The 44,305-nt window shown below is 69.2% G+C and carries 46 protein-coding genes and 2 pseudogenes; 15 read left to right on the top strand and 33 right to left on the bottom strand.

What is annotated here, in order from left to right; all coding sequences use genetic code 11:
- The 3 genes from VE759_RS21050 to VE759_RS21040 all read right to left on the bottom strand — a co-directional run.
- A partial coding sequence (locus VE759_RS21050; RefSeq protein ID WP_422656577.1) for a DUF7159 family protein occupies positions 1-1,033 on the bottom strand: 1,033 nt, incomplete at its 3' end.
- A gap of 212 nt (positions 1,034-1,245) precedes the next feature.
- Complete coding sequence (locus tag VE759_RS21045; protein ID WP_324936049.1) at positions 1,246-3,192, bottom strand: primosomal protein N'; 1,947 nt, start codon at positions 3,190-3,192, stop codon at positions 1,246-1,248.
- Positions 3,193-3,242: 50 nt separating this feature from the next.
- Entirely contained in the window at positions 3,243-3,965 is a 723-nt protein-coding gene (locus VE759_RS21040) for a lysoplasmalogenase (RefSeq protein ID WP_324936041.1), read from the bottom strand.
- Between VE759_RS21040 and VE759_RS21035 the strand changes: the two genes are divergently transcribed.
- Complete coding sequence (locus VE759_RS21035) at positions 3,964-4,908, top strand: alpha/beta hydrolase (RefSeq protein WP_324936040.1); 945 nt, start codon at positions 3,964-3,966, stop codon at positions 4,906-4,908. The two genes, VE759_RS21040 and VE759_RS21035, sit on opposite strands and share 2 nt — an antisense overlap.
- Positions 4,905-5,324 (top strand): ester cyclase, encoded by a 420-nt coding sequence (locus VE759_RS21030; RefSeq protein WP_324936038.1) that lies wholly within the window; start codon positions 4,905-4,907, stop codon positions 5,322-5,324. Before VE759_RS21035 ends, VE759_RS21030 begins: the two co-directional genes overlap by 4 nt.
- Positions 5,325-5,464: 140 nt before the next feature.
- On the opposite strand, the gene metK is transcribed toward VE759_RS21030, so the two are convergent.
- The 12 genes from metK to pyrR all read right to left on the bottom strand — a co-directional run bounded on the left by metK (position 5,465) and on the right by pyrR (position 18,550).
- Entirely contained in the window at positions 5,465-6,667 is a 1,203-nt protein-coding gene (metK, locus tag VE759_RS21025) for a methionine adenosyltransferase (protein WP_324936036.1), read from the bottom strand.
- A gap of 128 nt (positions 6,668-6,795) precedes the next feature.
- Positions 6,796-8,034 carry a bifunctional phosphopantothenoylcysteine decarboxylase/phosphopantothenate--cysteine ligase CoaBC gene (gene coaBC / locus VE759_RS21020; RefSeq protein ID WP_324936034.1) on the bottom strand — a complete coding sequence of 413 codons (1,239 nt, stop codon included), beginning with the start codon at positions 8,032-8,034 and terminating at the stop codon, positions 6,796-6,798.
- Positions 8,035-8,047: 13 nt separating this feature from the next.
- Positions 8,048-8,380: a DNA-directed RNA polymerase subunit omega gene (rpoZ, locus tag VE759_RS21015; RefSeq protein ID WP_324936032.1), complete on the bottom strand. Its 333-nt coding sequence runs from the start codon at positions 8,378-8,380 to the stop codon at positions 8,048-8,050.
- A 44-nt stretch (positions 8,381-8,424) separates the two neighbouring features.
- Positions 8,425-9,033, bottom strand: a complete 609-nt coding sequence (gmk, locus tag VE759_RS21010) for a guanylate kinase (RefSeq protein WP_324936030.1) — start codon at positions 9,031-9,033, stop codon at positions 8,425-8,427.
- Entirely contained in the window at positions 9,030-9,347 is a 318-nt protein-coding gene (gene mihF / locus VE759_RS21005; RefSeq protein WP_324936028.1) for an integration host factor, actinobacterial type, read from the bottom strand. The genes gmk and mihF overlap by 4 nt, the downstream gene beginning before the upstream one ends.
- A gap of 489 nt (positions 9,348-9,836) precedes the next feature.
- The gene (gene pyrF, locus VE759_RS21000; RefSeq protein WP_324936026.1) at positions 9,837-10,655 is read right to left on the bottom strand and encodes an orotidine-5'-phosphate decarboxylase; all 819 of its coding nucleotides are present in this window, start codon (positions 10,653-10,655) and stop codon (positions 9,837-9,839) included.
- Between the two features lie 2 nt (positions 10,656-10,657).
- A complete protein-coding gene (gene carB / locus VE759_RS20995; RefSeq protein ID WP_324936024.1) occupies positions 10,658-13,999 on the bottom strand; it encodes a carbamoyl-phosphate synthase large subunit in 3,342 nt (1,113 codons plus the stop codon).
- Positions 14,000-15,208: a glutamine-hydrolyzing carbamoyl-phosphate synthase small subunit gene (gene carA, locus VE759_RS20990; RefSeq protein ID WP_324936022.1), complete on the bottom strand. Its 1,209-nt coding sequence runs from the start codon at positions 15,206-15,208 to the stop codon at positions 14,000-14,002. It abuts the gene before it with no gap.
- Positions 15,205-15,702 (bottom strand): transporter, encoded by a 498-nt coding sequence (locus VE759_RS20985; RefSeq protein ID WP_324936020.1) that lies wholly within the window; start codon positions 15,700-15,702, stop codon positions 15,205-15,207. The genes carA and VE759_RS20985 overlap by 4 nt, the downstream gene beginning before the upstream one ends.
- Positions 15,699-16,997, bottom strand: coding sequence for a dihydroorotase (locus VE759_RS20980; RefSeq protein WP_324936018.1), 1,299 nt, complete (start codon positions 16,995-16,997; stop codon positions 15,699-15,701). Before VE759_RS20980 ends, VE759_RS20985 begins: the two co-directional genes overlap by 4 nt.
- On the bottom strand, positions 16,994-17,938 hold the full coding sequence (locus tag VE759_RS20975; RefSeq protein ID WP_324936016.1) for an aspartate carbamoyltransferase catalytic subunit: 945 nt from the start codon (positions 17,936-17,938) through the stop codon (positions 16,994-16,996). Before VE759_RS20975 ends, VE759_RS20980 begins: the two co-directional genes overlap by 4 nt.
- A gap of 60 nt (positions 17,939-17,998) precedes the next feature.
- Entirely contained in the window at positions 17,999-18,550 is a 552-nt protein-coding gene (gene pyrR, locus VE759_RS20970; protein ID WP_324936014.1) for a bifunctional pyr operon transcriptional regulator/uracil phosphoribosyltransferase PyrR, read from the bottom strand.
- Positions 18,551-18,671: 121 nt separating this feature from the next.
- Here pyrR and VE759_RS20965 point away from each other — a divergent pair, with 121 nt between their 5' ends.
- The 3 genes from VE759_RS20965 to VE759_RS20955 are packed head-to-tail and all read left to right on the top strand — an operon-like array spanning position 18,672 to position 21,091.
- The gene (locus tag VE759_RS20965; protein ID WP_324936012.1) at positions 18,672-19,184 is read left to right on the top strand and encodes a nitroreductase family deazaflavin-dependent oxidoreductase; all 513 of its coding nucleotides are present in this window, start codon (positions 18,672-18,674) and stop codon (positions 19,182-19,184) included.
- A 33-nt stretch (positions 19,185-19,217) separates the two neighbouring features.
- Complete coding sequence (locus VE759_RS20960; RefSeq protein ID WP_324936010.1) at positions 19,218-19,859, top strand: class I SAM-dependent methyltransferase; 642 nt, start codon at positions 19,218-19,220, stop codon at positions 19,857-19,859.
- Between the two features lie 23 nt (positions 19,860-19,882).
- Complete coding sequence (locus tag VE759_RS20955) at positions 19,883-21,091, top strand: serine hydrolase domain-containing protein (RefSeq protein WP_324936009.1); 1,209 nt, start codon at positions 19,883-19,885, stop codon at positions 21,089-21,091.
- Between the two features lie 234 nt (positions 21,092-21,325).
- Here VE759_RS20955 and VE759_RS20950 read toward each other — a convergent pair whose 3' ends face one another.
- The 5 genes from VE759_RS20950 to VE759_RS20930 are packed head-to-tail and all read right to left on the bottom strand — an operon-like array spanning position 21,326 to position 24,440.
- The gene (locus VE759_RS20950; RefSeq protein WP_324936007.1) at positions 21,326-21,718 is read right to left on the bottom strand and encodes an antitermination protein NusB; all 393 of its coding nucleotides are present in this window, start codon (positions 21,716-21,718) and stop codon (positions 21,326-21,328) included.
- Entirely contained in the window at positions 21,715-22,305 is a 591-nt protein-coding gene (locus VE759_RS20945) for a hypothetical protein (protein ID WP_324936005.1), read from the bottom strand. The genes VE759_RS20950 and VE759_RS20945 overlap by 4 nt, the downstream gene beginning before the upstream one ends.
- A complete protein-coding gene (nusB, locus tag VE759_RS20940; protein ID WP_324936003.1) occupies positions 22,305-22,784 on the bottom strand; it encodes a transcription antitermination factor NusB in 480 nt (159 codons plus the stop codon). Before nusB ends, VE759_RS20945 begins: the two co-directional genes overlap by 1 nt.
- Positions 22,777-23,340: an elongation factor P gene (efp, locus tag VE759_RS20935; RefSeq protein ID WP_324936001.1), complete on the bottom strand. Its 564-nt coding sequence runs from the start codon at positions 23,338-23,340 to the stop codon at positions 22,777-22,779. Before efp ends, nusB begins: the two co-directional genes overlap by 8 nt.
- A gap of 14 nt (positions 23,341-23,354) precedes the next feature.
- Positions 23,355-24,440, bottom strand: coding sequence for a Xaa-Pro peptidase family protein (locus VE759_RS20930; protein ID WP_324935999.1), 1,086 nt, complete (start codon positions 24,438-24,440; stop codon positions 23,355-23,357).
- Positions 24,441-24,473: 33 nt separating this feature from the next.
- On the opposite strand from VE759_RS20930, the gene VE759_RS20925 reads away from it, so the two are divergent.
- Positions 24,474-25,190 carry a B-4DMT family transporter gene (locus tag VE759_RS20925; protein WP_324935997.1) on the top strand — a complete coding sequence of 239 codons (717 nt, stop codon included), beginning with the start codon at positions 24,474-24,476 and terminating at the stop codon, positions 25,188-25,190.
- On the opposite strand, the pseudogene aroQ reads toward VE759_RS20925, so the two are convergent.
- From aroQ to aroC, 4 genes and pseudogenes are all read right to left on the bottom strand, one after another.
- Positions 25,178-25,600 (bottom strand): annotated as a pseudogene (aroQ, locus tag VE759_RS20920) (type II 3-dehydroquinate dehydratase); the annotation flags it as partial. The gene VE759_RS20925 and the pseudogene aroQ overlap by 13 nt on opposite strands.
- The gene (aroB, locus tag VE759_RS20915) at positions 25,597-26,703 is read right to left on the bottom strand and encodes a 3-dehydroquinate synthase (protein ID WP_324935995.1); all 1,107 of its coding nucleotides are present in this window, start codon (positions 26,701-26,703) and stop codon (positions 25,597-25,599) included. The pseudogene aroQ and the gene aroB, both read right to left, overlap by 4 nt.
- 118 nt (positions 26,704-26,821) lie before the next feature.
- A pseudogene (locus tag VE759_RS20910) lies at positions 26,822-27,343 on the bottom strand (shikimate kinase); the annotation flags it as partial.
- Complete coding sequence (gene aroC, locus VE759_RS20905; protein WP_324935992.1) at positions 27,344-28,552, bottom strand: chorismate synthase; 1,209 nt, start codon at positions 28,550-28,552, stop codon at positions 27,344-27,346.
- A 225-nt stretch (positions 28,553-28,777) separates the two neighbouring features.
- On the opposite strand from aroC, the gene VE759_RS20900 reads away from it, so the two are divergent.
- Genes VE759_RS20900 through VE759_RS20885 form a run of 4 tightly spaced genes read left to right on the top strand, consistent with a single transcriptional unit; the run spans position 28,778 to position 30,943 of the window.
- Entirely contained in the window at positions 28,778-29,305 is a 528-nt protein-coding gene (locus VE759_RS20900) for a DUF1097 domain-containing protein (RefSeq protein WP_324935990.1), read from the top strand.
- Positions 29,305-30,039, top strand: coding sequence for a nitrile hydratase subunit beta (gene nthB, locus VE759_RS20895; protein ID WP_324935988.1), 735 nt, complete (start codon positions 29,305-29,307; stop codon positions 30,037-30,039). The genes VE759_RS20900 and nthB overlap by 1 nt, the downstream gene beginning before the upstream one ends.
- Positions 30,036-30,656: a nitrile hydratase subunit alpha gene (nthA, locus tag VE759_RS20890; RefSeq protein WP_324935986.1), complete on the top strand. Its 621-nt coding sequence runs from the start codon at positions 30,036-30,038 to the stop codon at positions 30,654-30,656. The genes nthB and nthA overlap by 4 nt, the downstream gene beginning before the upstream one ends.
- Complete coding sequence (locus tag VE759_RS20885) at positions 30,653-30,943, top strand: nitrile hydratase accessory protein (protein WP_324935984.1); 291 nt, start codon at positions 30,653-30,655, stop codon at positions 30,941-30,943. The genes nthA and VE759_RS20885 overlap by 4 nt, the downstream gene beginning before the upstream one ends.
- Before the next feature lie 121 nt (positions 30,944-31,064).
- Here VE759_RS20885 and VE759_RS20880 read toward each other — a convergent pair whose 3' ends face one another.
- The 5 genes from VE759_RS20880 to VE759_RS20860 form a co-directional block, all read right to left on the bottom strand.
- Complete coding sequence (locus VE759_RS20880) at positions 31,065-31,871, bottom strand: shikimate dehydrogenase (protein ID WP_324936048.1); 807 nt, start codon at positions 31,869-31,871, stop codon at positions 31,065-31,067.
- A 31-nt stretch (positions 31,872-31,902) separates the two neighbouring features.
- On the bottom strand, positions 31,903-33,081 hold the full coding sequence (gene mltG, locus VE759_RS20875) for an endolytic transglycosylase MltG (RefSeq protein WP_324936047.1): 1,179 nt from the start codon (positions 33,079-33,081) through the stop codon (positions 31,903-31,905).
- Positions 33,082-33,136: 55 nt separating this feature from the next.
- Positions 33,137-33,622, bottom strand: coding sequence for a Holliday junction resolvase RuvX (ruvX, locus tag VE759_RS20870; protein ID WP_324935982.1), 486 nt, complete (start codon positions 33,620-33,622; stop codon positions 33,137-33,139).
- A gap of 4 nt (positions 33,623-33,626) precedes the next feature.
- Positions 33,627-36,329 (bottom strand): alanine--tRNA ligase, encoded by a 2,703-nt coding sequence (alaS, locus tag VE759_RS20865; RefSeq protein ID WP_324935981.1) that lies wholly within the window; start codon positions 36,327-36,329, stop codon positions 33,627-33,629.
- Positions 36,330-36,428: 99 nt separating this feature from the next.
- On the bottom strand, positions 36,429-36,818 hold the full coding sequence (locus VE759_RS20860; RefSeq protein ID WP_324936045.1) for a secondary thiamine-phosphate synthase enzyme YjbQ: 390 nt from the start codon (positions 36,816-36,818) through the stop codon (positions 36,429-36,431).
- Positions 36,819-36,961: 143 nt separating this feature from the next.
- Here VE759_RS20860 and VE759_RS20855 point away from each other — a divergent pair, with 143 nt between their 5' ends.
- Positions 36,962-37,585, top strand: a complete 624-nt coding sequence (locus VE759_RS20855) for a hypothetical protein (protein WP_324935979.1) — start codon at positions 36,962-36,964, stop codon at positions 37,583-37,585.
- A 44-nt stretch (positions 37,586-37,629) separates the two neighbouring features.
- On the opposite strand, the gene VE759_RS20850 is transcribed toward VE759_RS20855, so the two are convergent.
- Positions 37,630-38,064 carry an SRPBCC family protein gene (locus VE759_RS20850; RefSeq protein WP_324935977.1) on the bottom strand — a complete coding sequence of 145 codons (435 nt, stop codon included), beginning with the start codon at positions 38,062-38,064 and terminating at the stop codon, positions 37,630-37,632.
- Positions 38,065-38,176: 112 nt separating this feature from the next.
- Here VE759_RS20850 and VE759_RS20845 point away from each other — a divergent pair, with 112 nt between their 5' ends.
- On the top strand, positions 38,177-38,464 hold the full coding sequence (locus VE759_RS20845; RefSeq protein ID WP_324935975.1) for a GlsB/YeaQ/YmgE family stress response membrane protein: 288 nt from the start codon (positions 38,177-38,179) through the stop codon (positions 38,462-38,464).
- Positions 38,465-38,591: 127 nt separating this feature from the next.
- Here the strand turns inward: VE759_RS20845 and VE759_RS20840 are convergent, their stop codons facing one another.
- From VE759_RS20840 to VE759_RS20830, 3 genes are all read right to left on the bottom strand, one after another.
- Entirely contained in the window at positions 38,592-39,062 is a 471-nt protein-coding gene (locus VE759_RS20840) for an SRPBCC family protein (protein ID WP_324935973.1), read from the bottom strand.
- Positions 39,059-39,469: a metalloregulator ArsR/SmtB family transcription factor gene (locus VE759_RS20835; protein ID WP_324935971.1), complete on the bottom strand. Its 411-nt coding sequence runs from the start codon at positions 39,467-39,469 to the stop codon at positions 39,059-39,061. Before VE759_RS20835 ends, VE759_RS20840 begins: the two co-directional genes overlap by 4 nt.
- Positions 39,470-39,545: 76 nt before the next feature.
- Complete coding sequence (locus VE759_RS20830; protein WP_324936043.1) at positions 39,546-40,895, bottom strand: replication-associated recombination protein A; 1,350 nt, start codon at positions 40,893-40,895, stop codon at positions 39,546-39,548.
- Between the two features lie 69 nt (positions 40,896-40,964).
- On the opposite strand from VE759_RS20830, the gene VE759_RS20825 reads away from it, so the two are divergent.
- The 3 genes from VE759_RS20825 to VE759_RS20815 all read left to right on the top strand — a co-directional run.
- Complete coding sequence (locus VE759_RS20825; RefSeq protein ID WP_324935969.1) at positions 40,965-41,543, top strand: hypothetical protein; 579 nt, start codon at positions 40,965-40,967, stop codon at positions 41,541-41,543.
- A gap of 135 nt (positions 41,544-41,678) precedes the next feature.
- Positions 41,679-43,079 (top strand): selenium-binding protein SBP56-related protein, encoded by a 1,401-nt coding sequence (locus VE759_RS20820; protein ID WP_324935967.1) that lies wholly within the window; start codon positions 41,679-41,681, stop codon positions 43,077-43,079.
- Between the two features lie 104 nt (positions 43,080-43,183).
- A partial coding sequence (locus VE759_RS20815) for a thiolase family protein (RefSeq protein WP_324935965.1) occupies positions 43,184-44,305 on the top strand: 1,122 nt, incomplete at its 3' end.

The raw sequence follows: 44,305 nt of genomic DNA, 5'->3' as shown, positions 1-44,305 counted from the left end.
CCGCGGGCGGCGGCGGCGCGGCCGGTGGAGGCTGAGCGGGTGGCGCTTGCGCTACCGCCGGAGGCGCGGCCGCCATGTTCGGCGCGGCCGGGCTCTGGCCCGGGCTGGGTCGAGTGTCCACGGTCGGGCGGATGCTGACCGCGAGCGAAATGACGAGGGCCACCACGCCGACCACGAAGATCGCCGTCAGCGAGCTGCCGACCAGCATGAACGGCTTGCGGTCGGGTTGGCCTTCGGCTGGGGCGACGGTCACCAGCTCGGTGCCTTCGGTCGACGGGTCCTCGGCCGGATACGCCTTGCCCGCGGTCGTGCCGTCGGGATCCTGCGAGTAGGCCAGCCCGACGGTCGACGCGTCGAGCTCCGGTGCGCTCGCCGAAGCCAGCGCCGCACCTCGGGCCAGCGCCATTTCCGGGTCGTCCGGCGCGCTGACGGGGATCGACACGTGGTGTTGCAGGTGGTCCTTCACCGCATCGACGTCCACCCCGGAGCCGAGCACAAAGATGCCCTCGGCCGGCGACGAATCCTCTTCCAGCGCGGCCACCATGTCGGTCAGCACGTCCATCGCGTCGGCGCTGTGCAGGCTCCGGGTGTCGGCCTTGACAATCGAGCCGTCGCCGGTCTCGACGGCCGAGAGCGTCGCGGTGTCGCGCTCAATGAACAACAGCGCGGTCTTGTGGTGGCCGACGGCCCGACCCGCGGCCTGGGCGAGCGCTCCCGCCGCGTGTAACTCCGAGACCAGCATGACGTCCTCGATGCCGCGCGCGGCCAACGCGTCGCGCAGCGTCGCGGCCTCGACGTGGTCACTCCACACCACACCCGTCGAGATCAATCGGTGGCCGCCCGCGTCGGCCGACTCCCGGGTGCCGAGAATCGCGGCGATGACTTGATCGGGCGCGCTTGAAGTGGCCGCGCCGTCACCGCCGACGATGTCAAAAACGTCGTGATCAACGGTCGCGCCGTCGGCCTCGGCCCCTTCGACCAGCACCATGCGGACCGTTGTTGGCGTCATCGAGACACCAAGAACGATGTCCATCGCGCCTCCAACCGTTTGCCACGGCGATTTTGATCACCGCGGGCGCCGTATCCCGTCCAGGTCGCGTGACATCATGAAGTTTGGCGCTGACCGCGACGGCACAGGCTTAGTTGACCTTGCAAACCAAACCCTACTCGCTTGGTGGACTTCTGGCCCAATCGGAGCCGAAAATCGCTCGGCCACCACGCTATCCGGTCGTGTGCAAGCCGCGGTCAACCGACGTGCAGCGGATCGATTTGGACGCGCACGGGTTCGTGGTCGTGACGGGCGGACAGCACCACGGTCGCGCGGCGCAGCGCGGCCGCCAACGTCAATCCCTTGTCGCGGTCGACGCGGATCAGCATGCGGGTCACCACTGCTTCGGCCGCGGTGCCCGCCGGTCGGCGGGCACCGCTCGGGAGCTCGACGGGGCCGAGCGGCTCGGCGCCGTCGGGTAGCTGCGCGGTGTCAAGAAGTGCGGCCACCGATTCGGGCCGCCCGTCCACCGCGGCGATGTGCACGCTCGGCGGCAACCCCACCTCGGTGCGGGCATCCAGCTCGGCGTCGGCGTGCCCGACGGGATCCCACCGGACCAGCGCCTGCACGGTCGGAATCGCCGAATCGGCCACCACCGCAACCACACCGCCGTCGGTGCGCGAGCGCACCAGCGCCGCGGCAGCCATCCATCGCCGCAGCGTGTCCTCGGCGGCCCTGAGGTCCTGGCGGCCCAGCAGCGCCCACGCGTCGAGCAGCATCGCGGCGCCGTACCCGCCCGCGACCCGCGGCTCGGCGCCCGGTGTCGCAACGATGACGGCCGGACCCGCCGCGACGCTGCTCACCACCGTGTCGCCGCCGGATGTGATCACCGTGGTGCCGGGGAACGCCCGCCCCAGCTCCTCGGCGGTACGCCGGGCGCCGACCACGACCGCCCGGACGGTATCGGCGCCGCAGCGGGCGCAGCGGACGGCGGGGTCGATGCGGCCGCACCACCGACACACCACGCCCTGCGCGTCGCGATCGGGCAGCGACAGCGGGCCGGTGCAGTGCCGGCACCGCGCTATCGCCCGGCACCGTGAGCACGCCAACGCCGGCACGTACCCGCGACGCGGCACCTGCACCAGCACCGGCAGCGCGGCCTCCAGCGCGGCCCGGGCCGCCCGCAGCGCCATCGACGGCAACCGGGCGGTGCGCGCCGCGGGGTCACGGGACTCGGCGTATCCGCTGTCGTCGAGTGCGACGACGCGGGGGGCGTGCGACCGCACCACCGGTCGGGCCGCGACCAGGTCGTGTGCCCACCGGCTGCGTACCAGCGACTGGGCCTCGGCGGTGCGGGCGTAGCCGCCGATCAGCGCCGCGCACCGCAGCTGGTGGGCGCGCAGCATCGCCACCTCCCTGGCGTGCGGATAGGGGGCCCGCGGCTCGGCCAACGTGTCGTCGCCGTCGTCCCACACCAGCACCAATCCGAGGTCGGCGACCGGGGCGAACACCGCGCTGCGGGTGCCGACCACCAGCCGCGCGCGGCCGCGCAGCACCGCCAGCCAGCGCCGGTAGCGTTCGGCGGGGCCCAGGCCAGCCGACAGCGCCACCACGCAGTGCGGGTCGACGTGCCGCACGGCCTGCGAGAGCAGCGCGTCGACGTCGCGCTGATCGGGCACCACGGCCAACACGCCGCGGCCCGAACCCACGGCCACCGCCGCGGCCTCGGCGAGCCGGGCCGGCCACAGTTCACCCGGCAGGGCCTGCCAGACCGCGCGGGCCGCGCGGGCCTGTGCCAGCGCGGTCAGAAACTGGTCGCCGCGGCCGTAGGCGGCCCACGCCGCCTGGTCGACCGGTGCCGCCAGCGGCGCGGCCACCGGTTCGACGGCTTCTCGTTCGACCGCCGCATGCCGCGGCGGCACGGCCAGCCGCAGCACGTCCGCCCGGGTGCCTGCGTAGCGCGCGGCGACCGCGTCGACCAGCCGGCGCACCTCGGGCGTCAGCACCCGCTCGGCCGACACCACGCGGTCCAGCCAGCCGAGCCGGCCGGCGTGGTCGGTGTCGGAGCGCCGTTCGAGCACGAACGCGTCGACGAGCCGGCCGTGGAATCGCACCCGCACCCGCACACCCGGTTGTGCGTCGTCGGACTGCTCGGCGGCGACCTGGTAGTCGAACGCGCGGTCCAGGTGCGGCACGGACAGCATCGGCAGCACCCGCGCGATCGGCTCCAGCTCGGCGGCGTGCCGGGTGGCGGTCACGTGGTTGGTTCGGCGGAGGCGCCGGACACGCGACCGAAGAAGAATCCGGCCGTGATCAACACCTGCGCGGCCGCGTAGGCCCACCAGATCGGCACCGCAAGCGCCTCGTTGTCCAACACGAAGCGCCCGATCCCGATCATGGCGTCGGACACCGCGAAGCACACCGCACCCGCCGCGGTCCACGGTGTCGGCAACCGGGCCAGCAGCGCGGCGCACACCATTGCACACAGCACCGCGATGTAGCCGGTGACCGGCAGCGTCAGCCCGTCGCGGCCCAGCCGCGGCCACAACCAGGCCAGCAGCGCCGCGCACGCCGCGACGGTGACCGCGACCGCGACCAGCCGGGGCGTGGATCGCCGGGCAAGGGGTATCAGTGCCGACAGGTAGCACAGGTGGGCAATCAGAAACGCCCCAAGACCGCCGACGAAAGACATTGCCCACCAAGGGATTGCGAGCAGCCAGTCGCCGGCGGCCGAGAACAGCAGCGCCGGCATCAGCCAGCGGCGCTCCCGCACGATCGGGTGTGCGGTCGCCGCGATCGTGAGCAGCAGCGCCATCGAGGCCTTGAACGCCGGCTGGCCGACCCACAGTCCGGTGAGCTCCGCGCCGGGCGGCCGGCGCATCGCGTTCACGGTCAGAAACAGCCCGTATGCGATAGCGGCCCAGCCCGCGGCGGCCCAAGCGCCGACAACCAGACGGGATACGTACGGTGTCCCCATGTCCGTTGCAGACGAGAAGCCGGGCGTCGACGCCATCCTGCAGAAGGTACTGCAGGCCGTCCCGTTCAAGTTGACGACCGACGGCGGTGCCGCGCTCGCCCGGCAGCGGTTTCGCGACCTGCCGCGCCGTGAGGTGCACCCGGAGCTCCGCGTCGAGGACCGCACCATCGACGGGCCGGCCGCAAAGATTCCGATTCGGGTGTACTGGCCGGGCGCCGAGACCACCCCGCCGGTGGTGGTGTTTTTCCACGGTGGCGGATGGTCGGTCGGTGACCTCGACACCTACGACCGCGAGGCGCGCCTGCACACCGCGGGCGCCGGTGCGCTGGTGGTCTCGGTGGACTACCGGCTGGCGCCGGAGCACCCATACCCGGCGGCCGTCGAGGACGCGTGGGCGGCCACCCAGTGGGTGGCCGCCCACGGCGGCGAACTCGGCGCCGACCCGAACAGGCTGGCGGTCGCCGGCGACTCGGCCGGCGGCAACCTTGCCGCCGTCGTGGCACAACTGGCCCGCGACAAAGGTGGGCCGCCCATCGCGTTTCAGCTGCTGTGGTATCCGTCGACAACCTGGGACACGTCGCTGCCGTCGTTCACCGAGAACGCGGACGCGCCGATCCTCGACATCGACGGGGTCAAGGGATTCTCCCGCTGGTACGTCGGTGACATGGACCTGACCGATGCCCCGGCGACGTTGATGCCCGCGCGCGCCAAGGATCTGACCGGGCTGCCACCGGCTTACATCGCCGTCGCCGGCCACGATCCGCTGCGCGATGACGGCATCCGCTACGCCGAACTCCTCGCCGCGGCCGGTGTCCCGGTCGAGCTGCACAACGCCGAGACGCTGGTGCACGGCTACCTCGGCTACGCCGGCGTCGTGCCGGCCGCCACCGACGCGACGGCCCGCGGATTAGACGCCCTCAACGCGGCGCTGCACCCGGCATGAATCCCGTTGCGACAGTGGAGGCGTTCTGGGAGGCGGTCTGGAACGCGCACGACCCGGAGGCCGTCGACCGGTTCGTGGTCGACGACTTCGTCATCGTCAATGCCGGCCAGGAAATCAAGGGCAGACAGAACTTCAAGGAATGGGTGCGGCGTTTCCTTGAACAAGTCAATGACCTGCATCTGGAAGTCGCGGAATCATTTCAGAACCCCGACGGCAGCCGCGTCGCGTCGCGCTGGCGAATCACCGGCAAGAACAACGGAATCCTCGGCACCCCGCCCGACCAGCAGGACATCGAATTCACCGGCACCGCGATCTGGGCGGTACGCGAGGACGGAAAGCTGTTGTGCAACTGGGTCGAACGCAGCGCGTGGGAACTCTTCGGGCGGTTGACCGGTTCCGCCGAGGGCGCCGGGTAAGGACCTCTGATGGCCGAGAAGCCCGAGCCGGGCCGTGGTCGAGGTCCCAATGTCGAACGCGCGCAACGGCCTCGTCGATAAGGGGCGGATGCGCGGCCGGCACGCGCGAGATCGACGCCGCCAAGAGCGACGGCCGGTGGTCAGACGGCTGACTTGAGCGCGTCGACCTTGTTCAGCTGCTCCCACGGCAGCTCGATGTCGGTGCGGCCGAAGTGACCGTAGGCCGCGGTCTGCGCGTAGAGCGGGCGCAGCAGGTCCAGGTCGCGGATGATCGCGCCGGGCCGCAGGTCGAACACCTCGGTGATGGCCTTCTCGATCTTGGCGGGGTCGACGGTCTCGGTGCCGAACGTCTCGACGAACAGGCCAACCGGCGCGGCCTTGCCGATCGCGTAGGCCACCTGCACCTCGACGCGTTCCGCGAGCCCCGCTGCGACCACGTTCTTTGCCACCCAGCGCATCGCGTACGCCGCCGAACGGTCCACCTTGGACGGATCCTTGCCGGAAAACGCCCCGCCGCCGTGGCGGGCCCATCCGCCGTAGGTGTCGACGATGATCTTGCGGCCGGTCAGCCCGGCGTCGCCCATCGGGCCGCCCAGCACGAATTTGCCGGTCGGATTCACCAGCAGCCGCACCGACGACGCGTCGAGGGTCGAGTGGCCCAGATCATCGAGCACGGTATTGAGCACCTTTTCGCGGATGTCGGGCGCCAGCATGTTGTCCAGGTCGATGTCGGCGGCGTGCTGGGTCGAGACCACGACGGTGTCCAGCCGCACCGGGGTGGTGCCGTCGTACTCGATCGTGACCTGGGTCTTGCCGTCGGGCCGCAGATACGGCAGCACACCGCCCTTGCGGACCTCGGCCAGCCGGCGCGCCAGCCGGTGGGCTAGCGCGATCGGCAGCGGCATCAGCTCGGGAGTGTCGGAGATCGCGTAGCCGAACATCAGGCCCTGGTCGCCGGCACCCTGCAAGTCCAGCGGGTCGTGCTCGCCTTCCACCCGCGCCTCGTAGGCGGTGTCGACGCCCTGGGCGATGTCGGGGGACTGCTGGCCGATCGCGATGTTCACGCCGCACGACGCGCCGTCGAAGCCCTTCGCCGACGAGTCGTAGCCGATCTCGAGGATGCGGTCGCGCACGATCCTGGGGATCTCGACGTAGGCCGACGTGGTCACCTCACCCGCGACGTGCACCTGCCCCGTGGTGACGAGGGTCTCCACCGCAACCCGCGAGCGCGGATCCTGCTCAAGCATCGCGTCGAGCACCGAGTCGCTGATCGCATCGCAGATCTTGTCGGGATGGCCCTCGGTCACCGACTCGCTGGTGAACAGCCGACCTGTTGTGCTCACGTCCTCGTCCCTCCGACTCGTCCAAAACTTAGTTAATCGAATAATATCGTGCCCGACGGTGTGCAAGGCTTTCGCGCGGTGCGGTTCGATTCCCCGGGTCGCTCCGCCTGCCCGCCCGCCGGCTGCGGCTAGCCGCTGCCGCGCAGGAAAGTCACGATCGCGTCCACGATACGGCTGGCCATCAGCGTCTTGGAACCGTGTTCCAGCGCGACCTCGGTGCCGTCGGCGGCCAGCAACCAGCCGTCGTTGCTGTCCACCTCGAACGCGCGGTTCTCCCCGACGGCGTTGACCACGAGCAGGTCGCAGCCCTTGCGGCGGAGCTTGGCCCTGGCGTGAAAGAGCACGTCGCCGTTCGCGTCACCGGTCTCGGCGGCGAAGCCGACGATCGCGCGCATGTTGGGCAGCTGCCCGTCGGCCCGGGCCCGCACCGCGCCCGCCAGCACGTCGTCGGTGCGGGTCAACTCGATGACCGGCGGCGCCTCCGGGCCCTTCTTGATCTTGCTGGCCGCCGCGTGCACGGGCCGGAAGTCGGCCACCGCGGCGGCCATCACGAGCACGTGCGCTTCCGGGGCGTGCTTGGACACCGCGTCGCCCAATTGCTCGGCCGAGCTGACGCGCACCACGTGCACGCCGGCCGGGTCGATCAGCCCGGCGGTGTGACCGGTGATCAACGTCACCTCGGCGCCGCGCTGCGCGGCGACGCGGGCCACGGCGTAGCCCTGCTTTCCCGAGCTGCGGTTGCCGATGAACCGCACCGGGTCGATCGGCTCCCTGGTGCCGCCCGCGGTGACCAGCACCTTGCAGCCGGCCAGGTCGTAGGGCAGCGCGTCGCCGCGGGCCAGCAGCAGTTCGGCGAACGTGGTGATCTCTTCGGGTTCGGGCAGCCGGCCTGCGCCGGTGTCGCTGCCGGTGAGCCGGCCAGCGGCGGGCTCCAACACCACCGCGCCGCGTCGGCGCAGGGCCGCGACATTGTCGGCGGTGGCCGGGTGCAGCCACATCTCGGTGTGCATCGCCGGCGCGAACAGCACCGGACATCGCGCGGTCAACAGTGTCGCGGTCAGCAGGTCGTCGGCGCGTCCGTGCGCGGCGCGGGCCAGCACATCGGCGGTGGCCGGGGCGACGACGACCAGCTCGGCCTGCTTGCCGAGGTGCACGTGCGGGACCTCGGGGACTTCCGCCCAGACGTCGGTGTGCACCGGCTCACCCGAGAGCGCCTCGAAGGTGGCGGCGCCGACGAAGCGCAATGCGGACTCGGTCGGGATGACCCGGACGCGGTGGCCGGCCTCGACGAGCTGGCGGACCACCGAGCACGCCTTGTAAGCGGCGATTCCGCCGGAGACTCCGACGATGATCCGCTTGCCGTCCATTTGGGCCGGCCCGCTACTCGCCCTCGGTGTGCTCGAGCAGGTCGGCGTGGATCTCGCGCAGTGCGATCGACAGCGGCTTCTCCTGCAGGCCGGGCTCGACCAGCGGCCCGACGTACTCGAGGATTCCCTCGCCGAGCTGGTTGTAGTAGTCGTTGATCTGGCGGGCGCGCTTGGCCGCGTAGATCACCAGCGCGTACTTGCTCGACGCGCGATCGAGCAACTCGTCGATGGGCGGGTTGGTGATGCCCAGCGGCGTGTCGTAGGCGGTCGCCGGGTCGGACTTGTGGTCTTCCAAGTCGACGGCGGGCACGGCCGCCAAGGGCCCGTCGGCGTGGGGCGTGCTCACGAAGGCATTCTCCTAGGAAGAAGATTCGAAGTTCTGCGGGTCGATCACGCCGGGTCCGGCGCGGTTCCCATAAGCAAGGCTATCAATTCCGCGCACGCGGTCTCCAATTGCGTGTTCACCACCACAGTGTCGAAGTCGTGTCGGGCGGCCAATTCCTCGCGAGCGGTGGCCAGCCGGCGGGCCATCACCTCGGGTGATTCGGTGCCGCGGCCGACCAGCCTGCTCTCCAGCGCCGCCCAGCTGGGCGGCGCGACGAACACCGCGGTGGCCTCGGGCAGCGCCTTCTTGATCGCCCGGGCGCCGGCCAGGTCGACCTCGATGAGCACGGGGCGCCCGGCGGCCGCCGCCTCGTGAATCGGTTCGGCCGGGGTGCCGGACCGGTGCAGCCCGCCGTGTATCTCGGCCCACTCCAACAGCGCGCCGTCGTCGATCAGTCGCTGAAATTGCTCGGGGGTGACGAAGTGATAGTCGACCCCGTCCACTTCGCCCGGGCGAGGTCGTCGCGTGGTGGCCGAGACGCTGAAGTACAGGTCGGCGACGCGGTCGCGCAGGCAGCGGACCAGGGAGGTTTTTCCGACGGCCGAGGGACCGGACAGCACCACGATGCGACCCTTGGGGTCTGGCTGGCTGCCCGGTCCGCCGCCGGCGGTCACGCCGAGTTGAACTTTTCCAGCAGTGCCTTGCGCTGACGATCACCGAGGCCGCGCAGCCGGCGAGTCGGGGCGATCTCCAGTTCAGTCATGATCTCCTGCGCCTTGACCTTGCCGACCTTGGGCAACGCTTCCAGCAGTGCGGAAACCTTCATCTTGCCCAGGACCTCATCGGTCTCGGCGTCCTTGAGCACTTGCTTGAGGTTGGTGCCGCCTCGCTTGAGCCGATCCTTCAGCTCGGCCCGCGCACGACGGGCGGCAGCAGCCTTCTCCAAGGCAGCGGCGCGCTGCTCGTCTGTCAACTGGGGAAGGGCCACGATTCCTCCGTCTCGTCACGATCATTGTTTTTGCCTCGGCCGGTTGTATCCGACCAGCGACGACGACCGTACCCACGCCGGCTGACGATTGCGAACCCCACCCCCTGGTTGCGACCCTAAATCGCCAGCGTGTCGCGCTTGTCGGCGACGTGGCGGCCGAGCTGCGTCACGCTTGCCCGGGGTTGGCTGGGTCATCGTCTTGTGACCGGATCGTTATGACTCCCAACAGTTTTCGGGTTCGGGGCAGGGGCGCGGCGGTTCGCCACAGCGAAGCAAACATTTCGCTGAACGCCGAAGCGGGAGATTTTTGACAGTTTTTCCGAGGTTGCGCGTGTCGGACCGGCGTCAACCCCGCGCTGAACAGCACGACTGGCAAATCATTGCGCTGACGATTACGTTAACTACTCCGCGTAGTAGACGGCCTGGCGGGCAACGCGGGTGACTGATGCGAGCGGTGGTGCTGGGGTGTCTGGTGTTCTTCGGCGTGGTTCAGGCCAGGTAGGCCACCGCGTCGCGGATGCGCTCCGCCGCCCCCCGCAGTGCGGCGACACCCGGCCCGCTGCGCAGCACCTCGCGCGACACCGCCGGCAGCAGCTGCCCGGGGCGCACGCCGCCCATGCCGCCAAGCTCCTGCGGGCGTCCGCCCTGCGCGCCGACGCCGGGCACCAGCACCGGCCCCCCCATCCGACTCAGATCGGGGACGTGGGCCACGGTGGCGCCGACCACCACGCCGACCGAGCCCGGCTCCGGCTGCGTGTTCTGGTTGACCGCAGCGACGGCGTCGACGATCAACTGTGCGACCGAGCGTCCGCCCGCGTCGGCGGTCTGGACGCTGGCACCTTCGGGGTTCGACGTCGCGGCGAGCACGAAAACACCGCGGTGGTGCGTGGCGGCGGTCTCCAGCAGCGGGCACAGCGAGCCGAAGCCCAGGTAGGGGTTCGCGGTGACGGCGTCGGCAGCAAGCGGCGAGTCGCCGGCCCAGGCCGCGGCGTAGCCGGCCATCGTGGTGCCGATGTCGCCGCGTTTGGCGTCGGCCAGCACCAGCACGCCGGCACGGCGCAACGCGGCGATCGTGCGCTCCAGCACCGCATAACCCGCCGACCCGTAGGCCTCAAAGAACGCCACCTGCGGTTTGACCACCGCGAACCCGCCGAACGCCTGCACGCACACATCGCTGAACGCGGCGAGCCCGTCGGCGTCCTCGGGCAGTCCCCAGGCCCGCAGCAGCTCGGGGTGCGGGTCGATGCCAAGGCACAGCGGGCCGCGGTCGGCGATCGCGGCGGCCAGCCTGGCGCCGAACCCGGGCACCGCTACCGCCCGCCCAGCGCCGCATGCAGTTCCTGCAGCGACATCACCCCGATGTCGCCGCGGATGCCCGACTCGATGCCCTGGACCGCCGCCGAGGCACCCTGCACCGTGGTCACGCACGGGATGCTCATCGCCACGGCGGCCGAACGGATCTCATAGCCGTCGATGCGCGGCCCGGAGTTGCCGTACGGGGTGTTGATCACCATGTCCACCTCGCCGGCCTTGATCGCGTCGACCGCGGAAACACGGGGATCGGCTCCGCTGGGCTTCTCAAAGTGCTTGCGCACCTCGTCGCACGGAATCCCGTTGCGCCGCAGCATTTCCGCGGTTCCCTCGGTGGCCAGCACCCGGAATCCGAGGTCGGCGAGCCGCTTGACCGGGAACACCAGCGAGCGCTTGTCGCGGTTGGCGACGGAGACGAACACGGTGCCCTGGGCGGGCAGCGAGCCGTAGGCGGCGGTCTGACTCTTGGCGAACGCGCTGCCGAAATCCTGGTCGATGCCCATCACCTCGCCGGTCGATTTCATCTCCGGGCCGAGCAGCGAGTCGACGCCGGAGCCGTCGGCCCGGCGGAACCGGTGGAACGGCAGCACGGCCTCCTTGACCGCGATCGGAGCGTGCGGCGCCGTGGTGGCGCCGTCGCCGGTGTGCACCAGCATTCCCTCGTCGCGCAGCTGGGAAATGGTTTCGCCGAGCATGATTCGCGAGCACGCCTTGGCGAGCGGCACCGCGGTGGCCTTCGAGACGAACGGCACGGTGCGGCTGGCACGCGGGTTGGCCTCCAGGACGTAGAGCACGTCGTCCTTCAGCGCGTACTGCACGTTGAGCAGCCCGACGACGCCGATCCCGTGCGCGATCGCCTCGGTCGCGTGCCGCACCTTGTCGATGTCGCTGCGGCCCAACGTGACCGGCGGCAGCGCGCACGCCGAGTCGCCGGAGTGAATGCCGGCCTCCTCGATGTGTTCCATGATGCCGCCGATGTACACCTCGGTGCCGTCGCACAGCGCGTCGACATCGATCTCGATCGCGTCCTCCAGGAACCGATCCACCAGCACCGGGTGCTCGGGTGACAGCTCGGTGGCGCGAGTGATGTAGCCGTGCAGGGTTTGTTCGTCGTAGACGATCTCCATGCCGCGCCCGCCCAGCACGTACGACGGCCGGACCAGCACCGGATAGCCGATCTCGGCGGCGATCTTGCGGGCCGCGTCGAAACTCGTCGCGGTGCCGTAGCGCGGCGCCGGCAGCCCAGCCGCGCCGAGCACTTCGCCGAACGCGCCACGGTCCTCGGCCCGGTCGATGGCGTCCGGGCGGGTGCCCACGATCGGCACTCCGGCGTCGGCGAGCCGCTGCGCCAGCCCCAGCGGCGTCTGGCCGCCGAGTTGCACGATGACGCCGGCCACGCCGGGACCGCCTGCGCCGGATTGTGATTCGGCATGGCACACCTCGAGGACGTCCTCGAAGGTCAGCGGCTCGAAGTACAGTCGGTCGGCGGTGTCGTAGTCGGTGGAGACGGTCTCGGGGTTGCAGTTGACCATCACCGTCTCGAAGCCGGCTTCGGACAGCGTGGTCGCCGCATGCACGCAGCTGTAGTCGAATTCGATGCCCTGACCGATCCGGTTCGGCCCCGAGCCGAGGATCAGCACCTTGGGCTTTTGGGCTTGCGGCGCGACCTCGGTCTCGGCGGCCGGGTCGAGCTCGTAGCTGCTGTAGTGGTAGGGCGTCCTGGCCTCGAACTCCGCCGCGCAAGTGTCGACGGTCTTGAACACCGGATGAATGCCGAGCCGCTGGCGCAGCGTGCGCACGCCGGCCTCGCCGGCCAATTCCGGCCTGAGCGCGGCGATCTGGCGATCCGAGAGCCCGCAGTGCTTGGCGCGTCGCAGCAGCGCCTCGGTGAGCACCGGCACGGTTTCCAGCTCGCGACGCAGCGTCACCAGCCCGGCGACCTGCTCGATGAACCACGGGTCGACACCGGACGCCTCGGATACCTGCTCGACCGACGCGCCGAGCCGCAGCGCCAGTTCGGCGTCGTAGAGCCGGCCCTCGGACGGGGTGTGCAGCCGCTGGAGCAGTTCGTCGACCGTGACGTCCGGGTCGGGCGTCGTCCAGAACCCGGCGCGGCTGGTCTCCAGGGACCGCATCACCTTGCCGAGGGCTTCAATGAAGTTGCGGCCGAGCGACATTGCTTCACCGACGGACTTCATCGTGGTGGTCAGCGTCGGGTCGGCGCCGGGAAACTTCTCGAACGCGAACCGCGGCGCCTTGACCACGACGTAGTCCAGCGTCGGCTCGAAGCAGGCCGGGGTCTGCTTGGTGATGTCGTTGAGGATCTCGTCGAGCGTGTAGCCGATCGCGAGCTTGGCGGCGATCTTGGCGATCGGGAACCCGGTGGCCTTGGACGCCAGCGCCGACGACCGCGACACTCGCGGGTTCATCTCGATCACGATCAGCCGCCCGTCGGCCGGATTGACACCGAATTGGATGTTGCAGCCGCCGGTGTCGACGCCGACCTCGCGCAGGATCGCGATGCCCAGGTCGCGCATGCGCTGGTATTCGCGGTCGGTCAGCGTCATCGCCGGCGCGACGGTCACCGAGTCGCCGGTGTGCACTCCCATCGGGTCGACGTTCTCGATCGAGCACACCACGACGACGTTGTCGTGGCCGTCGCGCATGAGTTCGAGCTCGAATTCCTTCCAGCCGTAAACGGATTCCTCGATCAGCACGTTGGCGGACGGCGAGGCGGCCAGGCCGTCGCCGGCCATGCGCCGCACGTCCTGCACGGTGCGCGCCATCCCGGAGCCCAGTCCGCCCATCGTGAACGACGGCCGCACCACCACCGGCAGACCGAGTTCCTCGACGGTCTCGGTGACCTCGTCCATCGTGAAGCAGACACGGGAGCGTGCGGATTCGCCACCGACCTTCGCGACGATGTCCTTGAACCGCTGCCGGTCCTCGCCGCGCTGGATCGCGTCGAAGTCGGCGCCGATCAGCTCGACACCGTAGGCGTCCAGCACCCCGTTCTCGTACAGCGCGACGGCGGTGTTCAGTGCGGTCTGGCCGCCGAGCGTCGCCAGCATGGCGTCGATCTTGTTGCCGCGCTGGGCCTGTTGGGCGATCACCCGCTCGACGAACGCCGGAGTGATCGGCTCCACGTAGGTGTGGTCGGCGAACTCGGGGTCGGTCATGATCGTCGCCGGGTTCGAGTTGACCAGGCTGACCTGCAGACCCTCGGCCTTGAGCACCCGGCACGCCTGGGTGCCGGAGTAGTCGAACTCGCAGGCCTGCCCGATGACGATCGGCCCGGAGCCGATCACCAGCACATGGTTCAGGTCGGTGCGGCGCGGCATCTAGCGGGCCCCCTCGTCGCGACCGTGCGGGCCGGCTGGTCGCGAGTGTGCGGATTTGTACGCCACGTCGGCGTGTCGCGTACGAAACCGCACACTCGACGCGTCCATCAGGTCGACGAACTGGTCGAACAGGTATTCCGCATCGTGCGGGCCGGCGGCGGCCTCCGGGTGGTACTGCACCGAAAATGCGCGCCCATCAGCGAGTTTGATGCCCTCGACGACGCCGTCGTTGGCACAGGTGTGGCTGACGATCGCGGGTCCGAACTCGGTGTCGAAGCGCTCCCCCGCCTCGCCCTCCAGCGCGAACCCGTGATTCTGCGCGGTCACCGCGACCCGTCCGGTGGCGTGGTCGATCACCGGCACATTGATGCCGCGGTGTCCGAACGTCATCTTGTAGGTGGGCCTGCCCAGCGCGCGGCCGAGGATCTGGTTGCCGAAACAGATGCCGAACAACGGTATTCCGGCACCGATCACCTCGCGGGTGACCGCGACGACGTGGTCGGCGGTGGCGGGGTCGCCGGGTCCGTTGGACAAGAACACGCCGTCGGGCCGCAGGTCGGCGATCTGGTCGAAGGTGGTCGTCGACGGCAGCACGTGGCTGCTAATTCCGCGGCGGGCGAAGTTACGCGGCGTGTTGGTCTTGATGCCCAAGTCAAGCACCGCGACGGTAAACCGTTGCTGCCCTTGGGCTTGCACGACATAGCCGGCCTCGGTGCTGACCTCACCGGCGAGATCGGCGCCCAGCATGGACGGTTGACTGCGGACTCGCCGCAGCATCGTGCCGGCATCGGTCACCGCGCCGCCGGAGAAGATGCCGGCCTTCATCGACCCGCGGCTGCGCAGATGACGCACGACGGCCCGGGTGTCGATGCCGGCGATGCCGACGATGCGCTGCCGGACAAGTTCGTCTTCGAGGGTGCCGGTGGCCCGCCAGTTCGACGCCCGCGGCGACGGGTCGCGAACGGCGTAGCCGGCCACCCATATCCGGTCGCGCCGGCTTTCACCGTCCTCGTGATTCCAGCCGGTGTTGCCGATCTGCGGCGCGGTCGCGACGACGATCTGACGGTGATAGCTCGGGTCGGTCAGCGTCTCCTGGTAACCCGACATTCCGGTGCAGAACACCGCCTCACCGAGTGTCTCGCCGCGGGCCCCGAACGGCGTGCCGGTGAACACCCGGCCGTCTTCGAGGTACAGATGTGCTGTGCTCATGGCTGTTCCACCCACTGAGCGTATTTCCGCCGGTCATTGCCGCGAAACCCGGTATCGATCTCGGTGCCCGACGGCAATCGCCAGCGGATCGCCAGGATGCCGGCGTGGGTCAGCACCTTGCCCGCGATCGCGCGTTCGGTGCGGATCGCGGTGATCGACGGCTCGGGTATCCACAACGGGGTCGCACCGCTGCGTTGCATCAGGATGCCGTCGGTGTGGCGGGTCAGCACCGCCCTGGCCCGGTATCCGAGGTCGCCGACCGCGATGCGGTCCTGCCAGCTCGGCGCCAGCGTGCTGCCCACGTAAAGGCCGGGCGTCGGCTCGATCGTGACGGGGCCGAGTTCGGTTGGCACCGGCGGCAAACGGCCGATCAGCTCGGCCTGCCGCCGGGCCCGACGCAGCCAACCCCGCATCATCGCCCGGATCACCAGCAGCGCCACCACCGCGAGCACGGCGGCCATGACCAGCGAGGCGACCAGGGTGGGTGTGTTCACGCCGGGCTCTTTCCGTCCCGGGCGGTGACCTTGCCCCGCAGCAGCGTCGCGGTGACCGTCGCGGGCAGCGTCATCGACTCGTACGGCGTGTTCGCCGACGAGCTGGCCAGGTCGGCGCCGCGCACCGTCCAGGTGGCATCGGGGTCGACAACGGTGATGTTGGCCGGCTCGCCGACGTCCAGCGGGCGGCCGTGATCGGGCAGCCCCACGATGCGGGCCGGGTTCTCGCTCATCACCCGCGCCACGTCGCGCCAGCTCAGCAGGCCCGGCTTGACCATGGTCCGGACAACCACCGACAGCGCGGTCTGCAACCCGAGCATGCCGGGCAACGCGTTCGCGAACTCGCACACCTTCTCATGCTCGGCGTGCGGGGCGTGGTCGGTGGCCACGCAGTCGATCACCCCGTCGGCCAGCCCTTGGCGCAGCGCCTCCACGTCGGCGGCTTCGCGCAGCGGCGGGTTGACCCGATTCACCCCGTCATAGCCGGCCAACCGGCCGTCGTCGAGGGCCAGATGATGCGGTGTCACCTCGGCGGTAATCGAAATACCTTGAGCCTTAGCCCATTTCACGATTTCGACAGTGCCGGCCGTGGAGGCGTGGCAAATGTGCACCCGGGCGCCGGCGTCGCGGGCCAGCAGCGCGTCGCGGGCGACGATCGACTCCTCGGCGGCGCGGGGCCAGCCCGACAACCCGAGCCGGGCGGCGTTGGGTCCCTCGTGCGCGACCGCGCCGATCGTCAGCCGCGGCTCCTCGGCGTGCTGGGCGACCAACACGCCGAGACCGGTGGCGTACTCCAGCGCGCGGCGCATCACCAGCGGATCCCACACACACTTGCCGTCGTCGGAGAACATCCGCACCTGTGCCGTGCCCGCGGCCATCAATCCCATCTCGGTGAGCTGAGCGCCGGCCAGGCCGACGGTGACCGCTCCGACCGGGTGCACGTCGACCAGCCCGACCTGCTGGCCGCGCTGCCAGACGTGGTCGGTGACGACGGGGCTGTCGGCCACCGGGTTCGTGTTGGCCATCGCGAACACCGCGGTGTATCCGCCCAAAGCCGCTGCGGCCGAGCCGGTTTCGATCGTTTCGGCGTATTCGCGGCCGGGCTCGCGCAGGTGGGTGTGCAGGTCGACCAGTCCCGGCAGCAGCACATGGCCGGTGGCGTCGATGACGTCGGCCGTGTCGTGGCCGGCCGGGTCGATGAGCGGCGCGATGCGGGCGATCTGTCCGTCGTCGACGAGCACGTCGACACGGTCGCCCTCGCCGTACGGCCGCACCCCGCGGATCAGCACGCTCATGCCACGGCCTCCTGCGCGCCCACCAGCAGATGGAACAGCACCGCCATGCGGACGTGTACACCGTTGGAAACCTGTTGCAGCACCGCCGACTGCGTCGAGTCGGCGACCGGCGAGGAGATCTCCATGCCGCGCAGCATCGGCCCCGGGTGCATCACGACGGCGTGGCCGGGCAGCACCGCCTGCCGCCGTTCCGACAGCCCGTAGCGCACCGAGTATTCGCGGGCGGACGGGAAGAAGCCGCCGGTCATGCGCTCGGCCTGGACCCGCAGCATCAGCACCGCGTCGGCCACCGGCAGTTCGGCGTCCAGGTCGTAGGACACCGTCACCGGCCAGTCGCCCACGCCGACCGGCAGCAGCGTGGGCGGTGCGACCAATACCACCTCGGCGCCAAGGGTGTTGAGCAACACGACATTCGAGCGTGCCACCCGGCTGTGCAGGATGTCGCCGACGATTACCACCCGCTGGCCTTCGATGGCACCGAGGCGCTGACGGATCGTCAGCGCGTCCAGCAGCGCCTGCGTCGGGTGCTCATGAGTGCCGTCGCCGGCATTGATCACCGCGGGCCCGCCGTCTGCGGTCGCGGTCCACTCCGCCAGCTGCTGGGCCGCTCCCGACGCCGAGTGGCGGATGATCAGCGCGTCGGCGCCCGCCGCGCGAAGTGTCAGCGCGGTGTCGCGCAGCGACTCCCCCTTGCCGACCGAGGAGCCCGTCGCGCTGACGTTGATCACGTCGGCGCTCATCCACTTGCCCGCCACCTCGAACGACACCCGGGTGCGGGTGGAGTTTTCGTAGAACATCGTGATCACGGTGCGCCCGCGCAGCGTCGGCAGCTTGCGCACCTCGCGGCCCAACAGCGCCTGGCTGAACCGGTCGGCGTTGTCGAGGATCGCGGTCGCGTCGTCGCGGCTCAGGTCGGAGGCGGCCAGCAGGTGTCGGCTCATCGGGTCCCTCGGCTCTTCGCGCAAGCGCTCATCGGTGCCCTCGGCTCTTTGCGCAAGCGCTCATCGGGAAATCACCACGCCATCGCGGCCGTCGTGTTCGGACAGCAGCACGTGCACGCTCTCGCTGCGCGAGGTCGGGACGTTCTTGCCCACATAGTCGGCGCGCAGCGGCAGCTCGCGGTGGCCGCGGTCGACGAGCACCGCCAATTGCACGATCCGCGGCCTGCCGATGTCGCGCAGTGCATCCAGCGCCGAGCGCACCGAGCGCCCGGAATACAGGACGTCGTCGACGAGGATCACCAGCGCGTCGTCGACGCCACCCTCGGGGATCGACGTGTTCTCCAATGGCCGGGGCGGCTTGATGTTCAGGTCGTCGCGGTAGAGCGTGATGTCGAGCGCGCCGTGCGGGACGGCCCCGCCGGCGAACTCTTTGATCTTGTCGGCCAGCCTCGCGGCCAGGATGACGCCACGCGTCGGGATGCCCAGCAACACCACGCGAGGCGCATCGGCGCCGTCGAGAGCGGTCTTTTCGATGATCTGGTGGGCGATGCGGGAAATGGTGCGGCCGACGTCCGCCGCGGACATCAATTCCCGATCGGTGGTGGCGCCCACGGTCGACCCAGACCTCCTTCTCCGCCTCGCTGGACGGACCTTTAAAGGATGTCGAACTGCGGCGAGCTTATCATCGAGCGATTGCCACCGACGGCGCGCACACGCTGATAACGTCCCAGCCGTGAGCCTTCGGCGGCACAGCGCGATCAGAGGACGGCGGCTGCGACTCGACGAAGCACTTGTCGAGCGCTTCGCGATGAGTCCGGCCGGCTACTGGTTCCTGCTGCACCTGGCCCCGCGGATCGACAAGGTGGTCATCCCTCGAAGCAACGGCCGGCTGAGCTCCGCCGGCCTCAACACGGTGGGACTCGTCACCACCGCCGGTGCCAAGTCGGGGCGGCCGCGCACCCACCCGCTGACGCTGATCAAGGACGGCGACGGGCTGCTGGCCATCGGCTCCAACTACGGTCGGGCAAACCACCCGGCGTGGAGCGCGAACCTGTTGGCCAACCCGGACTGCACGGTCGAGTTCCGGGGTCCGCCCGCGCGGTACAAGGCCGAGCTGCTCACCGGCGACGCCCGCGCCACGGCGTGGGCGAAGGCCGTCGACTTCTATGCCGGCTATGAGCGCTACCAGGCCAGGTGTGCGCCCCGCGAGATCCGCGTCTTCCGCCTCCGCCCGGCCGCCGACTGAGGCCGCGCCGAGCACCGCGCTACGCTGGCGGAAATGACAACCCCTTCCCCCCTTCCGCAATTCGATTTCGACGCCCTCTACCGCGGCGAAAGTCCGGCCGAAGGCGTGCCGCCGATGCCGTCGCCGCCGTGGGACACCAAGGCGCCCAAGGAAAATGTCGTGGCCTGGCAGGAAGCCGGTCTGGTGCGCGGCGATGTGCTCGACATCGGCTGCGGCCTCGGCGACAACGCGATCTACCTCGCCAAGCAGGGCCACGCCGTCACCGGGCTGGACATCTCCCCGACCGCGTTGATCACCGCGGAACGGCGGGCCAACGACGCGGGTGTGGACGTCAAGTTCGCCGTCGCCGACGCCACCAGGCTCGAGGGTTACCGCGACGCGTTCGACACCGTCATCGACAGCGGCATGTACCACTGCCTCGACGACGACGGCAAGCGCGCCTACCTGGCCGCGCTGCAGCGGGCAACCCGGCCGGGTGCGCGGCTGCTGCTCGGCTGTTTCTCCGACGCCAACCCCGTCGACGACGAATTCCCGCGCCCGGTGGTCTCCGAGCAGACGCTGCGCGAGACGCTCGCCGGCGCCGGCTGGGACATCACGTCGCTGGAGCCGGCGACCGTGCGCCCCGTGGACCTGCCCGAAATGGCGTTCTGGCTGGTGCAAGCCGAGCGCCGCTGACTGCGCTGGCTAACCTTGGGCGGGTGAACCTCGACGGTAACCGGGCACCGATCCGCGAAGCGGTCGACGCGGGGCTGTTGTCGGGCGCGGTCACGCTGGTGTGGCGGGGCGACCGGATCCTGCAGGTCAACGAGATCGGCATGCGCGACGTGGACGCCGGGACGCCGATGCGGCGCGACACGGTGTTCCGGATCGCGTCGATGACCAAACCGGTGACGACGGCCGCGGCGATGACGCTGGTCGACGAGGGCAAGCTCGCGCTGGGCGATCCGATCGTGCGCTGGTTGCCGGAGTTCGAGCACATGCGCGTGCTGGCCGACCCGAACGGCCCGCTGGACAAGACCCGCCCGGCGCAGCGGCTGATCACCGTCGACGATCTGATGACACACCGCAGCGGCCTGGCGTACGCGTTCTCGATCACCGGCCCGCTGTCCGCGGCGTACATGCGGCTGCCGATGCGGCAGGGGTTCGACGTCTGGCTGAAGGAGCTGACCGCGCTGCCGCTGGTACACCAACCCGGTGAGCGGCTGACCTACAGTCACGCCACCGACGTGCTTGGCATCATCCTGTCGCGAATCGAGTGCAAGGAGCTGCACGAGGTGCTGGCCGAGCGGATCCTGGAGCCGCTCGGCACGACCGACACCGGCTTCTTCATCACGCCGGAGGCGCGGCAGCGCGCGGCGACGATGTACACGCTCGACGAGGACAACCGGCTTTCCCACGATGTGATGGGGCCGCCGCCGATCGCGCCGCCCGCGTTCTGCCAGGGCGGCGGCGGACTGTGGTCGACGGCCGACGACTACCTGCGGTTCGCGCGAATGCTGCTGGCCGACGGCGAAATCGACGGCACCCGGGTGCTCTCGCGCGAGTCGGTGCGGCTGATGCGAACCGATCGCCTGACCGCCGATCAGAAGCGCATGCCGTTCCTCGGGGCGCCGTACTGGGTGGGCCGCGGGTTCGGGCTGGGGCTATCGGTGGTGACCGACCCGGCCAAGTCCAGGCCGTTGTTCGGCCGCGGCGGGTTGGGCACGTTCGGTTGGCCCGGCGCATACGGCACCTGGTGGCAGGCCGACCCGAGCAGCGAGCTGATCCTGATCTATCTGATCCAGAACCACCCCACGGTCGCGCCGGACGCGGCCGCGATTGCCGGCAACACGTCGCAGGCCGCGCTGATGACCGCCTTGCCGAAGTTCGTGAGCCGCACCTACCGGGCGTTGGATTCCGCAGGCTGACCGATGCGTATGCCCTACCGGGCGGCCCGGGACCGGGTGGGCGATGGGCCCCCTCCAGCCGAGGGGGCCCATCTAGCGGGTCTTGCGGTTGTCCTATGATCCCCCGCTCGGACAATCGCTTGACCCACGTTCGCCGGCCGGCCGTCTTGGGTTGGCCGCAGGCGATTCGATGATGCCCTGCCGTTGCGGCGGTGGCATGAGTAGCCGACTACTCGAATTCGGTGGCGGTCGCGGTCAGAGCTCCTCGTCGCGCTTGACGCGACGGGTGATCGCGGGATGGCGGGGCCGCCGCAGCGAAATGTCGCTGCGCTGGTGCAGATCGGTGGAATCGCTGAGCGCGCGAACGACTGCCTGGGTGAGGCCCATGACCGCGGCCATCACCGGCAGCAGCGGCTTGGCCGCCGAGCGAAATGGGTTGAGCCGGTTGGCCTCGATGACGGTGTCGACGCGCTTGGCCACCAGGTAACGCTCGATCGCGTGGTACAGCCAGGCGCCCGCGCCAAGCGCGTAGATCGCCAGCGCCGCCGCGACGGCCGCCCATCCGAACGCGGCACACGCGACCGCGCCCAGCACGACCGACGCCGCCAGCACACTGGCGGCAACCACCCGAAGCTTCAGCGGGCTCATGACCCCTCTCCCGTCGCGACAGTGTGCCGGGGACTCGGCGAGACCGGCGGGTTCATCGAGCGAGAAAGCGCCCGGCCGAACTGCATGAGGCGCTCCATCTGGGCGAGCCCGCCGTCGTCCACCGACTTGTAGAAGCGAAACGACTCGCAGTACAGGTCGGTGTCGGTCGCCGACTTTTGATGACTGCGGGTAATCAGCTGCGTGTACAGGCGCAGCGTGACCTCCGACAGCCGCCGGGTGCCGTCGGCGAGCACATCGTATTCGGTGGTCAGGACCTGATCGGTGATCGTCGACAGCAGGATCGTCCGCACCGACGACTCGAGCACCCGGCGCGGATCCGGATCGTCGGTGCGTTGGTCGGTCGCCCGCCACACGATGAGCCGCAGGCCGTCGGTCAGCACCACTTCCTGCCAGAGCGCCTCACCCCATGTCTCGTTGGTGCTTCGCCGCGACATGATGAACGACCGGATCGCCGACAACTCCACCAAGCCGCGCAGGTGCACCAGCGCCACGTCGGGGTCGCGCAGATAAACCTTGGCGGCCTCCTCCGGGTTGGAGTACGGCGCCCAATCCTGCGGCGCGTCCACTATGACTCCGGCCCACGTCCACGCACCGCCGCGGCCGCCGCCCGGATCTGCGGTGTCACCAGCATGACCTGACCGAGCACGCCGTTGACGAATCCCGGCGACTCGTCGGTGGACAGCTTCTTGGCCAGCTCCACGGCTTCGTCGACCGCCACCGGCTCGGGCACGTCGTCGGCGTGCAACAGCTCCCAGACCGCCACCCGCAGGATGGCCCGGTCGACGGCGGGCAACCGCTCCAGTGTCCAGCCTTGCAGGTGCGCGGAGATCAGGTCGTCGATGTGCGCGGCGTGCTCGGTCACGCCACACGCGACGGTCACCGTGTACGGGTTCAGCGGTATCACGTCGGACTGCTTCTGCGCCAACGCATTTCGCGCGTGGGCCACCTCGGCAGCGGTCAACCCGCGGGCTTCGGCCTCGAACAGCAGATCGACGGCGCGCCTGCGGGCCTGGTGTCGGCCGCGCTCCGGTTTACGCTCAGGCATTGACCCGGCCGAGGTAGCTGCCGTCGCGGGTGTCGACCTTCAGCTTGTCGCCGGTGTTGATGAACAGGGGCACATTGATCTGGGCGCCCGTCTCCACGGTGGCCGGCTTGGTGCCGGCGCTGGACCGGTCGCCCTGCAGGCCGGGCTCGGTGTGGGTGACCGCCAGCTCGACGGTCACCGGCAGCTCAATGTAGAGCGGCGCGCCGTCGTGAAACGCCACCTGCACCGGCATGCCCTCGAGCAGGAAACGAGCGGCGTCGCCGACCAGCGACTCCGGCAGCGGGTGCTGCTCGTAGTCCTCGCTGTCCATGAACACGAAGTCCGAGCCGTCCCGATACAGAAAGGTGGTGTCGCGGCGGTCGACGGTCGCGGTGTCGACCTTCACCCCCGCGTTGAACGTCCTGTCCACGACCTTGCCCGACAGCACGTTCTTGAGCTTGGTGCGCACGAACGCCGGCCCCTTGCCGGGCTTGACATGCTGGAACTCGACGATCTGCCACAGCTGGCCGTCAATCTGCAGGACGAGACCGTTCTTGAAGTCGGCGGTGGTTGCCACGGTCGGTACAACTCCTAGAGGATCGCCAGTTCCTTCGGGAACCGGGTTAGCAATTCCGGGCTCTTGGGGCCCACGACCAGGGTGTCCTCGATGCGGACACCGCCGCGATCGGGCAAGTAGACACCGGGCTCGACGGTGACCGCGGAGCCAGAAAGAAGTGTACCGACGGCCTTGGCATTGATCCCGGGCGCTTCGTGGATCTGCAGGCCGACGCCGTGGCCCAGCCCGTGCCCGAAGTGATCGCCGTGCCCGGCGTCGGCGATGATCCGCCGTGACGCGGCGTCGATGTCGCTGAGCGACACCCCGGGTGCCAGCGCCTCGCGGCCGGCGCGCTGCGCGGTCGCGACGAGCTGGTAGAGGTCGAGCTGCCACTGCGCGGCGGCTCCGAGCACGAAGGTGCGCGTCATGTCGGAGTGGTAGCCGCCGACCTCGGCGCCGAAGTCCAGCTTGACGAAGTCACCGGCCTTCAGTTCGCTGTCGGTCGGCCGATGGTGCGGGATCGCGGAGTTCGGCCCGGCCGCCACGATCGTCTCGAACGACACGCCGTCGGCGCCGTGGTCATACATCAGCGCCTCCAGCTCGCGGCCCACCTGCCGTTCGGTTCGGCCGGGCCGCAGGCCGCCGCGCCGGATCAGATCCGTCAGCGCCGCGTCGGCGATCTCGCACGCCAGCCGCAGCAGCGCTGTCTCGCCGTCGTCCTTGACCTCGCGCAGCGCCTCGACGCTGCCGGACGCGCGCACCAGCTCGGTGTCGCCGGCCGCCTTCGCGAGCGCGTCGTAACCGTCGACGGTGACCACGTGGCTCTCGAAGCCCAGTCGCGCGACGCCGTCGGCGGCGGCCAGCCCAACCAAGTGCGGGCCGACCGCCCGCTCGATGCTGACCTGCAGATCGGGGGCCTGCCGCGCGGCCTGGGTACGGTACCGACCGTCGGTGGCCAGCCGGCTGCGGGCGTCGTCGTCCGCGTAGACCAGCAGCGCGCCGTTGGAGCCGGAAAAGCCCGCCAGATAACGCACGTTGAACAGGTCGGTGACCAGCATCGCGTCGAGCTGGTCGGCCCGCAGCCGGGCCCGCAGCCGGTCGCGACGCTGGGAATGTGTCACGACGGTTGACGCTACTCGCTACAGTCATGGCCCATGAGGTCATGGTTGCTGCGGGGATTGGCGTTTACGGTCGCGATGGTGGCCGTGCGGCTGCTGCAGGGCGCGATGATCAACACCTGGGAAACGCAGGCGCTTCTGATCAGCGTGTTCTTGCTGGTGCTCTATGCGCTCGCCGCACTGATTTGGGGTTTCTTCGACGGCCGCGCGGACGCCGCCAGCGAGCCCGATCCCGACCGCCGCGCCGACCTGGCGATGACGTGGCTGGTGGCCGGCGTGGTCGCCGGCGTGCTCAGCGGCGCCATCACCTGGTTCATCGCGCTGTTCTTCAAGGGCCTCTATGTCCAGGGGCTGCTCAACGAGGTGACCACCGTCGCGGCGTTCACCGCGCTGCTGACCTTCGTCATGGCGGTCATCGGGGTTTCCGTCGGCCGGTGGATCACCGACCGCCAGGCCGAACGCCGCGGCGAGACGGTCGGCCGGCACCGCAGCGACGACGAAAACCCCGACACCGACGTGTTCGCCGCGGTCGGCGGCGGGCGGGCGGGCCACGAAGCGGCCGAGGAGGAGGCGACTCGACCGGCCGGTAGCCAGCCCGCACCCGAGTCGGAACCGAGGACCGCGCCGCAGCGGATTCAGTCCGAACGCCGGGAGGGCTCCGGCGGCGAGTCGGGCTCCGGCGGCGAGTCGCGCTCCGGCGGCGAGTCGGGTTCCGGCGGCGAGTCGCGCTCCGGCGGCGAGTCGGCCAGGTAGCGAAGCGCCAGCAGATAGCCCTGCACCCCCAGGCCGACGATCACGCCGGTGGCCACCGCGCTGACATACGAGCGGTGCCGAAACTCCTCGCGGCGGTAGACATTCGAGATGTGCACCTCGATGAGAGGTGCCTTCAACTCCGCACACGCGTCGCGAAGCGCCACCGATGTGTGGGTGAGCCCGCCCGCGTTGAGCACCACCGGTTCACCCGCGTCGGCGGCCTGGTGAATCCAGTCCAGCAGCTCGGACTCGCTATCACTTTGCCGCACAACGGCTTTCAAACCCAGCTCGGTGGCGGTTTGCTCGATCAGCCCGGCCAGGTCGTCATGAGTGGTGCTGCCGTACACGGCCGGTTCGCGCAGGCCGAGCCGACCCAGATTGGGCCCGTTGATCACCTGCACGGTGATCATCCGCGGTCCGCCGGCGCTTCTCGCGCGCCCGCGGCGACCTCGCTGTAGGCCGCCGCCAGCAACGACGGATCCGGGCCTTCCAGCCGCGCCGGCTTGGCCAGCCCGTCGAGCACCACGAACCGCAGCACCCCGGCACGCGTCTTCTTGTCGCCCGACATGTATTCGATCAGTTGCGGCAACGCGTCTGGGTCGTAGGTGACGGGGAGCCCCAGCGACGTCAGAATCGCCCGATGCCGGTCGGCGGTGACATCGTCGAGCCGGCCGGTCAGCCGGCCCAGCTCGGCGGCGAACACCAGTCCCACCGACACCGCCGCGCCGTGCCGCCACCGGTAACGCTCGCGACGTTCGATCGCGTGGGCCAACGTGTGGCCATAGTTGAGGATTTCGCGCAGTTGCGACTCCCTTTCGTCGGCGGCGACCACCTCGGCCTTGACCGCGACCGCGCGCCGGATCAGCTCGGGCAGCACGGTGCCGGCGGGGTCGGTCGCGGTCTGCGGATCTTTTTCGATCAGGTCGAGGATCACCGGGTCGGCAATGAAGCCGGCCTTCACGATTTCGGCCATGCCGGCGACGATCTCGTTGCGCGGCAAGGTTTCCAGCGTGGCGAGGTCGACGAGCACGGCCTTGGGTTGATGGAATGCGCCGACGAGGTTCTTGCCTGCCTCGGTGTTGATGCCGGTCTTGCCGCCGATCGCCGCGTCGACCATGCCGAGCAGCGTGGTCGGCACGTGGATGATCGCAACGCCGCGCAGCCATGTCGCCGCGGCGAAGCCTGCGACGTCGGCGGCCGCGCCGCCGCCGAGGCTGACCAGTACATCGCGGCGGCCAACGCCGATGCGGCCAAGCACTTCCCAGATGAAGCCCACCACCGGCAGCTCCTTGCCGGCCTCGGCGTCGGGAATTTCGATGCGATGCGCGTCAATTCCCTTTTCGGACAGGCGGTTTCGGATTTCCTCCGCGGTGGCCGACAGCACGGGCTGATGCAGTATCGCAACCTTGTGTGTGCCGTCGAGCATGCGGCAGAGCTCGCCGAGCAGCCCGCGGCCGATGATTACCGGATACGGCGGATTGACCAGGACGTCGATGGTCACCGGGTCACTCATCGGTGTGCTCCGTCGTGCGGCAGGCCAATGCCGCCGGGCTTGGCGGCGGCCCGTCATCGGATGCGCTGGGCGCCAACGAGATCGGCGGCCTGCGCCACGCCGACCGCCGCCGGCGCCTGGATTTGGGCGGGGGCTGGTTTTCCAGCTTGGCCACGATGTAGCGGACCACCGCGCCGGGATTGCGGCGGTTGGTGTTGACCCTGATCGTCGCGACCCGGCGGTACAGCGGAGCCCGCGCCGACATCAGCGCTTTGAACTTCTCGGCACGGTCGCCGTCGGCCAGCAGCGGGCGCACGGTGCTGCCGCTGGTGCGGCGCACCCCCTCGGCGGCGGTGATCTCCAGGTAGATGACGGTGTGGCCGTCCAGCGCGTCGCACACCCCCTTGGACGTCACCGCGCCGCCCCCGAGCGACAGCACGCCGTTGTGTTCGGCGAGCGCGGCCCGCACGACGTCCTCTTCGATGCGGCGAAACTCCTGCTCGCCGTCGGTGGCGAAGATGTCGGCGATGGTGCGGCCGGTCTGCTGCTCGATCGCGACGTCGGTGTCCAGCAGCGTGGTGTCCAACGCCTTGGCCAGCCGACGGCCGATCGTCGACTTGCCGGATCCCGGCAGGCCGACCAGCACAGCCTTCGGCGCCATCTATCCGGACGCCCTGGCGATATCGTGCGACTCGCGCGCCGCCACCGCACGCAGGTAGGAGGCGATGTTGGCGTGGGTCTCGGCCAGCGAGTCGCCGCCGAACTTCTCCCGCACCGCACGCGCGAGCACCAGCGCCACCATGGTCTCGGCCACCACACCGGCGGCGGGAACCGCGCACACGTCGGACCGCTGATTGATCGCGACGGCCTCGTCGCCAGTGGCCATGTCGACGGTGGCCAGCGCCCGCGGCACCGTCGAGATCGGCTTCATCGCCGCGCGCACGCGCAGCGGCTGGCCGTTGGTCATGCCGCCCTCGAGGCCGCCGGCGCGGTTCGTCGACCGCAGCACGCCGCCGGGCCCCGGATACATCTCGTCGTGGGCGACGCTGCCGCGGCGGCGGGCGGTCTCGAACCCGTCGCCGATCTCGACACCCTTGATCGCCTGAATACCCATCACCGCGCCCGCCAGCTGACTGTCGAGCCGGTTGTCGCCGCTGGTGAACGAGCCGAGCCCGATCGGAAGGCCGAGCGCGACCACCTCGATGACGCCGCCGAGGGTGTCGCCGTCCTTCTTGGCGGCCTCAATCTCGGCGATCATCGCTTCTTCGGCGGCCTTGTCGTAGGCGCGAACCGGGCTGGCGTCGATCGCGGCCAGGTCCGACGCGTGCGGCGGCGGGCCGTCGTACGGCTGGGCCGCGCCGATCGAGATGACATGCGACACCACCTCGACGCCGAGCGCCTGACGCAGGAACTCCCGAGCGACCGTGCCGACGGCCACCCGCGCCGCGGTTTCGCGGGCGCTGGCTCGCTCCAGCACCGGGCGGGCGTCGTCGAAGCCGTACTTCAGCATGCCGGCATAGTCGGCGTGGCCGGGCCGCGGCCGGGTCAGCGGCGCGTTGCGGGCGACACTCTCCAGCTCAGCGGGGTCGACCGGGTCGGCGGCCATCACGGTTTCCCACTTCGGCCATTCGGAGTTGCCGATCTCGATCGCGATCGGTCCGCCGAGCGTGCTGCCGTGCCGCACGCCGGCCAGCATCGTCACCTGGTCGGCTTCGAACTTCATCCGGGCGCCGCGGCCGTAGCCGAGGCGGCGGCGGGCCAGCTGCGCGCCGATGTCGGCGGACGTGACGCGGACACCGGCGACCATGCCTTCCAGCACGGCCACCAGCGCGCGACCGTGTGACTCGCCCGCCGTGGTCCATCGCAACACGCGTCCCATCTTCCCACGTCGGGCTGGTGGCCTCGGCACACCGCAGCTTTGCGCCGTTTCGGGGCGGTTCTGGGGCGGTCCAGGCGCGGTTCGGTCACTCGGTTCGGCCCGCGGTTCGGGCGCGGTTCCGGGAGTTCAGCGCCCAATCTCGCGCCGACCCGGCATTAAACGGATTGAAAGCACGGCGTCACGCGTCGGAAACACGGCCGGATCAGCGTGGTGGCCATGGATTCAAGATCCGCTCTGACGCTGAGCATCGGCGTACTCGGCGGCGTGGCGGTGGTGTTGACCGCCGAGGTGATCACCGTCCCGATCTGGGTGGTCTTCCTGTCGTGGGCCTCGCTGTTCTTCGTCGGCGGCGGCATCGTCGGCTGGGTGCGCTCACTGTCCAGCAACCTCGTCGGCGTGATCATCGCCACGGCGAGCCTGTACGCCGCGCATCTGATGGGAGCCAGCCTGTGGGTGACGGCCTTGGCGGTGGGCGTCGGCAGCGCGGTGATGGTGCTGGTTTCGGTGGTGCCGTTGTTGTCGACGACGCCCGCGGTGGTCGTCGGGTTCGCCAGCACCGTGTCGACCGTCGCCGGCACCGGCAACGCCATCACGGTGACCACGATCTCGCACCCCGGGCTCGTCGCGGCCGTGGCGTGCCTGCTGGGCGCGTCGTTCGGCCTATTGTCGGAATACCTGGCGAAGGTGCTGACCCGTCAGCCAGCGGGTGAACCGGAAACATCGGCGGAAGGCAGTCCGGCGTAATGAAATTGCAGCACTATCTCGGTGGCCTCGACGGACTGCCGGAACCGCTGAACCTCGAAAAGCGAGTGTTTGTCCAGGAGTGGGAGAAGCGGATCTTCGGCATCCACGTCGCGATGATGGGGCTTTCGAACCACTTGGATTCGGCCTTGCCGCGGTACCCGATTTCCGAGGTGCCGACCGCGTTCAAGGATGAGTGGACGTGGGCGGATTTGCGCACGGGCGCCGAAGCGATGAACCCGTTCGACTACTTCAAGTTCCGCTACTACGAGAAATGGCTAGGCGGCATCACGCAGTTCTTCATCGACAAGGGCTACATCAGCCAAGACGAGTTGACCAAACGCACAAAACAACTCGACGGCGAGCAGACACCGGCCGCTGACCCGATTCCCGCCATCGACGAGCAGGTCCTCGAATATCTGCACAAGGGTGACAGCCCGCGCCGCGACGTCGCGCACGCCAAGTTCGCGGTCGGCGACAAGGTCCGGATCACCAACGTCCCGGCCGGCGCGCATACTCGACTGCCCGGATACCTGCGCGCCCGGATCGGCACGGTGCAACGGGTTTTCGAGGGTGATTACGCCTACTTCCGCCACACCGGCGACGGCATCGGCGATCCGATGCCGATCTACATCGTCGAGTTCCCGCCTGCCGAACTGTGGGGCGAGCGCGCCGAGCCGGGCCCGGAGACGATTTACGCCGAACTGTTCGAGGCATATTTGGAGGCAGTCGCATGAGCGGCCAGTTCGCCTATCCCCCAGACCGCGAACAGTCGAGCGCCGCGAAGGTCGCCGCACTCGAATCGCTGTTGATCGAAAAGGGCGTGATCAGCGGCCAGACCGTGGACAAGGTGCTGGCCTACTTCGAGTCCGAGATGACACCGCTGAACGGCAAGAAGATCGTCGTAAAGGCCTGGACGGACCCGGCTTTCGCGCAACGCGTCGTCGTCGACACCCCGGCCGCGATTGCCGAACTCGACCTTCCGGAGGGCATGGCCGGGGCCGAGGGTGAGCACCTCCAGGCCGTCGCGAATGAGCCCGGCGTGCACAACCTCATCATCTGCACGCTCTGCTCATGTTTTCCGTGGCCGGTGCTGGGTCTGCCGCCGTACTGGTACAAGGATCCGGTATTCCGGGCCCGCGCGGCGCGCGAGCCGCGCAAGGTGCTGCGCGAAGTGGGCGTGGACCTACCCGAGGACACCGAGATCAAAGTGTGGGACAGCAGCGGTCATTCTCGGTGGTTCGTGATTCCCGAACGTCCCTCCGGCACAGCGGGTTTCACCGAAGACGCGCTGATGAACCTGGTGACGACGGAATCGATGATGGGCGTCGCGCTGGCCGGACCCGTGTCATGAAACTGCACGAAGCGTGCACAACCGATCAGGCGGCGCCCCAGTTCGACGCCGAGTGGCAGCGCCGCGCGTTCGGCCTGGCCGTCGCGCTGTCGGAGTTCGGCCACTACACCTGGGACGACTTCCAGGCGAGCCTCATTGCCGCGATTGCGTCATGGGAAGGCGCGCCGGAATCGGCGCGGGGCCAGTGGCAGTACTACGACCACTGGGTCGCCGCGCTGGAGAACGTGATCGCCGACCACCACCTGCTGACGGCCCCGCCGAAACTGAACGGCGACGGGCACGGCTGACACCACCATCGGGGTACGCACCGATGCGCGCTCACTTGCCGGTGCCGCGTGGGTCTTCTGGCCGCACAACCAGCCCAACCACAAATAGCCCCGACGAGGACCACACCGTTTTGCCGGCGAGCTAGGGTGACCCCAACGCCGCACGCATCGCCGCTTTCGGCGCCGGTTGCCCGGTGAACAGCTCCACCTGCGCGAACGCCTGATGCAGCAACAGCTCCAGCCCGCCGATCACCGTCCCGCCCGCGGCGGTCACGGCGGCGGCAAGCGGTGTCGGCCAGGGATCGTAGATCGCGTCGAGCAGCAGACGCGCACGCGCGAACGTGGCCACGTACGCCGCGGCCGCATCCGCCGGGATCGTGCTGACCACCGCGCCGGCGCCGGCCACCTCGTCGGGCAGGGAGGGGCTGCCGAAGTCGAGCCACTGCGCTTCGATGCCCACTTCCGAGCCCAGCTCCACCAACGGCGCGGCCTTACCGCGATCGCGTGCGACCACGGTCACCGACGAAACACCAAGCCGGGCGAGGGCGACGACCGCGGCCCGGGCCGTGCCGCCCGAGCCGATCACGATCGCAGCGTCGGCCACCGAACCCAACGCACCCGCCACACCGTCGACGTCGGTGTTGTCCGCCCGCCAACCATCGGCGGTATGCACCAAGGTGTTTGCCGACCCGACGAGCCGTGCGCGCGGCGTGCGTTCGTCGGCGATGCGTAGGGCCGCGAACTTGCCCGGCATCGTGACCGACACGCCAACCCACTCGGGACCGAAACCGGCTACCACGGTGGGCAATTGCTCGGCGGTGCATTCGATCCGGTGGTAAGTCCACCGGTTCAGGCCCAAAGCCCGGTAGGCGGCCAGGTGCAGCTGCGGTGACCGCGAATGGGCAATCGGCGAACCCAGCACCGCCGCGCGACGCGGCCCGGAGTCCATCCCCCCGTCGGTGCGCTGCTGGCCGCCCAACTTACCGTGCGCTGTCGAGGACACCGTTGTGCTTGGCCAGCTCGATGTTCGCCAGGTGTTCCTGGTAGTCCTTGGTGAACAGCGTGGTGCCCTGCATGTCGACGGTGACGAAGTACAGCCAGTCGCCGGGCTGCGGGTGCTCGGCGGCCGAAAGCGCCGGCGCCCCCGGCGAGCCGATCGGCGTGGCCGGAAGTCCGTCCAGCACATAGGTATTCCACGGCGTGTTGCTGGCCCGATCGGCGTCGCTGGTCGCCACCTCGATGCGGTCCAGCGGATAGTTCACCGTCGAATCGAATTCCAGTTTCTGGTGCACATGCAGCCGGTTGTAGATGACCCGTGCGACCTTGTCGAAGTCGGCGGGCTTGGATTCACGCTGCACCAGCGAGGCCACGGTCAGGATCTGATACGGCGTCATGCCCAACGCCTGGGAGGTGTTCAGCAGACCGTCCTGGCCGTATTGGTTGGCGCTGCCGCCGATCAGCTGCGAGAGGATTTCCCGCGGCGTGGCCGACGGATCGATGTCCCAGGTGCGCGGCGCGATCAGTCCCTCGATCCGGCGATGGTCGCCGTTCATCGTGGTGACCTGCCTGAGCGCCCAATCCGGCACGGCGAGGTTGGCGGGGTCGTCGGTTGCGGCCACCTGGCGCAGCTCCGAAACCGGCACGCAGCGCCGCTCCCCGTCGAGCAGCACGCAGGTCGCCCGGGAGATCAGGCTGAAGATTCCCTCGGTGACCGCATTGGACTTGATGTCCTGGACGTCGTCGAGCTGTCGCCCCTCCGGGATCACCAGCTTGCCCACTCGGTTCTGCGGGTCGACGAGCCGCTTGACCGCGTCGGACGCCGGTATCTCGGTGCGAATCTTGTAGTACCCGGGCTGGATCGATGACATCGACGAGTTGCCATGTGCCGCATCGACAAACGCGCGGACCGTGGCGACCACCTGATGCTCGTGCAGCGTCTGGCCAATCGCGGTGGTCGAGTCGCCAGTGTGGATCTGGATCACCAGGTCGCGTTTGCCTGGGCCGCTGTAATCGCCGCCGCCGAACACGCCGTGCCACAGCCTGGACCCGAGGAACACCGCGCCGACCAGCACGACGATCAGCACGGCAAGCGAGGTCATGCCGACCAGTTGACGACGCCTGCGGTTGCGCTGCGCGCGCACTCGCTGAGCGCGGGACATCCCGCGCCGGGGCGGTCCAACCGCCACCGGCTGGGCGCGGTCGCGATCGCGGTGGCTAGCCACGGGTCACCCCGCGACGCTGGTCGAGCCAGCCCTGCAGAATCGCGACCGCCGCGGCCTGGTCGATCACCGCGCGCTGACCCTTCGCGGGTATCCCGGCGTCGCGCAGCGACCGTTGCGCGCTGACGGTGGTCAACCGCTCGTCGGCCAGACGCACCGGTATCGGTGCGATTCGGTCGGCCAACCGATCGGCCAACTCGATCGCATCCTCGGCGGCCGGCCCGGTTCGGTCGGCGAGCGTACGTGGCAGTCCGACAACGACTTCGACGGCCTGCAGCTCGTCGACCAGCTCGGCAAGGCGGCGCAGATGCTTACCGGAGCGGTCGCGGCGCACGGTCGCGACCGGCGTGGCCAGGACGCCGTCCGGATCGCTTGATGCCACCCCGATCCGCACGCTGCCGACGTCGATGCCCAGTCGGCGGCCACGTCCTGGATCGTCGCCGCCGGGCCGGTCCGGCAAGCGGTCCTTTCGGTAAGCCACGCAGCTAGCTCCGCGCGACTTCTGCTCGCAGCGCCGACAGTGCCGTGTCGATGCCATCGGGGTTCGTGCCGGAGCCCTGCGCCAGATCGGCCTTGCCGCCGCCGCGTCCGTCGACTGCCGCGCCGAGCTGCTTGATCAGCTCGTTGGCGCGCAAGCCCAAGTCCTGTGCCGCGGCGTTGGCCGCGACCACAAACGGCACCGTGTCGTTCTCGCCCTCGGCGATCAGCGCGACCACTGCCGGCTCTGAGCCCAGCCGACCGCGGATGTCACCCGCCAGGCTTCGTAGCTGCGCGCCCGTCGTCTCCCCCGACATTCGCTGAGCCACGAATCGGACCCTACCGATCTGTTCGGCCCCGGCGACAGCGTTAGCCGCCGCGGCCCTGGCCGCGGCCTGCCGTGACCGCTCGAGCTCCTTCTCGGCGGCCTTCAGCCGCTCGACCAGGGTGGCGACCCGAGCGGGCACCTCCTCGGACGGCACCTTCAGCGACGCCGCGAGGCCCGCCAGCAGCGCCCGCTCCTTAGCCAGGTACTTGAACGAGTCCAGCCCGACATAGGCCTCGACCCGGCGCACACCCGATCCGACCGACTGCTCGCCGAGGATCGTCACCGGGCCGACCTGTGCCGAGTTGTGCACATGGGTGCCGCCGCACAGCTCGAGCGAGAACGGCCCACCGATCTCAACGACCCGGACCTCATCGGGGTATTGCTCGCCGAACAATGCCATTGCGCCCATCGCCTTCGCCTTGTCGAGCTCGGTGATGAAGTCGTGCACCTGGTAGTCGGCCTCCACGGCCTCGTTGGTGACCTCTTCAATCTGGGTGCGCTGGCCTTCATCGAGCGCGCCTTGCCATCGGAAGTCGAACCGCAGATATCCGGGCCGGTTCAGCGACCCCGCCTGAACTGCGTTGGGGCCCAGTACTTGTCGCAGCGCGGCGTGCACAAGGTGGGTGCCGGTGTGGCCCTGCGTGGCACCGTGGCGCCACCGCGGATCAACGGCGGCTACCACGGTGTCGCCCTCGACGAACTCGCCGGACTCGACGTTGACGCGATGACTGAAAAGCGTCTTGGCGATCTTCTGCACGTCGGTGATTGCGGCCTTCGCCGCGCCCCCGGCGCCGGTACCGGTGATCGTGCCGGCGTCGGCGAGCTGGCCGCCGGATTCGGCGTACAACGGGGTGCGGTCCAGGATCAGCTCCACGCGCTCGGGCGCCGCCCCGGATCCGTTCGGGCTGTGCGCGACGACCGGCACCCGCCTGCCGTCGACGAAGATGCCGAGAATCTTTGCCTCGGAGGTCAACTCGTTGAAGCCGGTGAACTCTGTCGGCCCCGTGTCGATCAGCTCGCGGTATGCCGACAGGTCGGCGTGAGCCTGCTTGCGGGCGGCCGCGTCGGCCTTGGCGCGCTGGCGCTGCTCGGCCATCAGCGCCCGGAAACCCTCCTCGTCGACGGAAAGTCCGGCCTCCGAGGCCATTTCCAGCGTCAGATCGATCGGGAAACCGTACGTGTCGTGCAAAGCGAACGCGTCCGAGCCGCTGAGCACCGTGTTGCCGGACGCCTTGGTGGCGCTGGCAGCCTCCTCGAACAGCCGCGAGCCCGACGCCAGCGTGCGGTTGAACGCGGTCTCTTCGGCCACCGCGATCCGGTTGATCCGCTCGAAGTCGGTAACCAGTTCGGGATATGACGGGCCCATCGCGTCACGCACGGTAGCCATCAAGTCGCCGACGATCGGCCCATCGATGCCGAGCAGTTTCGCCGCGCGGACGATGCGACGCAGCAGCCGCCGCAGCACGTAGCCGCGACCGTCGTTGCCGGGGCTCACGCCGTCGGCGATCAGGATGGCCGCGGTGCGGCTGTGGTCGGCAATGATGCGGTACCGGACATCGTCGTCGTGATTGCCGACGTCGTAGCCGCGCGGCGCACGCGCGGCCACCATATCGATGACCGGGCGCAGCAGATCGGTCTCGTAGACGTTGTGCACGCCCTGCAGCACGAACGCCACCCGCTCGACGCCCATCCCGGTGTCAATGTTCTTGCGCGGCAGCGGGCCCAGGATCTCGTAACCCTCTTTGGCGGGACCCTCGCCGCGGATGTTCTGCATGAACACCAGGTTCCACAGCTCGATGTAGCGGTCCTCATTGGCGATCGGCCCGCCGGCGGCGCCGAATTCGGGGCCGCGGTCGTAATAGATCTCCGACGACGGGCCGCACGGGCCCGGAATGCCCATCGACCAGTAGTTGTCGGCCATTCCGCGACGCTGGATGCGTTCCTCGGGCAGGCCGGCCACCTCCTGCCACAGCTGTGCGGCTTCGTCGTCGTCCAGGTAGACGGTGGCCCACAGCCTTTCGGGATCCAAACCGTAGCCGCCGTCTTCGATCGGATTTGTCAGCAGAGTCCAAGCCAGCTCAATGGCGCGGCGCTTGAAGTAGTCGCCGAACGAGAAGTTGCCGGCCATTTGGAAAAACGTGTTGTGCCGGGTGGTGATGCCGACCTCGTCGATATCCGGCGTGCGGATGCATTTCTGGATGCTGGTGGCCGTCGAGTAGGGCGGCGTGCGCTGGCCGAGGAAATACGGCACGAACTGCACCATGCCGGCGTTGACGAACAGCAAGTTCGGGTCGTCAAGGATCACCGAGGCGCTGGGCACTTCGGTGTGGCCTGCCTTTACGAAGTGATCCAGGAAGCGTTTCCTGATCTCATGTGTCTGCACAGTGCTGTCGCTGTTCTTGGTTAAGCGCGGCTTTCGACCGCCAATACATTACCGGTCCGTACTGGATCAACGATCCAGTCGACGCTGTGGTGCCGATCGCTAGCCGTCGACGAAACTCAACCGCACCTTCCGTTGTGGATTGTCGCGGTTCAGGTCGACCAAGACCACGCTTTGCCAGGTGCCCAGTAGCGGCTCACCGTCGGCTACCGGCACGGTCACCGAGGGCGAGACGATCGCGGGCAGCACGTGATCCGCCCCGTGACCCGGCGAACCGTGCTGGTGGCGGTAGCGGTCATCGCGAGGCAGCAGCCGTTCCAGCGTGTCGACGAGGTCGTCGTCGGAGCCGGAGCCGGTCTCGATGATCGCCAAACCGGCCGTCGCGTGCGGCACGAACACGTTGAGCAGGCCGTCGCCGTGGGTTGTGCAGAACTTGCGCACCGCGTCGGTCAGGTCGACAATCCGCCGGCGCGAGGTGTCGATGTCGAGCACGTCGGAGTCCATGTCTCGATGGTACGGATCGTTACCGTCGGTAACTTTGCCGGATCGGCATCGGGTACAAGATCAACGGCGCAAGGTGGTCGGTGGACCGGTGGCGCCACCGGGGCGCCGCCCCGAAGAAGAGGGGGTGGACCGTGCACGCACGTTCTACCACTGTGCAGGGACAATCCTCGTCAATCGACGCCGGGATTGCGCATATCCGCGACGAGACCATGCCGGCGCTGCAGGCCATGGACGGATGCATCGGCCTATCGGCACTGGTCGATCGCGCATCCGGCCGCTGCATCATCACCACCGCCTGGGAGACCGAGGAGGCGATGCGCGCGAGCGCGGAAAAGGCCAGCCAGCTGCGCGACCGTGCCGCGCAGCAATTGCAGGGCAGTGTGGAGAAGGTCGAAGAGTGGGAGATCGCGGTGCTGCATCGCGACCACGGCTCGGCTGATGGTGCCTGCGCGCGGGTCACGTGGGTAAGGGGCGATCCGGCCCAGATGGACGGCAACATCGAGTACTACAAGACTTCCGTCCTGCCCGAGATCGAAAACCTGGAAGGTTTCTGCAGTGCCAGCCTTCTGGTCGACCGCGCCTCCGGGCGTTCGGTGTCCTCGGTGTTGTTCGACAGCCGCGAAGCGATGGAGCGAAACCGCGAGCAGTCAGCGACTCTCAAGCGCGAGAAGATTCGCGAAGCGGGCGTCGAGGAGCTCGACGAGCGCGAGTTTGAGTTGGCGCTGGCACATCTGCGGGTGCCCGAGCTGACCTGACCTCCGTGCCGCTTCGGCGCGCTCAGGGCACGCCCCGGGGCCGGTCAGCCCGCCGAAGCGGCCGCCTCCGCCAGACGCGCGCAGTGCGCGGTCGTGGCGCCGAACGTCGTCTCCAGGCGCTTGCCCATCAGACGTGCGGCCACACCGGCCAGCGGACCGCTGAACGTCGCACGCTCGGTCAAACATGTGCCTACCTCGGCGGCCTCGATGACGTGCTCAATGGTCGTGGTCAGCCCGGGCGCCTTCGCCACGCCGATCCACAGCCTGGGCGGTTCGACTCGGGTGACGGCCGTCGTCAACGGCGGGTAGCCCTTCACCGTTGTCGTTATCTTCGCGCCGATACCGAACGGCCGGTCGATCGTCGCGGCCTTGATGACGTCACCCCGCCATCCGCTGGGGTTAGTCCAAACGGCCCAAACCGTTTCGGCCGGTGCAGCACACGGCGACGAACCCGCGATGGACGGACCCGCGGTGCTCATGCGGACGATCCTCGCATTCCCGTCGGGTGGCCACACCAGAACTGACGCGCGCGTTTATTCAGCGTGCCCGCAGGGTATGTGATCGCCAGCCACATCCCAATTGGGAGGAATTATGACTATCACTGGCATCTTCAGCGCAATCCTCATCGGCCTTTTGGTTGGTGCGCTCGGCCGTCTGGTCGTTCCTGGCCGACAGCACATCCCGGTCTGGCTGACGATCCTGGTGGGTATCGGCGCCGCGTTTCTTGGCACCGCGCTGGCGCGCGCCATGGGAATTCCAACCGATACCAGGGGCATCGATTGGATGGAATTGCTGGTACAGGTCGTGATAGCGGCGTTGGGTGTTGCGCTGGTGGCCGGCTTCTACGACCGCAGGCGCTCCGGCATTTTGCGGCGCTAGCCGGGTTTGGCGGCTGAGGGTCGCCGGTCTGCGGCGGCCTCTCACGCAATGACGGGCCGTCCGGCGCGCGGAATGGGGTGACCCTGCGCGGGCCGTGTCATCACGACAACCGATCGCCTGCAGTGCGTTACAGGCCTTGCAGCACCTTGTCGAGCCGCTCGTAGCCCTCGCGCATGCCGCCTTCCATGCCCGAGGACAGCAACGCGTCGCGGGCCTCGACGTTTGGGCAGATCGACCGGCCGCGGAGCCTGGTGCGCCCGCCCAGGTCTTCGAACCACATGAAGTCCAGGTTCACCATGTCGGGCGCCCCTTCGAACTCGAACGTCTGGATGACGAGCTCGTTCTCCCGAACCGTGTGGAAGACGCCGTTGAACCGGTACTGACCGCTCTCGTTCTGATGCAGGTAGCGGTAGCCACCGCCGGCGCGGAAATCCCAGCGCTCGATCTGCATGTCGATGCCGTGCGGTCCCAGCCACTGCTTGACCAAGTCGGGCTCGGCGTGCGCGCGAAAAACCGCGGCCACCGGAGCGTCGAACTCGCGGGTGAACTCCATCGCCAGGGTGTCGACGGGCGCGCGCAGGTTGAGCGGGTGTGTCATTGGTTGTCCTCCTTTTTCTCGGGTGTGTCGCGTTTCTGCGGTGTGTCCGGTGCGCCGAAGTCGTCCGGGGTGGTGATCGTCGCGAGCAGCGCGTCGAGTCGGCGGTAGTTGCGCTCGGCGGTGAGCCGGTAGCCGTCGATCCAGGCGGTCAGGGCCTCCAGCGCGGCCGCGTCGAGGTGCACCGGCCGGCGCTGGGCGTCGCGGCTGCGGGTGACCAAACCGGCGTGCTCGAGCACCTGGATGTGCTTGGAGACGGCCTGCTTGGTGATGTCGAACGGCGCTGCAAGCTCGTTGACGGTCGCGGGTCCGCGGGAGAGCCGCGCGACGATCGCCCGGCGCACCGAGTCGGCCAGCGCCAGGAATGCGCGGTCCAGCCGGGCGTCGCCCATGTCGGCCGCTTCGCCCATTAATCAACCTTTTCTTTGATCAACCTATTAGTTGATTAGCAATCTAGAGGGGCATGTGGCGACTGTCAAGGGTGCGTCAGCCTCGCTTCCTGCGGATGATCGCGCGCAGCCGGTCCAGGCGCCCGGCGATCTCGCGCTCGGCACCGTGGTCGGTGGGCCGGTAATAATCCACGCCGACCAGCTCGTCGGGTGGATACTGCTGTGGCACAACGCCATCCGGGTCGTCGTGGGAGTACTTGTACCCGACCGCGTTGCCGAGCCTGGTGGCGCCGGAATAGTGGCCGTCGCGCAGGTGGGCCGGAACCAGGCCGGCCTTGCCCGCTTTGATGTCGTTCATCGCGGCGCCGATGGCCGCGACCACCGCGTTGGACTTCGGCGCGGTGGCCAGGTGGATGGTCGCGTGCGCCAGGGTCAGCTGCGCCTCGGGCATGCCGATCAGCTGGACCGTCTGCGCGGCGGCGACCGCGGTCTGCAGCGCCGTCGGGTCGGCCATGCCGATGTCCTCGCTGGCCAGGATCATCAGGCGCCGCGCGACGAACCGCGGGTCCTCACCGGCGACGAGCATTCGCGCCAGGTAGTGCAGCGCGGCGTCGACATCTGAACCGCGCACCGATTTGATGAACGCGCTGATCACGTCGTAGTGCTGGTCGCCATCGCGGTCGTAGCGGACCGCCGCCTTGTCCAGCGACTGCTCGATGCTGGCGACCGTCACCGGTCCGTTGTCGGCGACGGTCTCGGCGGCGACCTCCAACGCGGTCAGCGCCCGCCGGGCGTCGCCGGCGGATAGCTGGACCAGCAGGTCGACGGCGTCGGGCTCGACGGGCATCTTGCCGCCGAGCCCGCGCTCGTCGTCGATGGCGCGCCGCACGACGGTTTCGACGTCCTCGGCGGTCAGCGGATGCAGCTGCAGGATCAGCGACCGCGACAGCAGCGGCGCGACGACCGAGAACGACGGGTTTTCAGTGGTGGCCGCGACCAGCAGCACCACCCGGTTCTCGACGGCGGCGAGCAGTGCGTCCTGCTGGGTCTTGGAGAAGCGGTGCACCTCGTCGATGAACAGGACGGTCTGCTGGCCGTGCGCGGCGGCGCGGCGGGCCGTCTCGATGACCGCGCGCACCTCCTTGACACCTGCCGACACCGCCGAGAGCGCCTCGAAGCGACGGCCGGTGGCCTGCGAGATCAGCGACGCGAGCGTGGTCTTGCCGGTGCCGGGCGGCCCGTACAGGATGACCGACGCGGCGCCGGATCCCTCGACCAGCCGGCGCAGCGGCGAGCCGGGCTTGAGCAGGTGCGACTGTCCGACCACTTCGTCGAGCGAGGCCGGGCGCATACGCACCGCCAACGGCGTCGTCACCCCCGCGCCGGCGCTGCGGTTGTCGGCGGCCGTGGCCCCGGTGCCGGGAAGGTCAAAGAGGCCGTCGGACATCGGAGCCGCAGGGCCGGACATCGGACACGTTTCAGGCATACCACGTCGGCCGGACATACGATCGCGGCTGTGCTGCTGAACCGGGCCACCGCCGCGGGCATTGCCGAGGGCAGCATCACGCTGGTGTTGCGACGATGGGACGCCGCGCGCGCCAAACCCGGCGGCACCCAGCGGACACCGGCCGGCACGATCCGCATCGACGACGTCACCGAGTATCCGGCCGACTACCGCGTCACCGCCGCGCAGGCCCGCGCGGCCGGTTATCCGGACACGCTGACCGCACAGCAGGAGCTGGATCGCCGGCCAGCCCGCCACACCTACGCGATCAAAGTGTCCTACCTGGCCCCCGACGAGCGGCCGGGGCTCGCGGCCGATGATCGGCTCAGCGACGACGATGTGGCGGGCATCGCGGCCCGGCTGGATCGCTGGGACGACGCGAGCGGCCCGCGATGGACGCGGGAGTACTTGCGGCTCATCGCCGCCAATGAGGCGGTCCGCGCGCCGGACCTGGCAGCCCGGGTCGGCTTGGACGTGCCGCGGTTCAAGCGGCGTGTGCGCCGGCTCAAGGGCCTCGGACTAACCCTCAGCCTCGACGTCGGGTATCGGCTTTCCCCGCGGGGTCGGGCATTCCTGCGGCTCGCCAAGTAGTCGCTACTGCGATCCGCCGACCTCGGCGCTACTGTCCGAGTCGGTGTAGATGATCCGCAGCGGCGGCACATCGGCATAGTCCCGGCCTTTCTCGACGCGGCCCGCAAGTGGCGTGGGCGGAGGATGATCATCGGCATGCCTACGACCGATCCGACGTTTTACCGCAGCCCCGACGCCGCCGTCGCCGCCGCGCCCGAGCAGCTCGCCTATGTGGCCGCTTTTGACCCGGCGGGCCGCGAAAATGATGCAATCGCGGTGGTCGACTGCGAGCCGGCGTCCTCGACGTACGGCGGCGTGGTCGGCTGGGCCGAGCTGCCGACGGCCGGCAACGAGCTGCACCACTTCGGGTGGAACGCGTGCTCGAGCGCGCTGTGCCACGAGGGTCACCACGAGCTGGAGCGGCGTTACTTGTTGGTGCCCGGCATTCGGTCGTCGAACACCTATGTCCTCGACGTCAAACCCGATCCCCGACGGCCGGCTCTCACCCACACCATCGAGGCCGCCGAGCTCGCGGCGAAGGCCGGATATTCGCGCCCGCATACCGTGCACTGCGGCCCGGGCGGCATCTTCATGTCGGCGCTGGGCGGCGCCAACGACGACGACGGCCCCGGCGGCGTCGCGCTGATCGATCACGACACGTTCGAGGTGATCGGGCGGTGGGAGCGCGATCGCGGTTCGCAGTTCTTCGCCTACGACATGTGGTGGCACCTGAACTACGACACCGTGATTACGTCGGAGTGGGCGACGCCGTCGATGATCGAAAACGGCCTCAACCCGGAAGACCTGCTCGGCCGCAAGTTCGGCCACCACCTGAACTTCTGGAGCCTGTCGGAGCGCAGGTTGACCCAGCGCGTCGACCTCGGAGACCAACACCAGATGGTGCTCGAGCTTCGTCCGGCGCACGACCCGACCATGGCGTTCGGGTTCGCCGGCGTGGTGATCAGCGTCGAGGACTTGTCCGCATCGGTCTGGTTGTGGCACAAGGACGGCGATGGCTGGTCGGTCGACAAGGTGATCACGATCCCGGCGGAGCCCGCCGACGCCGATGACCTGCCGCCGGCACTCAAGCCGTTCGGTGCGGTGCCGCCGCTGGTCTCCGACATCGACCTGTCCGTCGACGACCGTTTCTTGTACGTGTCCTGCTGGGGCACAGGCGAACTCAAGCAATACGACGTCAGCGACCCAGTGCACCCGCGAGAAACCGGTTCGGTTCGGCTCGGCGGGATCGTCCGACGAGCGCCGCACCCGGCGGTGCCGGACCTGCCACTGGGCGGCGGCCCGCAGATGGTCGAGATCAGCCGTGACGGCCGGCGGGTCTACGTCACGAACTCGCTGTATGCCGCATGGGACGAGGTGTTCTACCCCGACGGGGTCGGGGCATGGATGGCGAAGCTCGACGCGGACGTCTCGGCGGGCGGCCTGGTGCCCGACGATCGGTTCTTCCCGCGCGGCGACGACTTCCGCGGCCTGCGGGTGCACCAGGTGCGGCTGCAGGGCGGCGACGCGTCCAGCGACTCGTACTGCTTCACCAAATGATGTGACTTGGATCGCCGCGGCGTGGCCACGGAATTTGACCCACCGGTTGGTTGTTGAGTTGGTTGCATAATACAACGCTCAGCGGTGAGCAGGAGGTTCCTTACATGACCGCATTCGTAGGCCGCGACGCAGTGATCGTCGGCGCGGTTCGCACCCCGATCGGCAAGGGCAAGCCCAGCGGCGCCCTCTTCGGCGTCCATCCGACCGACCTGCTAGCGCACTCCCTGCGCACCCTGGTCGAGCGCACCGGCATCGATCCGAATCTCATCGACGACGTCATCGCCGGCGCCGTCACCCAGGCCGGCGATCAGGCTCTCAACATCGCCCGCAACGCCGTGCTCGGCGCCGGTTTGCCGGAAACCCTTCCGGCCACCACGATCGACCGGCAGTGCGGCAGCAGCCAGCAGGCCATCAGCTTCGCCGCGCAGGCGGTCATCTCCGGCGCCCAGGACATCGTCGTCGCCGCCGGCGTCGAGTCGATGTCGCGCGCCCCGATGGGCTCGAGCATCCTGCCCGGCACGAATCCGTTCGGCGAGGCCGTCGCGCAGCGCTACCCCGACGGCCTGGTGCCGCAGGGCATCAGCGCCGAGCTGATCGCCGCCAAGTGGGGCTTCTCCCGGCTGCAGCTCGACGACTTCTCGGCGGGTAGCCACGAGAAGGCGGCGCGGGCCACCAAGGACGGGCTGTTCGACAACGAGCTCGCCCCGATCGGAGGGCTGTTCACCGACGAGATCATCCGGCCCGGCACCACAATCGACACGCTCGCCGCGCTGAAGCCGGCGTTCTACGACGAGACGATGAAAGCCCGGTTCCCGCAAATCAATTGGGAGATCACCCCGGGCAACTCGTCGCCGCTGTCGGACGGCAGCGCCGCGGTGCTGGTCACCACAAGCGAGATCGCCAAGCGGCTCGGACTGCGCCCGTTGGCCCGCATCCACGCGACGACCGTGGTCGGCGACGACCCGATCTACATGCTGACCGGCATCATCCCGGCAACGGCGAAGGTGTTGCGGCGCGCCGGGCTGACTCTGGCCGACATCGACTTGTTCGAGGTCAACGAGGCGTTCGCGCCAGTTGTGCTGGCCTGGGCCAAGGACACCGGCGCGGACCTGGCGAAGACGAACGTCAACGGCGGCGCGATCGCGATCGGGCATCCGCTCGGCGCCAGCGGGGCACGCATCATGACCACGCTGGTCAATGCGCTCGAGCAGCGCGGCGGCCGATAC

It is taken from the genome of Mycobacterium sp. (genome assembly GCF_035640695.1).
GTDB lineage: Bacteria > Actinomycetota > Actinomycetes > Mycobacteriales > Mycobacteriaceae > Mycobacterium.
Note: the sequence above shows the minus strand (reverse complement) of the source record. Positions and strands in the feature narration are given on the sequence as shown.

Coding starts and splice junctions, on each gene's coding strand:
- VE759_RS21045 (WP_324936049.1), bottom strand. CDS start 3,192: ATGCTGTCCGTGCCGCACCTGGACCGCGCGTTCGACTACCAGGTCGCC.
- VE759_RS21035 (WP_324936040.1), top strand. CDS start 3,964: ATGTCCGTTGCAGACGAGAAGCCGGGCGTCGACGCCATCCTGCAGAAG.
- VE759_RS21040 (WP_324936041.1), bottom strand. CDS start 3,965: ATGGGGACACCGTACGTATCCCGTCTGGTTGTCGGCGCTTGGGCCGCC.
- VE759_RS21030 (WP_324936038.1), top strand. CDS start 4,905: ATGAATCCCGTTGCGACAGTGGAGGCGTTCTGGGAGGCGGTCTGGAAC.
- coaBC (WP_324936034.1), bottom strand. CDS start 8,034: ATGGACGGCAAGCGGATCATCGTCGGAGTCTCCGGCGGAATCGCCGCT.
- carB (WP_324936024.1), bottom strand. CDS start 13,999: ATGCCGCGCCGCACCGACCTGAACCATGTGCTGGTGATCGGCTCCGGG.
- carA (WP_324936022.1), bottom strand. CDS start 15,208: ATGAGCACAGCACATCTGTACCTCGAAGACGGCCGGGTGTTCACCGGC.
- VE759_RS20980 (WP_324936018.1), bottom strand. CDS start 16,997: ATGAGCGTGCTGATCCGCGGGGTGCGGCCGTACGGCGAGGGCGACCGT.
- VE759_RS20975 (WP_324936016.1), bottom strand. CDS start 17,938: ATGAGCCGACACCTGCTGGCCGCCTCCGACCTGAGCCGCGACGACGCG.
- VE759_RS20960 (WP_324936010.1), top strand. CDS start 19,218: ATGACAACCCCTTCCCCCCTTCCGCAATTCGATTTCGACGCCCTCTAC.
- VE759_RS20950 (WP_324936007.1), bottom strand. CDS start 21,718: ATGAGCCCGCTGAAGCTTCGGGTGGTTGCCGCCAGTGTGCTGGCGGCG.
- nusB (WP_324936003.1), bottom strand. CDS start 22,784: ATGCCTGAGCGTAAACCGGAGCGCGGCCGACACCAGGCCCGCAGGCGC.
- VE759_RS20925 (WP_324935997.1), top strand. CDS start 24,474: ATGAGGTCATGGTTGCTGCGGGGATTGGCGTTTACGGTCGCGATGGTG.
- aroB (WP_324935995.1), bottom strand. CDS start 26,703: ATGAGTGACCCGGTGACCATCGACGTCCTGGTCAATCCGCCGTATCCG.
- VE759_RS20900 (WP_324935990.1), top strand. CDS start 28,778: ATGGATTCAAGATCCGCTCTGACGCTGAGCATCGGCGTACTCGGCGGC.
- nthB (WP_324935988.1), top strand. CDS start 29,305: ATGAAATTGCAGCACTATCTCGGTGGCCTCGACGGACTGCCGGAACCG.
- nthA (WP_324935986.1), top strand. CDS start 30,036: ATGAGCGGCCAGTTCGCCTATCCCCCAGACCGCGAACAGTCGAGCGCC.
- VE759_RS20885 (WP_324935984.1), top strand. CDS start 30,653: ATGAAACTGCACGAAGCGTGCACAACCGATCAGGCGGCGCCCCAGTTC.
- VE759_RS20880 (WP_324936048.1), bottom strand. CDS start 31,871: ATGGACTCCGGGCCGCGTCGCGCGGCGGTGCTGGGTTCGCCGATTGCC.
- mltG (WP_324936047.1), bottom strand. CDS start 33,081: ATGTCCCGCGCTCAGCGAGTGCGCGCGCAGCGCAACCGCAGGCGTCGT.
- VE759_RS20850 (WP_324935977.1), bottom strand. CDS start 38,064: ATGAGCACCGCGGGTCCGTCCATCGCGGGTTCGTCGCCGTGTGCTGCA.
- VE759_RS20845 (WP_324935975.1), top strand. CDS start 38,177: ATGACTATCACTGGCATCTTCAGCGCAATCCTCATCGGCCTTTTGGTT.
- VE759_RS20840 (WP_324935973.1), bottom strand. CDS start 39,062: ATGACACACCCGCTCAACCTGCGCGCGCCCGTCGACACCCTGGCGATG.
- VE759_RS20835 (WP_324935971.1), bottom strand. CDS start 39,469: ATGGGCGAAGCGGCCGACATGGGCGACGCCCGGCTGGACCGCGCATTC.
- VE759_RS20830 (WP_324936043.1), bottom strand. CDS start 40,895: ATGTCCGACGGCCTCTTTGACCTTCCCGGCACCGGGGCCACGGCCGCC.
- VE759_RS20820 (WP_324935967.1), top strand. CDS start 41,679: ATGCCTACGACCGATCCGACGTTTTACCGCAGCCCCGACGCCGCCGTC.